A 54,864-nucleotide genomic window follows, 5' to 3' on the forward strand; every position below is an offset into this window, starting at 1 on the left:
CTTGCCGGTGTTCAGCAGGCCCAGGATGCGCTCCTGCGTCTTCTTGCCGGTGTTCAGCAGGCCCAGGATGCGCTCCTGCGTCTTGGGGTGCACGATTAGCGCGCAGAAGGCCTGCCAGACGTCCGAACGGCTGAGTTGCAGCCCTGGATGCAGCACTACAACTTCCATCGGCCGCACTCCGCCGTCTCGCACCAACCTCCCGCCTCCAGACTCGGCTTTGACGGGAACAACGTCCTGAGAAACTACAACTAGCGCCACATGCTCCTGCACGCGCTTCGGTAGGCTGCCCGCGGTGCAAGGGCGCGGGGACGCATCGGCCAGATATGTAACGGAGCTTGTGACATTAGTGGCAAATCGCACAGAATTCCTCAACACTTGTTTCGAGGGCAGGGGAAACCATGGCTAGAGGGGCGTTCTCGGGGTTTGCACTGATGTTCGGGTTGGTACCACTGTCGTTCGCGGTTCAGCTTGAACCGGTCACTGGTGTCACGGTCGAGCTTTACCAGGACCAACGCTTCGAACAGCGTGCAAAGCCTGAAACCCTGCCGCCAGGGGTGAGCGTCACGCGTGCAGAAAGGGTCGGCAACGCTTCCCGGATCGTCTACCAGGACCGGGAGTACTGGATCAAGTCCCACCGTATGAAGGAGGCTGCAAAGGTGGATATAGAGTGCAGCACGGTGGACCCCAACACCATCATCTCCGCCGGCACGCGCCACGCCAACGCAAACTGCCGCCAGGCCGCGTCCAAGTGACCCCGCAGTCCCGCGCGACGATGCATCAGACAGCCTTCGCAGCCGCCGCGCTGGCCGCTATTCTTAGCGGCTGCGCCGCGACGACCACCGGCTCAAATTCATCTGAGCAGACAAAGCGTCCCGCCTGCGATGCCGGTGCGCTGTCGACCATGTGGGAGAAAACACGGGATATGGCCGAGGGGCTCGATGCCAAACCCATGATCAGTAAGCTCCCACCCTGCCCGTACGCAAAATCAAACGAGGCCATTGGGGACGAGCGCGACATCGCCAACATGCGGGTCAGCCACGGCATCGTCGCGGTGCCACGTCTGACGCAATACGCCAATGCGGTTTTGGAGAAGCTCAAGAGCGCAAGCGGAGCCTCTCAGATTCCCGGCAAGGTTTACGTGGTCGCGAACGATCAGCTCGATGCAGCGGCCACGGCCGACGGCAATGTTTATGTGTCGCTGGGGTACTTCCGCAATCTGGACAACGAGGACCAACTTGCGGCGCTGCTCGCCCACGAACTCTCCCATGTGCTGCTGCGCCACCACGACAGCAGTTGGTTTGGCCGGTTCACGAAGCAAGCCATGTCGTATTTCGAAGACACGGCCATGGTGCGCAACGCGCTAGACCGCGCCATGGAGGGAGATTTCGGCGGCGGCAAAGCGCTGACGCCATCCCAGAAAGCCACGCTCGACAAAATGAACTTCCTGGTCAAACTCAACGACCGGGCGCTTCATCCGGCGTGGGGGCGCCGCCAGGAAGCCGAAGCCGACAGGCTCGGCACGGACCTCTTGATGCGCGCCGGGTACAGCTTCTCGGACGGCATGCAGGCTTGGCTGGCCAAGGTTGCGGCCTACGACGATCAGCAGCGCGCGGTCCGTCAGGAGTTGGCTTCACAACGCCAGGCGACCATCGATGCCCTTGCCGCGCAAGGAAAGGTCGAGGCGTCCGTGCGCAAAGCCGCCGACGGGGCGCTCAAGGACTTGCTTGAAGATGTGGGACGCAGCCACGAGGACGGCACGAACCGGCTGCGCGAGCTCAACGGCTACATCGAGAAGGCTTACAACGACAACATCGACGCGCCGGATGCTCAAGTCACAAGCCATCGCCAGGTAATGACCATGCCTGACGTCAAGGGCACCCTCGACGGCTACCGGGAGGCCTTCCGGGCACGGAGCCAGATCCTTGCGTTGCAGCCAGCGGCCGCGGTTGCCGCCTTGCGCAAGCTGACGAGCGGCGGGCCGATAGCGTCGCACGCCTTACCTAACTACTTGCTTTTCGAAGCGCAAGCCAAAGCGCGTCCTGCTGAACGCGAGCCAGCTTTGAGGCGGAGCCTTGCGGCTAGCGAGCCCATCTGGAACTCTGTCGAGTCGTCCGCGCAGTTTTACTCTGGCCGCAACCCGAAGGAACTCGCTGCCATCGGCCGAAAGGCTTTGCGTGACTTCCAGAACGCGCCATCGGCCTATCCTCGGCTGATTTCCTGGTACTCGCGCGTGGGTCTCAAGGACGAGGCCGCATCGGTCCTGGAAGATTGCCGCCGCAACGAGGCCCAGATGCGTTCGGCCTGCGAAAAGGCACTGAAGATCTGAGCGGCGGCCTAGCATGCTTCAGCTGAACCGCACGCGGCTGCGGTGGAACCTGTGGGTAGCCGCTGTGACGGTCGTCATCGGCGTCGGCTTTGGCTGGGTACTGGGGAGCATCCTGCCGACCGGGTCCATGCAACGAGCCGCAGCGAGGGTCCTACTGCCGTTTCTGCCGTATCCAGAAAAGGCTGCAGAGGACATCACCGTCATCACCGTCGCAGAAAGGGATCTGCAGTCGTTCTTTGTTGACCTCCCGCTTCCTGCCGACTTTCTAGCCAATCGCATCGACGCCATCGTCAGCCTCAAGCCTCGCGCGCTGTTCTTGGACTTTGCGTTCCTGAACAACAGGCGCCGCGAGGACATCCAGCCCTTCATCGACGCCGTTTGCAGGGCAGCACAGCAGGATGTCCGTGTGTTCGTCGCGTTCACGGGCAAGATCCGGTCCCGGGTCGAACAGGCGCTGTTGAACTCGAGCGTGCTGAGGCCGCATTCCTCCGGCGGCCCAGGCACGGCCGGCAAGAGCTGCGTCACGTTCGTTCATGCGCACATCACGCCGGACAACGTGGATCAACTGCAATGGCGCTATCCGGTTCTTCTGGGTCCAAATGTTCCCGACCTACAGACATCGAAGCCTGGGTCTGCAGCAGCGTCCATCTACTGCCACCTTCAGCCCCATCGGTGCAGCGAGAAGCAGTCGCGGCCGATGGCTGTGATCTGGCCGGCATCCGGCCACGAGAGCAACGAGCGGATCATGAGGAGAGCGGCGGAGGTCGGCACCGTCAGCTTGTGCCGCGCGGATCTGGGATGGGCAAGTGTTCCGGGCGTTTCGCTGGTGTACAAGCCTCAGCTGTGCCCTTTCCACCGAGTCGTTCCGCTGCGCTCATTCAACGGAGAGTTCTTCAACGAGGAGGAGCTGGGCAAGGCGATCAAGGGCCGCATCGTCATGGTCGGCGAAGACTCTGCCCTAGGTTCCGACCACGTGCTTTCGCCAGTCCACGGCCGACTTCCCGGGGTCCACGCCCATGCCATGGCATTGGACAACCTGCTCGCCTTCGACGGCCGCTATCGGCAGGTGGCCGATGGCTTCCTCGACGTTGGCGGGAATCTGTTCGTCTACCTGAGCGTGGTGACCCTGACAGCCTACTTTGGGGTTCGCCGCTACGTTCTGAGGCAAGCCAACCCGCCAGACCTGCCTCACACAGGCGCAGCCGCCGCCCGCCCCCCGACCACAGGTCATCTCCTCTTTTTCGCCGCGCTCCCTGTCCTTGTTGGCACCGGGTGGAGGCGGCGTAACGCCCCAACGACCAGCCGCCCCCGATCATCGGTGGCACTTAGCACGCGACTGAAGCTGGATGGCAGCGGTGCACTGCTGGCGCTCGCGCTGTTTGTGGTTGGCTACTACGGATTTAGGCAGGGGCCCCTGTCCATCGTCGACTACGTGCTTTTTCCTTTCCTTGCGAGCTTCCTGCAGATCGGCGAGCGTGTCGCGGTGCGTGGACACGAATGGTGGTACGCGCTCTTCACTGCTAGCCCCTGGCGCACGTGGAGCGACGATGCCCGCAGCCCGCCGGCAAAGCCTCGAAGATCTCGAACGCCTGTTCGCTGAGCGAACCGGTTTAAGTCCCTCGGTTTACGAGCATTTCCCGGTACCGGCTGTTGCAAGGATTGAGTGCCGTGAATGACACCAAAGCGTGCCACGAATGTTCGCGCCGACGCCGATTTGAGCACTACCCCGCATAGGCGCCCAAAGCTATTGGTGCCAGATTTAACGTACGCGGTTTTCATGAGCGGCATGCATCACGAGTGCCAGCACCACAGCTGGGATTTCAAGGTCCGCAGCGAGGCGAAGCTGTCGTTGGCGGCCCCTGCAACCGATGTCCGCTACTGGCCGAAAGCGCTCGACCGTCACCTACTTGCGCACCGGCGTCCCAGGCGCAAAGCGCGCAATGAAGTACGCCAGCGTGTCCAGGTCCTCGACCGGGATGCGGCCCACGGCCTCGCCCATGGCCATGGTGTAGCCGGGGCGCTTGCCGGACTTGAACTCCTGCAGCGTCATCTGCAGGTAGTCCTCGCGCTGCTGCGCGATGCGCGGCACCTGCTGGCCGCCGGACAGGTCGGCGCCGTGGCAGGCGAAGCACTTGTGTTCCTGCGCGAGCGACTGGCCCCTGGCCATGCGCGCCGCTTCGGGCGGCGTGGCCGGCGGCGGCGCCGGCACGGGCGGCAAGCTGGCGATGTATTCGGAGAAGCCGCGCAGGTCGGCGTCGTTGAGGGTCTTGGCGATCGCCGTCATGGCCTCGTTGCTGCGCCGGCCCTCGCGGAACAGGAACAGCTGCGTGATCGCGTAGAACGAATGCTGGCCGGCCAGCGCGGGCGTCAGCGCCATGTCGTTGCGGCCATTGGCGCCGTGGCAGGCCGCGCACAGGCCGGCATAGCGCTGTGCGTAGGCGTTGCCACCGGCGGGCGGCTGCTGGGCCGCCGCCGCCAGGGGCAGCAACAGCGCCATCAGCGCCTGGGCGATCCGGGCTGGCTTCAGGCTGGCCCGGCGCGTCATTTGCCGGCGTAGGTGATGCGGTAGATCGCGCCCGCGTGGTCGTCGGAGACCAGCAGCGAGCCGTCCTTCATCACCATGAAGTCCACCGGCCGGCCGAGGTAGCCGTTGTTCTCGACAAAGCCCGTCATGAAGGGCTCGACCTTGGCGCCGCCCTTGCCGTCGGGCCAGGCGACGGACACGTCGGCGTACTTCACGGTGCGGTTCCAGGGGCCGTGCCGCGCGATGAACATGGCGCCCTGGTACTTGGCCGGGAACATCTTGCCGGTGTAGAACTTCAGCCCCAGCGAGCCGGCGTGCGGGCCCAGCAGCGCCGCGGGCTTGGCGAACTCGCTGCCCGTGCAGTCCTTGCCCCAGCCGAACTCGGGATCGGAGATGTTGCCCTGGTGGCAGAACGGGTAGCCAAAGTGCTGGTTCGGCCCGGTCACCACGTTGAGCTCGTCGTTGGGGATCTCCTCGCTGAGCCAGTCGCGCCCGTTGTCGGTGAACCAGAGCTGCCCGCCCTTGGGGTTGAAGTCGAAGCCCACCGTGTTGCGCACGCCCGCGGCCACGGTCTCCATGCCGGTGCCGTCCAGGTTCATGCGGTAGATCTTGGCGTACTCGCCCGGGTCGCAGATGTTGCACGGTGCGCCGATGGCGAAGTAGAGCTTGTCGTCGCGGATGCGCAGGTACTTCCAGCTGTGGTCGGTGCCGCCGGGCAGCTTGTCGTAGAGCACCTTGGGCTCGCCCAGGTTGTCCAGGTTGGCCTCGGCGTTGTCGTAGCGCAGGATCTTCGTGTTGGTGGCGACGTACAGCGCACCCTTGTGAAACTCGATGCCGGTGGCGAAGGGCATCTTGTCGATGATGGTCTTGGCCTGGCCCTTGCCGTCGGCCGGCAGCGCATAGACCTTGTTGCCCACGAACAGCGTGCTGACGAAGATGGTGCCCTTCTCGCCCTGGCGCAGGCCGCGCGCGTCGAGCAGGCCCGAGGCGAAGGTCTCGACCTTGAAGCCCGGCGGCAGCTTGAGCTTCTTGGTGGGCAGCTGGTCGACGGCCGTGGGGATCGGGAAGGCCGGCACCGGCGCCATGCGCATGGCGGTGTCGGTCTTGGGCCGGCCCTTGGCCCAGCCCGGTTCCTCCTCGGCCTTCTGCTGGGCCCAGGCGGCACTGCCGGCCAGCAATACGGTGGCGGCGCAGACAGCGCGGGCTGCAGCGCGGATCATGGCGTGGTTCATGGTCTCCTCTCGTTGTGGCAAAACTGTTCCCGGCCTCGAACATGTCATACCAGCCCGCTCGTCAGACAGTCGGGTAATCCCCCGAATTTGTAACAACTCTCGCGCGAATTGCAACCCGCCGGTCCGCCCTGCCGGCGCGGTGCGGTCCGCGGCTCAGCGCACCGGCCCGGGCAGCCAGCGCAGCAACGCGGCGTACAGCAGCCGGGGGTTCACGGGCTTGGCCACGTGGTCGTCCATGCCGGCCTGCAGGCAGGCATGGCGGTCGTTGACGAAGGCGTTGGCCGTCATCGCCACGATGGGCACGGCGTTCATCTCGGCGCGGATGGCGCGGGTGGCCTCCAGGCCGTCCATGCGCGGCATCTGCATGTCCATGAGCACGAGGTCGTGGCCGCCCGCGCGCACCATGGCCACGGCCTCCTCGCCGTCGGCCGCGGTGGCCACGCGCAGGCCCACGTGCTCGAGCAGGGCCACGCCGACCTCGCGGTTGACGGCGTTGTCCTCGGCCAGCAGCACGCTGCGGCCCCGGTGCTGGCGGCGCAGCTGCTCCTCCAGGTCGGCGATGTGGACGGGCCTGTCCTGCGCGGCGGCGCCCAGCGCGGCGAAGCTGCCGTCGCCGCGCGCATCCTCCAGCCAGACGTTGAACCAGAAGGTGCTGCCCACGCCGGGCTGACTTTCCACGCCGGCATCGCCGTCCATGGCGCGCGCCAGCTGGCGCGACAGCGCCAGGCCCAGGCCGGTGCCGCCATGGCGCCGCGTGATCGAGCTGTCGGCCTGCTCGAAGGCGCCGAACAGGTGGGCCTGCTGCGATGGCGCGATGCCCACGCCGGTGTCCTGCACCTCGAAGCAGACCTGGTAGCGGCCGGCCTGCATCTGCAGCACGTGGCCACGCAGCGACACGCTGCCGCGCTCGGTGAACTTGACGGCGTTGGACAGCAGGTTGATGAGGATCTGCGACAGCCGCATCGCGTCGCCGCGCACGCTGGTCGGCAGGGCGGCGGTCTCGCGCCGCAGCGCCAGCCCCTTGGCCTGGGCGGCGCCGCGCACCATGTCCAGCGCCCAGTCCACAGCGTTGGCCAGCAGGAAGTCGCTGCGCTCGAGCACCAGCTTGCCCGCCTCGATCTTGGACAGGTCCAGCACGTCGGAGATCAGGCCCAGCAGGTGCTTGGCCGCGGTGTCCACCTGGCCCAGCTTGCGCAGTTGGTCGGCGTCGGCGGCGCGGTGCGAGAGCAGGTGCGTCATGCCGATGATGGCGTTGAGCGGCGTGCGCATCTCGTGGCTCATGTTGGCCAGGAAGGCGCTCTTGGTGCGGCTGGCGGCCTCGGCGGCATCGCGCGAACGGGCCAGGTCGGCATTGGCGTCGCGCAGCGCGAACTCGGCCTCCTTGAGCGGCGTGATGTCGATGGACATCAGGTAGAAGCCCGGCCGCCGTGGCGCGGTGGAGCGCTCGGGCACGTAGTCGACCTGGCTGTAGACCACGCTGCCGTCGGGCCGCACCGCGCGCGTCTCGAAATGCTGCGGCACGCCGGCCAGCGCGCCCTCGACGAACAGGCGCGTGCGCTCCAGGGTGTCGGCCGAGTACAGCGCCGACGCCTGCAGGCCCAGCACCTCGTCGGGCCGCTTGCCCACCCAGTCGCAAAAGCGCTGGTTGGCGAACTGGCAGCGCAGGTCGGCATCCCAGTAGGCGATGCGGCCGGGCACCATCTCGGTCACGTTGCGCGTGCGGTCCACCGCCGCCTTCAGCGCGTCGTTGGCATTGCCCATCGCCAGGTTGGCATCCTGCAGCAGGCGCGTGCGGGCGCGCACGGTCTTCTCCAGCTGCGCCGCGCGGTCCTGCACGGCGTGGCGCGCGCGCACCTGCTCGGTCAGGTCGATCACGATGGCCATCAGCGCGTAGACGTCGCCCTGCAGCGTACGCAGCGGCTGCAGGTTGAACTGGAACCAGCACTGCTCCAGCACGCCGTTGCCGCGCTTGTCCAGCGGGATCAGCGTCTCCGGGCTCACATAGGGCACGCCGCTGTCGTAGGCCGCGTGCAGGATGCCGGGCAGCGCCGTGTCCATGGTCTCGGCAAAGGCCTGCTCGAAGGTCTTGCCGATCAGGTCGCGCTTGCCCACGTAGTGGCGGTACATGCGGTTGGCCAGCGTGAAGACCAGCAGCGGGCCGGCCAGCATGGCCGCGCCGACCGGGGCCTCCATCAGCAGCGCCTCCAGTTCGCTGGCACTGGCGGCGCGCGCCGACTCGGCCTCGATGCGGTCGAAGGCCTGGGCGATGTGCCGGGTCGATTGCAGCAGGTACTGGCGGCACGGCTCGTCCAGCGGCAGGCGCGGGTCCAGCGTGAAGGCGGCGAACAGGACCGCGTCGGCGTCCGCCCTGTCGGCCAGCGGCACCAGCACGGTGCTGCCGTCGTGCACGTCCTCGCCGGCGCGCAGGCGGTCCCACCGGCCGGGCTCGGCGGCGATCCAGTCCTGCAGGGCCCGGTCGCCGGCCCCGGCCGGCAGCCCGGCGGCGGACCACGGCTCGGGCGCGAAACGTGCGCGCGGCGTGCGGTGGCACCTCAGCCGCGTCGCGTCGCGCGTGCTCTGCGCGAAGGCCTGCGTGGCCAGGTCGGGCAGCTCGGCGGCCACGCGGGCGCCGCCCAGGGCGGCCGAGAACGCCTGCAGCGCCGCCGCGCGCCGCGCGGCCAGCACACGCTGCGTGGTCTCCATCGGCGTGAGCACGATGCCCTGCACCGTGCCCTGGGCGTCGATGAAGGGCGTGCAGTCGTAGGACCAGTAGGTGTCGACGAGCCGGCCCGCACGCACGAGCGGAAACAGCGTGTCGCGCTGGAACGCGGGCGTGCCCTCGCGCAGCACCGACGCGAACTGCGCGGCCTGCACCCCGGTGGTCTCGGGCCAGGTGTCGGCGGCGCGGGTGCCCATCTGCCAGGGATGGCGGCCCAGGCCGCGCTCGATGTAGGCGTCGTTGTAGAGCTGCACCAGCTCGGGGCCCAGCAGCAGCACCATGGGCTGGCGTGCGCGCAGCATCGTGCCCAGCACGCTGCGCAGGCCGTCGGACCAATGCGCCATCGCACCGACGGGCGTGGCGGCCCAGTCGATCTCGCGGATGCGCGCCGCGGCCGTGCCGTGGCCCAGAAAATCGCCTGCAGATCGCTCTGCCATGTCGCCCCCTCATGCGCGCAACGGTTACAGGACGTTCCAACGGTCGCGCGCAGGGACGCTCGCCACGACGGCTGGAAGGGCCGGACAGGGCAGCGGGCACGGTGCCGCCGCGACGGGCCATGGTAGCGCCGGCTTTCCGCTCCGCAACGGGCCGTGCGGATGCGGCGCGGCCCGGCCCGGGCCGGGCCACCCGCACGGCACAATCCGCGCCCATGCCCCGCTTCCTGCACACGGCCGACTGGCAGATCGGCCGCCAGTTCGCCACCCTTTCCCCCGACAACGCACCCATGCTGGCCGAGGCCCGGCTGCAGGCCGTCGCGCGCCTGGCGGCGCTGGCCACGGCCGAGCGCGTGGACGCCGTGCTCGTGGCCGGCGACGTGTTCGACGCCCAGACCGTTTCCGAGCGCACCGTGCGCCGGCTGTTCAACGCGCTGGCCGGCTTCGCCGGTCCCTGGCTGCTGCTGCCCGGCAACCACGACGCGGCATTGGCCGAGAACGTCTGGAGCCGCGCCCAGCGCCTGGACGCCGTGCCGCCGAACGCCCACCTGCTGCTGGAGCCTGGCGTGCAGCTGTTCGAGGCCCAGGGCTTCGCCGCCCTGCCCGCGCCGCTGACCCAGCGCCACACGCACCACGACCTCACGGCCTGGTTCGACACCGCCGAGACACCGGCCGGCCTGCTGCGCATCGGCATCGCGCATGGCAGCGTGCAGGGCATCCTGGCCGAGGACATCGATTCGGCCAACCCGATCGCGCCGGACCGCGCCGCGCGCGCGCGGCTCGACTACCTGGCCCTGGGCGACTGGCATGGCACCAAGGCCATCGACGCGCGCACCTGGTATGCCGGCACGCCCGAACCCGACCGCTTCCGCGCGAACGACGCAGGCCAGGCGCTGCTGGTGGACATCGCCGCGCCCGGCGCCGAACCGCAGGTGCGCACCGTCCCCGTCGGCCAGTTCCGCTGGCAGCAGGTCGACGCGGCGCTGCAGGTCGACAGCGACCTGGACCTGCTGCTGGAGCGGCTCGCGGCGCTGACACCGCAGCACGTGGTCGACCTGCGCCTGCGCGGCCAGCTGGACCTGGCCGCGCGCACGCGGCTGCAGGCAGGCCTCGGTGCGGCAGAGGCCCGCGTGCGCCACCTGCAGGCCGACCAGGCCGCGCTGCGCCTGGTGCCCACCGACGCCGACATCGCCGCGCTGCAGGCCGACGGCTACCTCGGCGAGGTGATCGCCGAGCTGCGCGCGCAGGGCGAGAACGAGACGGCGCAGGACGCGCTGGCCCTGCTGGCGGGCCTGTTGGCAGAGCGCGCATGATGCAGATCACCCGCCTGCGCGTCGAGCAGCTGCGCCGCTTCCACGCCCCGTTCGAACTGGCCGGCTTCACCACCGGCCTGAACATCCTGGCCGGCCCCAACGAGGCCGGCAAGAGCACGCTGGTGCGCGCCATCCGCGCGGCCTTCTTCGAGCGCCACAAGTCCAGCATGGTCGACGACCTGCGGCCATGGACCGATGGCAGCGGCGCCGCGCCGCGCGTGGAGATCGACTTCGAACTCGCGGGCCAGCCGCACCGCCTGGTCAAGAGCTTCTTGGGCAAGAAGCGCTGCGTGCTGGCGGTCGGCACGCGCCAGCTCGAAGGCACCGACGCAGAGGACCACCTGGCCCAGCTGTTCGGCTACGCCTACGCCGGCAAGGGCGCGAGCAAGCCCGAGCACTGGGGCATCCCGGGGCTGCTGTGGGTGGAACAGGGCAGCGGGCAGGACCTGGAGGTCCGGCACGCGCGCGAGCACCTGCACGACGCGCTGCAGGGCCAGGGCGAGACCGCGGGCGCACTGGCCGCGACCGGCGGCGACGCGCTGCTGGAGCGGCTGCGCAAGGACCGGGCCGAACTGCTGACCGCCACGGGCAAGCCCACCGGCGACCACCGGGAGGCCATCGACGCGGTGGCCCGGCACCAGGCCGACATCGCCGCGCTGGACGCGCAGATCGCGCACTACCGCGAGCAGGTCGACCGGCTCGACACGCTGCGCCGCGCGCACGCGCTGGATGCGGCCCAGCAGCCCTGGGACGCGCTGGAGCGCGAGCTGGCCCAGGCGCGCACGCTGCAGGCCGCGCTGGACGCCAGCGCGCGCCAGCTCGGCGAAGACCGCCAGCGCCTGGCGGACCTGGCCCGCACGCGCGAGCTGCTGGGACAGCGCCTGGCCTCGTTCGCCCAGCAGGAAGACGACCTGGCTCGGCGCCAGACCGCGCTGGCCCAGTCCGAGGCGGCGGCGCAGTCGGCCGATACCGCGGCGGCGCAGTCGCAACAGCGCGTCGACGCGGCCCAGGGGCGCGCGCAAGCCACCCAGCTGCTGGCCCAGGCCGCCCAGCAACAGGCGCTGCGCGACAGCCTGCAGCAGCAGCTGGAGCAGGCCAGCGCCGACGCCGCGCGCGCCGCCCAGGCCTTGCAGCGCGGCGAGGCCGCCCATGCCGAACTCGCGGCGCAGCGCGCCCAGGCCGCCGCGCAGCCGGCCATCACCGCCAGGCAGCTGCAGCAGCTGCGCACGCTGGTGCAGGCGCGCGAACAGGCCGCGCTGCGCCACCAGGCCGTGGCCACGCGGCTGGCCTGGCGGCTGCCGCCCGGCCAGGGCCTGCACCTTGACGACCGCCCGCTCGAGGACCAGGGCGAACTGCTGCTGGCCGCCCCGGCCCTGGTGCGCCTGCCCGGCGGCGGCGAACTGCGCATCACGCCCGGCGGCCAGGACCTGGCCGATTTGGCCCGCAACGACCGCGAGGCCAGCCACCGGCTGCAGCAGGCCCTGGCCGCGCTGGGACTGGCCGACCTGGCCGAGGCCGAGGCCCGGCTCGCGGCCTGCAGCGCCGCCCAGGGCGCCGTGCAGCTGGCCGAGCAGGCGCTGGCCATCGTCGCGCCGCAGGGGCTGGACGCGCTGCACACCGCCTGCGCGCAGGTGCAGGCCCGCATGCAGGCGGCCGAAGCCGCCCTCGCCCGCCTGCCGGCCTCGATGCCTGGCGCGCTGCCCGGCACCGCGTCCGAAGCCATTCCCGCGGCCCATGCCGCAGCGGCCGAGCAGGCCGCGCAGCAGGCCCTGGCCACCGCGCGCGAAGCCCATGCGCAGGCACAGGCCCGGCAGGCCGCTGCCAGCAGCCGGCGCGATGCCGCGCGCACCGAACTGCAGGCCGCACAGGCCCGGCTGGCCGCGCCCGAACGCAGCGCCCAGCAGGAGGCCGCGCAACAGCAGCTGCTGCAGGCCCAGGCCGAGCACCAGGCACTCGACGCGCGCGTGGCGCAGACGGCAGCCGGCCTGCAATCGGCCCGGCCCGACATCGTGGCGCAGGACATCGCGCGGCTGGCGCGCAGCACCGCGCAGCTGCGCGCGAGCCACCAGCAGCGGCACGAGCAGATCCTCGTGCTGCACAGCGCGCTGCAGCAGGCCGGCGCCCAGGGCCTGGAGGAGCAACGCGCGGCGCTGGCCGGCGAACTGCAGCGCGCGCTGCGCCGCCAGCAGGAACTGCAGCGCCGCGCCGCCGCGCTCGACCTGCTCTGCGAACGCCTGCAGGCCCGCCGCCAGGCCACGTTGGCCCGGCTGCAGGCGCCGTTGGCACAGCGCCTGCAGCACTACCTGCCGCTGCTGCTGCCCGGCGCCAGCATGCAGATCGACGAGCAGCTGGCCCCCGCGCTGCTGACGCGGCCGCGCACGGCCGGGGCGGCAGGCGCGGCCGAATCCGGCGCGGTGGATGCCCTGAGCTTCGGCGCGCGCGAGCAGCTGGGCCTGATCAGCCGCTTCGCCTACGCCGACCTGCTGCAGCAGGCCGGCCGGCCCACGCTGCTGATCCTGGACGACGCGCTCGTGCACAGCGACAGCGAGCGCCTGGCCAGCATGAAGCGCGTGCTGTTCGACGCGGCCCAGCGCCACCAGGTGCTGCTGTTCACCTGCCACCCCGCGCTGTGGCGCGACATGGGCGTGGCGGTGCGCACCCTGGACGGCGGCGGCTGATCCAAGGCCCGCGGCGGCGCGGATGGCCGCGCCCTCCTACAATCGCCGCCTTTTGCGGTTCGCCGTGAACCGCGAACCGCAGGAAGACACCGCATGCAAGACCACTATCTCGCCCTGGGTGTCGGCAGTGGCGCAAGCCTGGCGGACATCAAGAAGGCCTACCGCCACCAGGCCGCCCTCCACCACCCGGACCGCAGCACCGCACCCGATGCCGCCACGCGCTTTCGCGCCGTCCAGGAGGCCTATGACGTCCTCGGCGATACCGCCAAACGCGAGGCCTACGACAACAACCGCAAGCGCAACCTGCTCGACGATCCGCTGGAAACAGCCCGCGGGATCTGGGCGGACTACTTCCACAAGCTGATCTAGCCGATGCACGTCTCCCCCTTCTTCCACAACCTGCGCTCGGCCTACCTGGCCGAACTGGACGACATGCGCCACGACTCCGAGGGACAGTTCGTGCTGGACCGGCGGCTGGCCGAGCGGCGCGGCGAGCTCGGGTTCCTGGTCCACATGCTGGAAGCCAGCCCCGAGATGGTGGCGGTGGTGCTGCACAAGGCCTTCCGCTTCACGTCCGCGCCGGCCATGGACCGCCTGCTGGCCTGCGAGCCCGACGACCTGCCCGCGTGGGAGAGCCTGCGCCAGACCATCGACGTCGCCCCCTGGGCCACGGCCACGGTCCAGATGCTGCGCGAGCAGGCCGCCGGCGACAACTTCCTGAGCGTGGCCGCCGCGCTGGAATACATGGCCGGCAGCCCCCGGCACGCCGGCGCCGGCATGGACGACGGCGACGATGCGCAGGACACCGACACCGACCAGGATCCTGACGACAACGCGGACGGCCGCCAACCCCTGTCGGCCGACGACCTGGACGACGCCGACGCCCAGAGCCGCGAGGAGGCCCGCGCCGACTGGCTGGCCGACCAAGGCTTCGACCGCAAGGACTGAACATGGACCACCACCTTGCCCTGATCGAGAAGACCCAGAGCCTGATTGCCGCGGGCGACATCGCCGGCGCCGAATCCGCCCTCACCGAACTGGCCGACGCCGAGGGCGACGCGGCGCTCATGGTGGTGCTGGACCAGCTGGCGCCCAAGGACATCCTGGCGGTGATGCGCGAGTACGACCCGTCCCGCGAGTCGGTCGTGAGCCTGCTGGTCACACCGGAGCAGTTCGCGCACGCCATCGTCATCGAGAAGCGCTACAAGGACCTCACCCACACGCACCTGCGCGGCATGGTCAACGCCATCGTCTTCCGCGAGGACGCCGACCCGGTGGCCTTCCTGACCGCCGTGGGCGACCTGGAGGGCGGCAGCGAGGCCATGGCCAACTACTTCGCCGAGAAGTGGGCCCGCATCGAGGCCTTCGCCCGCAGCGGCACCTTCGACACCGTCGAGGAAGACGGCGAGATGCTGTCGGAGACGGCGCTGCTGGCCTCGGCCTATGCCAGCCCCAGGGTCGAGCTGGAGGAGGTGGCCGACCAGGACTGGATGGAGCTGGCCTGGCGCATGCGCTACGAGTGCCCGGACCTGTTCACGGAAACCTTGCTGGTCATGCGTGCCCAGGCGCGCGCCCAGCACCTCGGCCTGGACGAGGAGGAAGAGGCCGAGGAGGAACAGGACACGCGCGTGGAAACCCGCGACACCGACCGCGGCCGCGGCACGCCGGCGGCGCGCGACGACGACGAAGAGTCTGCGATCTGATGGACCACGCCGTGGCATGGCCAGCCCAGCGGCCTTCGGCACAACGGCTTGCTGGCCGAACCCACGCGCCGTCGACGGCGCGCAGCGCCATGGGCCTGCGAGATGACTGACGTCCCCGCCCAGGCCGTCGCGCTGTTCGACGAGCGGCCCTTCTTCGAGAAGGCCCTGCAGCACGGCGTGCGCCACGGGATCATCGCGCCCGAAAAGCTGGCCGCGATGTGCCAGGAGGCGCCCAAGGGCATGGTGCAGATCGCGCGCTACTTCGGCACCGAGTACCTGCGCCCCGACCTGGAGATGGCCCGGGAGCGGCTGGTCAACCTCGTGAGCCTGTACCTGGAGCACTCCTGCGGCGGCGACCTCGACCTGGCGGCGCAGTCCCTGCGCGACCACAGCCTGCTGTCGCGCTCCAAGGGCGGCTCGGACATGCTCAAGGCGCTGATCGCCATGCCCCAGAGCAGCCACTTCGGCATGCAGGAGCACGGCGTCTTCGAAGACAAGCACATCCCCTTGCTGGCCAGGTGGACGCTGCGCAGCCTGCCCGAGTACCAGGCCGAGCGCGCCGCGCGCAGCCATGCCACGACCCTGGTGGATGCGGCCGTCTGGATGGCGGCGCAGCTGGGCCTGGACGCCGACGACCTGGAAGATGCCGGCAAGGACGCCGAAGCCGTGGTGCGCACGGCCCTGCTGGTGCGGGCCTGCCGGCGCAGCGCCATGCCCGACTGGGCCGGCTTCGAGAAGATGGTGCTGGGCCTGCGCAGGAAGTACGCGCGGCCCGCGGACGGCCAGGCCGCGCAGGTGGCGCAGGTGCCCATCTCCCTGCCCAAGGACCTGCCCGCGCCCTTCGTCGACGCAGTGCAGTCGGTGCAGGCTTCGGTGGTGCAGGACCTGCCCAGGATCCTGGATGCCACGCTCGGCGTGCGCAAGCTCTTCGACCAGACGCCGGCCTTCCTGGGCCGCTACTTCTGGTCCGAGGACGCCATGGCCGACCTGGACCACTTCGAGCGCAGCAACAGCGCCCTGTGGCACAAGGCCACCGAGGGCCACAGCGACGACAGTTCGCTGCTGACGCTGTTCCTGTGCATCGCGGCGCAGGGCAAACATGCCACGCTGCTGACCGAGAAGGCCGCGGCCAGCCTGGTCCGCAAGATCCGCAAGTCCGGCCTGGATGCCGAGTTGCCCAGGCAGTTCATCGTGCAGCACGCGCCTGTCGCGCTGCGCAGCGACTACCTGCACCTGTGGGACGCCTTCATCGCGGAAGCCGAACCCGTGTTGCGCAGCGACCGCGTGCAGGCCGCGGCCGATGCGCTGGCGCTGCTGCGGCGCGAGTGCAACATCGTGGGGTGATGGCCGCTTGCATGGCGAGTGCTGCACGGTCGGCCGCCTGAACACCGCCCCACGTCCACCCGTGCGGGCCACGCCCGCAGCCCTCGGGCATTGAAGATGCGCCCGGGGACGGTGCCTGCGATGGCCTCCGCCTTCCGGACGAAGCCCTACCCGCCCGCCGGCACCGGCCCCACGTAGCGCCCGCGCGGCCGGATCACCTGCGTCACGCCCAGCTGCTCCAGGCTGTGCGCCAGCAGCCCAACGCTGCGCGCCGTGGCCATGATGCCGAAGGCCGCATCGGGCGGCAGGCCGTGGTGCGCCACCAGCGCGGCCAGCGCCACGTCCACGTTGGGCTGCAGGCCCGTGAGCGTGGTCACGCGTTCGATGAAGCGCGCGATCACGGGCGGCGCCTCGAAGCGCGCCAGCAGGGCCGCAGCGCGCGGGTCGCCGTCGGGGTACAGGAAGTGGCCGAAGCCGGCGAACGGCTGGCCGGTGGACAGGTAGTGCGCCAGCACCTGCTCTTCGCCCAGGCGCTCGACCTCGGAGAACAGCGCGCGCACGCGGCCCGAGGCGTCGCCGTGCAGCGGCCCCGACAGCGTGCTGAGCCCGGCGAGCAGGCAGGCCGGCAGCGAGGCCGCGTTGGACGCGGCGATGCGCGCGGCGAAGGCCGAACTCGTGAGCTCGTGGTCCAGCAGCAGCACCATGGCCATGCGCAGCAACTCGGCCACCGCGGCCGGCTGCTTCCAGCCGCGCGCCAGGCGCTGGTGCAGCGGCCCGGCCCCGGGTTTGGCACCGAAGGCATCCGCCACCACGCCCACCAGGCCCTGGCTCTCCTGGTGCAGCACGCGCGTGCGGCGGCCGCGCGTGGAGTGGCCGCACGCGGCCAGCGCGGCCAGCGCCGTGAACGCGGCGGCGCGGCCGGGGGGTGCGGCCGGGGCGGCACCCGGGGCCGCTGCGCCGACCGAGGTGAAGTCCACGGGCTGCTCGGCCTCCCACATCCACTGCGCGGCCTCTTCCAGCGTGGCCGATCCGGCCAGTTCCACCGCGTCGCGGCCGCGGTAGTGCGGCCTGCCCTTGAAGAACGCCGTCAGCGCCGTGGGCACGCTGGGCTCTGCGCCGAACAGCGTGTTGGCGGCCAGCGTCTCGTGCTTGCGGCCGGCCTGCTTGCGCTTGGCCAGCGCCGCCACGTGTTCGGCGCGGTACAGGCTGCGCCGGGTGTCGGCCGGGTCGGGCGTGACCTCCAGCTTGCCGCGGCTGACGTAGGCGTACACGGTCTGCGCGCGCACGCCGAGCTGGCGGCACGCCTCGTCCATCGAAATCCAGGAAGCCATGGTCGATCGCTGCAATGTCTATATGTTGATTTTATACATCAATATTTACATTGACATCAACATAAAACTACCATGCGCCACCCTTCGCCAACCGAGCTTCCGCCGCCCATGAAACCGCGTGTCCTGCAACTCAACCCCATCCTGATCCCGGCCGTCAACGCCCAACTGGCCGCGCGCTACGAGGTGCACAAGCACTTCGAGCTCAAGGACCCGCAAGGCTGGCTGCGCGAGCACGGCGCGTCCATCCAGGCCGTGACCACGGGTGGCCACACCGGCATCTCGCGCGAGATGCTGGAGCAGCTGCCCAACCTCAAGGTGGTGGCCGTGAACGGCGTGGGCACCGACGCGGTGGACCTGGCCTACTGCCGCGCACGCGGCCTGCCCGTCACCGCCACGCTGGGTGCGCTGACCGAGGACGTGGCCGACCTCGCCATCGGCCTGCTGATCGCAGCCTGCCGCAACCTCTGTGCGGGCGACCGCTTCGTGCGCGCCGGCCTGTGGGAGGCTCATCCCTCGCCCGGCGCGATCCCGCTGGCCCGCCGCTTCTCGGGCATGCGCGTGGGCATCGTCGGCCTGGGCCGCGTGGGCCGGGCCGTGGCGGTGCGCGCAGCCGCCTTCGGCTGCCCCATCGGCTACACCGACCTGCGCGCCATGGACGACGTGCCCTACACCTTCGTCGCCAACCTGGTCGAGCTGGCGCGCGCGTCGGACGCGCTGGTGCTGTGCGCCGCCGCCGACAAGGCCGAGGGCATCGTCAACGCCGCCGTGCTCGACGCGCTGGGCCCGCGCGGCTTCCTCGTCAACGTGGCGCGTGGCCGCCTGGTCAACGAGGGCGACCTGACCGAGGCTCTGGTGGCCGGCCGCATCGCCGGCGCCGGCCTGGACGTGTTCGTGGACGAGCCGCGCGTGCCGCAGGCGCTGCGCGAACACGAGCAGGTGACGCTGCAGGCCCACCGCGCCAGCGCCACCTGGGAGACGCGCACGGCCATGGCGCAGATGGTGCTCGACAGCGTGGACCAGGCGCTGGCCGGCCAGCGCCCCGCACTGAGCCTGACGAGCTGAACCACACCACCTTCCGGAGACACGACATGTTCCCTCGACGCCTTCTCATCGCCCTGGCCCTGGCTGCCGCCGCACCCGTCTTCGCGCAGGCCTTCCCCCACAAGCCGGTCACTCTGGTCGTGCCCTTCCCGCCCGGCGGCGGCACCGACACCGGTGGCCGCGTGATCGCCGAGCAGCTCGGCCGGCGCTGGGGCCAGCCCGTGATCGTGGAGAACAAGGGCGGCGCGGCCGGCCAGATCGGCGCCGACTTCGTCGCCAAGGCCAAGCCGGACGGCTACACGCTGCTGCTGGGCAACATCGGCACGCAGGCCATCAACCCGCTGCTGTATCCCAAGATGCCCTACGACGCCGACAAGGCCTTCGCCCCGGTGTCGCTGGTGGCCGAACTGCCGCTGGCCATGATGGTCAACCCCGCGGTGCCGGCCAAGACCGCGGCCGAGTTCATCGCGCTGGCCAAGTCCCAGCCCGGCAAGATGAGCTACAGCAGCTCGGGCGCGGGCGGCGCGCCGCACCTGGCCACCGAGATGTTCAAGGACCAGACCGGCGCCTTCATCCTGCACGTGCCCTACCGCGGCGGCGGACCGGCCATCGCCGACCTGCTGGCCGGCCATGTGCAGCTGTCGTTCATGACGGTGCTGGAGGCCTCGGGCCACATCAAGGCCGGCAAGCTGCGTGCGCTGGCCGTCACGGGCGACAAGCGGGTGCAGGCATTCCCGGACGTGCCGACGCTGGCCGAAGGCACCATCCCAGGCTTCAACGCCATCTCGTGGATCGGCCTGCTGGCGCCAAGCGGCACGCCGCAGGACGTGCAGGAGAAGATCGCAGCCGACCTGCGCGCCGTGCTGGCCGACGAAGCCGTGAAGGCGCGCTTCGTGGCGCTGGGCGGTGTGCCGCGCGCGACCTCGCCGGCCGAATTCGCCAAGCTCATCAAGGACGACCGGGCGCGCTACGCCCAGATCATCCGCGCCCGCAACATCACCATCGACTGAGCGCGATGACGCACTACGTGCTGCCGCCAGCCGCGCCGGCCACCCTGGCCGTGGCCGACACCGCCGCGGTGTTCCCGGTCAACCGCGTGTTTTGCATCGGCCGCAACTACGCCTGGAGCGCCGGTGAGCCGCGGCCCACCGAGATGCCGGCCTGGTTCATGAAACCGGCCAGCGCCGTGGTGCCGGCCGAGGGTGCACTGCCCTACCCGCCCGAAACCGCCGACTTCTGCCACGAGATCGAGCTCGTGGTGGCCATCGGCCGTGGCGGCCGCGACATCGATGCCGGGCAGGCCGAGCAGCACATCTGGGGCCATGCCGCCGGCCTGGACCTCACACGCCGCGACCTGCAGCAACAGGCCAAGCGCGCCGGTGGCCCCTGGGAGCCAGCCAAAGCCTTCGACCATTCCGCACCCTGCACGCCACTGGTACCGGCGGCCGGCCGGCATCCGCGCACCGGTGCCATCTGGCTGGCCGTGAACGGTCTCGAGCGCCAGCGTGCCGACATCGCCGACCTGCTGTGGCCCGTGCCCGAGCTCGTCGCCATGCTCTCGCGCTCCGTGGCGCTGCTGCCGGGCGACCTCATCTTCACCGGCACGCCCGCAGGCGTCGGCCCTTTGCAAGCCGGCGACCGCATCACGGGCGGCGTGGCCGGCGTCAAAGACTTTTCCATGACCGTTCAACCCCGACCGACATGAACACCACCACGTCTCCAAGAATCGCGCTCGTCACCGGCGCCGGCAGCGGCATCGGCCGCGCCGCCGCGCTGGGCCTGCTGGCCGACGGCTTCACCGTCGTGCTGGCCGGCCGCCGCGCCGACCCCTTGAACGCCCTCGTGGACGAGGCGGCAGCACGCGGCCAGGCCGCGCTGGCCGTGTCGACCGACGTGACCGACCCGGCCAGCGTGCAGGCCCTGTTCGACACCATCGAGAAGACCTACGGCCGCATCGACGTGGTGTTCAACAACGCCGGCGTGAACGCGCCGGCCGTGCCCCTGGACGAGCTGCCGCTGGACAAGTGGTTCGCCGTGCTCGACACCAACGTGACCGGCGTGTTCCTGTGCGCGCGGGCCGCCTTCGGCCTCATGCGCCGGCAGTCGCCGCAGGGCGGGCGCATCATCAACAACGGCTCGATCTCGGCCCACGTGCCGCGGCCCTTCACGGCCCCCTACACCGCCAGCAAGCATGCCGTGAGCGGCATCACCAAGGCCCTGGCGCTGGACGGCCGCGCCTTCAACATCGTGGCCAGCCAGATCGACATCGGCAACGCGCTGACCGAGCTGTCCGAGCGCATGACGCGCGGCGTGCTGCAGGCCAACGGCACGACCGCGCCCGAACCCATGATGGACGCCAGGCACGTGGCCGATGCGGTGCGCCACATCGCCGCGCTGCCGCTGTCGGCCAACGTGCTCAACATGACCGTGATGGCCAGCGCCATGCCCTTCGTGGGCCGCGGCTGAAGACGATGTTCCGATTCCACCCCGAGGAGACACGCATGCAACGCAAGACACTGATCCAGGCCCTGGCCGCCACCGCGGTGCTGGCCCTGGCACCGGCCCTGGCCTCGGCCCAGGCCTGGCCCACGCGCGCCATCAAGATCATCGTGCCGGCCCCGCCCGGCGGCGCCATCGACACCATCGCGCGCGTGGTCGGCGACAAGCTCGCCACGTCGCTGGGCCAGCCCGTGATCGTGGACAACCGGCCCGGCGCCTCCAACAACCTGGGCACCGACGTGCTAGCCAAGTCGCCGGCCGACGGCTACACCATCGGCATCGTGGGCGGCAGCCACAACATCAACAAGTTCCTGTTCAAGAACCTGGGCTGGGACCCCGAGAAGAGCTTCGAGCCCATCGTCTACACGCACGTGGTGCCGCTGGTGTTCGCGATCTACCCGCAGATCCCGGCCAAGACCTTGCCCGAGTTCATCGCCTGGATGAAGGCCCACCCCGACCAGGCCAAGGTGGCCACCTCGGGCCGCGGCAGCGCGCAGGAGATGGCGGCCGAGATGTTCCGCATGGCCTCGGGCGCCGAGATGCTGCTGGTGCCCTACAAGGGCTCGTCGGCCGCGCACCCGGACCTGCTGGGCGGGCGCACGGCGCTGTACATCGACACCATCAGCGCCATCGCACCGCAGGTCAAGGGCGGCAACGTGCGTGCCGTGGCCGTCTCCACGCTCAAGCGCACGGCGGCCCTGCCCGACGTGCCCACGGCAGACGAGCAAGGCCTCAAGGGCTTCGATGCCAACACCAACGGCGGCTTCCTCGCGCCGGCCGGCACGCCCCGCGCCATCGTCGACAGGCTCAACGCCGAGATCAACGCGGCCTTGAAGCTGCCCGACGTGCGCGCCAAGCTGGAAGGGGCAGGCATCGAGATCCAGGGCGGCACGCCGCAGGAGTACGCGGCGGTGATCAAGTCCGACCTGGCCAAGTGGGCCAAGGTGGTCAAGGCCGCCAACATCCAGCCGGATTGAACTAGGTGCCCGCGCTGCGCTGCCTGGCGCGGCGCGACAGCATGTTGAGCATCTCCACCACCGTGGAGAAAGCCATGGCCGCGTAGATGTAGCCCTTGGGCACGTGCACGCCGAAGCCCTCGGCGATCAGCACCGCGCCGATCATGAGCAGGAAGCCCAGCGCCAGCATCACCACCGTGGGGTTCTTGTTGATGAAGTTGGCCAGCGGCTCGGCGGCCAGCAGCATCACCGTCACGGCCACCAGCACGGCGATGACCATGACCGCGAGGTTGTCCGTCATGCCCACGGCCGTCAGGATGGAGTCGATCGAGAACACCAGGTCGAGCAGGATGATCTGCACGATCACCGACGAGAACGACAGCGCCACCGTGCCGGCGCCCTTCTCGAACACGCTGCCCGTGGGGACGGGGTCCACCGCGTGGTGGATCTCCTTGGTGGCCTTCCAGATCAGGAACAGGCCGCCGGCGATCAGGATCATGTCCTTCCACGAGAACTCGGTCTCGAAGCTCGGCAGGCCGCTGGGGCCCACGTCGCCCCGCCAGCCCAGGTCGAACACCGGCGCCGTGAGGCCCACGAGCCAGGCGATCATGGACAGCAGGCCGAGCCGCATGACGAGCGCCAGGCCGATGCCCAGGCGCCGCGCGCGGGCGCGCTGGTGCTCGGGCAGCTTGTTCGACAGGATGGAGATGAAGATCAGGTTGTCGATGCCCAGCACGACCTCCATCACGACCAGCGCCGCGAGTGCGGCCCAGGCGGCGGGGCTGTTGAACAGGGCCTGCAGGCTTTCCATGGTGTGTTCCGGTGGATGCAACCGGGCAGATCATGCGTCGGCCCTGCGCGGCGGCCCCAATGCCCGGCCGCGGTCGGGGGTTTCATCGGCATGTCCCATGGCCGGTGCCGTGCTGCCCACCGGCCGGGAGGCTGCCGTACATTCGCGGGCGGAACCACCCTGGGAACAGACCATGCCGCCCGCCACCCCGCCGCCGTCGACCAGCCGCCGCGTCCTGTTGCAGGCAGCTGGCGCCGCCACCGCGCTGGCCTGCGCACCCGCCATGGCCGACACCGGCGGCGTCTCCTTCGCCTGGCCGCGCACCGATGCGGCCACCGCCGGCATCGCCCCCGAACTCGGTGACCGCATCGACGCGGGCGTGCGCAGCGGCAAGCTGGCCGACCTGCACGCCGTGGTCGTCGTGCGGCGCGGCGCGCTGGTGCTGGAGCGTTACTACGCCGGCCCCGACGAGCGCTGGGGCACGCCGTTGGGCCACGTGGCCTTCGACGACCGCACGCGGCACGACCTGCGCTCGGTCAGCAAGAGCATCGTGGGCCTGCTCTACGGCATCGCGCTGGCCGAGGGCAAGGTGCCGGCGCCGGACCAGCCCGTGCTGGACGCCTTCCCGGCCTATGCGGACCTGGCCGCCGAGCCGGGCCGGCGCGCCATCACCATCGCCCACGTGCTGTCCATGACCATGGGCCTGGCGTGGAACGAAGACCTGCCCTACACCGACCCGCGCAACAGCGAGATCGCGATGGAGCGCAGTGCCGACCGCTACCGCCATGTGCTGTCGCAGCCCATCGTCGGCGCGCCGGGCGCGGCCTGGCGCTACAGCGGCGGCGCCACCGCCATCCTGGGCCACCTGGTCGCGCGCGGCACGGGCATGCCGCTGCTGGACTACGCGCGCGCCCGGCTGTTCGCGCCGCTGGGCATCGATGACGTGGAGTGGACGCCCGGCCTGAACGGCGAGGCCGCCGCAGCCTCGGGCCTGCGCATGCGCGCGCCGGACCTCGCGCGCGTGGGCCAGCTGCTGCTCGACCAGGGGCGCTGGCAGGGCCGCAGCGTGGTGCCGGCCGACTGGATCGCGGCCTCGCAAACGCCGCGCGCCGCGGCCTTCGAAGGCGTGCAGTACGGCTACCACTGGTACCTGGCGCGGCGGCCCGACGGCGCGGCCTTCGGCACGCTGGGCATCGGCCTGGGCGGGCAGCGGCTGGTGGTGGTGCCGGGGTCGGAGCTGGTCTACGTGGTCTTCATGGGGAACTACTACCGCAAGGACCAGCTCAGCCCGGTGTTCGCCGTGCAGGATCTGGTGCACCGGGCGGTGCTTTGACCCGCCGGCGCGCCGCCGGGCGCCACGCGGCGACCCCGGCCCCGGCGCTCCCTAGAATCCGTGCGATCGGCCGGCACAGCCCGTGGTGGCGCACCGCCGATCCACGTCCGACAACCCAACAGAAACCACACCATGGCCAAAGGCGAACAGCGCAGCAACAAGATGACCAAGAAGCCGAAGAAGGACAGCAGCCCGCCGCCGTCCACCTCCAGCACGTCGACGCGCCCCATGCCCCCGACCACCACGGTCATGCCCAAGGGCAAGCTGAAGAACAAGCCCGCCTGATCCTGGCGGCCCGCGGCCCATGGACTGCACGGGCGCCCCGGCCCCGTGCAGCGCTGCGGCACCCGGGCCGCCCACCCCATCCGGTCCGCCCCACGATGATGCGCACCGACCGTTTCCCTGAGCGATGACGGCCTTCGGCAACGTGCTCGCGGCCACCGGCCCGATCTACCTGCTGATCCTGGCCGGCTTCCTGTGCGTGCGCCTGCGCGTGTTCGACGCCACGCAGGTGCGCGTGCTGGGCCGCTTCGCCACGCTGGTCGCCCTGCCCGCGCTGCTGCTGCGCGCGCTGGCCAGCCGGCCGCTGGGCGAGATCCTGAGCCCGCGCTTCCTGATGGCCTACGCGGCCGGCTCGCTCGCGGCGCTGGCGCTGGGTTTCGTCTGGGCGCGCCGCGTGCGGCGCGAAGGCGTCACCAAGGCCGCGGTCATGGGCATGGGCATGTCGGGCTCCAACAGCGCCTTCGTCGGCTACCCGATCGCCTCGCAGCTGCTGGGCCCCACGGCGGGCGTGGCGCTGGCGCTCGTGATGCTGGTGGAGAACCTGCTCATGATCCCGCTGGCGCTGTCGGTGGCCGACAGCGGCGGCGGCTCGGGCAGCGTGCTGCGGCGCCTCGCCAGCCTCGCCCATGCCATGGTGCGCAACCCGCTGGTCGTGGCGATCGCGGTGGGCCTCACGGTGTCGGCGCTGGACCTGCCCGTGCCGGCCGTGCTGCACCAGACCATCAACATCGTGGCCGGCAGCGCGAGCCCTCTGGCGCTGTTCGCGATCGGCGGTGCGCTGGTGGGCCTCAAGCCCGGGGGCATGCTGGCCGACGTGGCGGCCATCACGCTGGGCAAGCTGGTGCTGCACCCGCTCATGGTGCTGCTGGCACTCACGCTGCTGCCGCCCGGCGATGCGCAGCTCGCCAAGGCCGCGCTGGTCTATGCCTGCGTGCCCATGATGAGCGTCTACGCGGTGCTGGCGCAGAAGTACCAGCTCGAAGGCCTGTGCGCGGCCGCCTTGCTGGCCGCGATGACGCTGTCGTTCCTGACGATCAACCTCTGGCTGGCCTGGGTCTGAGACCCCTTGCGCTCACCCCGGCTCGGCCTCGCCCTGCTGCGTGAAGGCCTGCGCCAGGAAATCGACGAAGGCGCGCACCCGGGCCGACATCTGGTGGCGCTGCGGGTACACGGCGTAGATGTCGGCGTCGGGCGTGCTGTACTGCGGCAGCACCTGCACCAGCCGGCCGCTGCGCAGGTGGCGCTGCACATCCCATTCGGCCCGCATCACGATGCCGTGGCCGTCCAGCGCCCAGTTCACCGCGATCTCGCCGTCGTTGGTCGCCAGGCTGCCGCGCGTCTTCACGGCCTCGGGCCGCGCGTTGCGGCCCTTGCCCTTGGCCGGCGTCAGCCGCCACAGGCCGTAGGCCTCCTCGCCCTGGCGGATGCCGATGCAGTTGTGCGCCGCCAGGTCGTGCGGCACCCTGGGCACGCCGTGCCGCGCCAGGTAGGCCGGCGCGGCGCACAGCAGCCGGCGGTTGGCGCCGATGTTGCGCGCGACGACCCGGCTGTCCGGCGGCGCGCCGAAGCGCACGCAGACGTCGTACAGGTCTTCGGTCGGCGCCGGCGGGCTGACCGACAACTGCAGCTGCACCTGCACCTGCGGATGCCGGCGCACGAAGCGCGAGACCAGCGGCGCCACGTGGCTGCGGCCGAAGCCCAGCGTGGCGTTCACGCGCAGCAGGCCCTGCGGCGTGGCCTTGGACAGGCCCAGCAGTTCGCCCAGGCCATCGATGTCCGCGAGGATGCGGCGCGCGTGCTCCAGGTAGAGCTCGCCCTCGGGGGTCAGGCCCATGCGGCGCGTCGAGCGGTTCACGAGCGGCACGCCCAGCCGCGCCTCCATCTGCGCCAGCCGCTTGCTGACGGCGGGCAGCGTGACGCCCAGTTCGCGCGCCGCCGCGCTGAGGCTGGCCGCGCCGGCCAAGGTGGAGAAAAAGCCCAGGTCGGCGGGCTGGATGCCGTGGCCCATCGCGATCTCCCATGTTGAATCGAAGTTAACAATGCATTCACTCTAGCGCCGATCCAGCACCCGCAGAGGTTTCTACAGTCCGTCCATCACCACACTGCTCCCAAAGGAAGACGGACCATGAAGACCTACAGGATCGCCACCATCCCCGGCGACGGCATCGGCAAGGAGGTCGTGCCGGCCGGCCGCGAAGTGCTTGAGGCCCTGGCCGCCGGCGGCAGCGGCTTCGCGTTCGAGTTCGAAGACTTCGGCTGGGGCGGCGACTGGTTCCGCGCTCACGGCGAAATGATGCCGGCCAACGGCCTGGAGGCGCTCAAGGGCAAGGACGCGATCCTGTTCGGCTCGGCCGGCGACCCGCACATCCCCGACCACATCACGCTATGGGGCCTGCGCCTGAAGATCTGCCAGGGCTTCGACCAGTACGCCAACGTGCGGCCCACGCGCATCCTGCCCGGCATCGACGCGCCGCTCAAGCGCTGCGGCCCTGGCGACCTGAACTGGGTCATCGTGCGCGAGAACTCCGAAGGCGAGTACGCCGGCGTGGGCGGCCGCGTGCACCAGGGCCATCCCATCGAGGCGGCGACCGACGTGTCGATGATGACCCGCGCCGGCGTCGAACGCATCATGCGGTTCGCGTTCAAGCTGGCCGCCTCGCGGCCGCGCAAGCTGCTGACCGTCATCACCAAGAGCAACGCCCAGCGCCACGCCATGGTGATGTGGGACGAGATCGCGGTGCAGATCGCCAAGGAGTTTCCAGAGGTCACCTGGGACAAGGAACTCGTCGACGCCGCCACCGCGCGCATGGTCAACCGCCCGGCCACGCTGGACACCATCGTCGCCACCAACCTGCACGCGGACATCCTGTCGGACCTGGCCGCCGCGCTGGCCGGCAGCCTGGGCATCGCGCCCACCGGCAACATCGACCCCGAGCGGCGCTACCCCTCGATGTTCGAGCCCATCCACGGCTCGGCCTTCGACATCATGGGCAAGGGCCTGGCCAACCCGGTCGGCACCTTCTGGTCGGTGGTGATGCTGCTGGAACACCTGGGCGAGCATGCCGCCGCCCAGCGCGTGATGGCCGCCATCGAGCAGGTCACGGCCGACCCCCGACTGCACACGCGCGACCTGGGCGGCCAGGCCACCACGGCCCAGGTCACGCAGGCCGTCTGCGCTCTCGTGGCGGGCAGCGCCCAGCGCAAGGCCGCCTGAAGCCGGCGGGCCCGCGCCCGCCTTTCCCGTCCGCTCCCCCGCGAAGCAGCCGCCAAGCGCTGCGGGGGTGGCCCTGCCCGCAGCTTTCCCGCAGATTCCTGGAGACACGCATGAACCGCCGAAACACGCTCGCCACCCTCGCCTTGGCCCTGACCTGTGGGCTGGCCTCGGCCCAGGCATTTCCGAACAAGCCGATCACGCTGGTGGTGCCCTTCCCGCCCGGGGGCAGCTCGGATGCACTGGCCCGCGCGCTGACCACGCCGCTGTCGCAGGCACTGGGCCAGCCCGTCATCGTGGAAAGCCGCCCCGGTGCGGGCGCCACCATCGGCGCGGACTTCGTGGCCAAGTCCAAGGCCGACGGCTACACGCTGCTGATGGGCGCCGTGCACCACACCATCGCCACCAGCGTCTACCGCAAGCTGCCCTACGACTTCGAGAAGAGCTTCGCGCCCATCACCACGGTGGCCATGGTGCCCAACGTGGTGGTGGTCAATGCCAAGTCGACCGCCACCGACGTGAAGGGACTCATCGCGCTGGCCAAGGCCGCGCCGGGCAAGATGGCCTACGGCTCCAACGGCAACGGCACGGTGCAGCACCTGATCGGCACGCAGTTCTCGGGCCTGGCCGGGGTCGAACTCGTGCACGTGCCCTACAAGGGCAGCGCGCCGTTGACCACCGACCTGCTGGGCGGGCAGATCGACCTGTCGTTCGACACGCTCACGCCGCTGGTGCAGCACATCCAGGGCGGCAAGCTGCGCGCGCTGGCGGTGACCACGGCCCGGCGCTCCAGCACGCTGCCCGACGTGCCCACGCTGGCCGAATCCGGTCTGCCGGGCTTCGACCAGGGCACCTGGTTCGGCATCCTCGCGCCCGCGGCCACACCCGGCGAAGTGGTGGCCCGGCTCAACGCCGAGATGGTCAGGATCATCCACGCACCGGAGTTCAAGAAGCGCATGGCGGAGATCGGCGCCGAGCCCGTGGGCGACACGGCCGGGCAGATGGCCGCGCGCATCAAGGACGACACCGCCAGGTACGCCCGGCTCGTGAAGGACGCCAAGGTGGCGATCGAGTGAGCGCGGGGGTGCCCCGGCCGACGGCGCACGGCGCGCGCGCCGCCTGCGATCAGCTGCGGCGCTGGACCACCACGTCGACCGGACCTTGCAGCGCGAGGTCGATGGCCAGCAGCCCGTCCACCACCGCCAGCCGCGTGCCGCCCCGCTGCGCGACGACGGCACCGGCCTGGAGCCGGCCGACGTTCTTGCCGTCGACCCAGATGTCGAACACGCCGTCGCGCGCCAGGTTGCCGACGCGGAACGCCGTGCGGGCTCCCGGCTGCGCTGCGTTGCCGGGCAGCAGCGTGGCCACCAGCGCCTGGCGCGGCGCGTCGTACACCGCACGCGACACATAGGCCTGCGGGAAGGCGACGCCGGTGACGAAGGGCTCGCTGAAATGGCTGCGCGGCCACGGCGCGTTGACCATGCTGTACAGGCCGTCGCGCACGTTGATGCGGGCCAGTCCCAGCAGCGCGTTGCCCGTCAGCGTGTTGACGCGCGGGGTCGCGAACGCGTCGCGCGGCATGGCGGCAGGATCGGCCCCGGCCGCTGCGAAGGCATCGTTGCGCGGGTAGTACAGGCCTTCGTCGACCCAGGTCGGCGCCCAGTGCCGGTCGGCATAGGCCAGCATCGCGTCCACGGCCTGGCGGTCACCGACCTCCGCGGCCAGCGCGGCGAAGAAGCCGTTGTCCCAGCTGAACAGCGGCGACGGCGCCTTGAACGGGATCACGGCCGTGCCATCGCGCTGGCCGACCAGGTACTTCTGCTTGAGCAGCGGATAGGCCGCCTCCACATCGGGCCGCGACCAGGCATGCATGAAGATGCCGGCCCAGCCGTCGTTCCAGGCGAAGTCGTTGCGCAGCACCTTGTCCTGGCGGATGAGCTTGTACTGCATGAACGACCCGCTGGACCGGTCGAGGAACTTCTGCTCCTCGAACGCCTGCAGGTAGCGCGCAGACACCTCCTCGAAGAGCCGCGTGCCGTGCCGGAAGTCGTACAGCTTGAAGCCCAGGATCGGATGCTGGTTGCACTCCACGAAGACGGCGTTGGGCTCGCACTCGATGCCGGCGTAGCCACCTTCCTCGAACTGGCGGCGCAGCGTCTCGGCCAGCTTGCCCGCGTCGTAGCGGAACTCTTCCCGGCCGACCCCGCGGCCCACCGGGTTGTGCACGAAGGTCAGCGCGCCGGGGCGCTCGTACTTGTCGGAGTCGTACAGCACGGCGTGCGTGGCCACCATCTGCATCAGGTGCCCGCTGTACATGATGTTCTGGCGCACCACGGGGTCGATCCAGCCTTCCGACAGGCGCACCAGGTCCGGGTCGAACTGCTTGGCGCCGCGGCTGGTCTGCTCCCAGAAGCTCCAGACGTCGAAGCGCAGCATCTTGTCGATGAGCCGCTCGTTCACGCGTTGGTAGTGCTCGCGGTAGGCCGGCGTGTAGTGGTAGTTGGCCAGGTTCAGGGTGTAGCTCATCATGGCCAGCTGGTAGCGGTAGGCGTCGAAGCCGCCCTGGCCTGCTTCGGCGCTGTCCATGCGCGACCAGTCGTTGAACGGCTGGTCCGCCAGGTTGGCGATGAAACGCAGGTGGCCGAGCTGCGCACGGTCGAGCGCGCGGTAGTCGCTCATGCGGGGCAAGGCAGGCTCGGCGGCGGCACCGGCTGCCGCCAGGGCGAGCGAAAGGGCGGCGGCGATGGACGAGGTCTTCATGGCGGTCTCCAAGGGTGGTCAGGGCAGGGTTCAACGGGAAGGCGGCAGGGCAAGCGCACGGGACAGGATGGACCGGACATCCGGGGCCGACCAATCGACGGGCCCCGCGAAGCGGTGCACGACGACGCCGCCCGCGTCGACCAGCAGCGCCGCCGGAATGGCCCGCACGCCAGCTGCAGCCAGGGCGTTCATCTCCGGGTCCACGAACACCTGCAGGTGGCCCAGCCGCTCGCGCTGCAGGAACGCACGCACGCGCGGCGCGCCATGGCGGTCCAGCGAGAGGGCGACCACGGCCAGGCCCTGGCCGCCCAGCTGGGCCTGCAGGCGGTCGAGTTCCGGCAGCTCGGCCTTGCACGGCGCGCACCACGTCGCCCACAGGCTCAGCAGCACAGCCTGGCCGCGCCAGTCGGAGAGGCAGCGCTCGCCCCCGGCAGCGTCGGCGAAGCACAGTGCCGGCATGGACGTGCCGACCGCCGCCGGGGGGCGTGCGGACTCTGCCGGCGCGGCAGCAGCGCCCAGCAGGCCCGCGGCCAGCAGCACGAGCCAGGCCACGCGCCGGCTCACCATGACCACCGGCGCATGGCCGCTGCGATGGTGTCGCGCATGTCCTCGCCTGTCGCACCATACGGAATCAGCGTCACGAAGCCGCCCGCAGGGTCGAACAACAGGGCTGCGGCGGTGTGGCTGACGGTGTAGCGCCCGCCTGCCACGTCGCCTTCGAAGGCGTAGCGGATGCGGAAGGCGCGCGCGGCGGCATCGATCTGGGCGCGTGTACCGGTCGCGGCCGACAGCCCGGGACCGAAGGCCTCGGTGTAGGCCCGCAGCACCTGCGGCGTGTCGCGGTCGGGGTCCACCGAGACGAACAGGCCGTGCACGGGCTGCGGCCTGGGCCCGAGCAGCTGCTGCGCGTGCGCCAGCGCGGCCAGCGTGCTCGGGCAGACGTCGGGGCACCCCGTGTAGCCGAAGAACACGACCAGCCACTGGCCATTGAAGCTGCGCTCATCGACCAGCTGCCCCCGTGTGCCGGTGAGCGAGAACGGCCGGCCGACCGGGAGCGCGCCGCTGCCGTCCGGCGCCGGCGGTGCGGCGGCGCAGGCACCGCACAGCAGCAGGCCTGCCACGAGGCGGCCGATCTGTGACAGAACCGAGGTCGGCCGCGTCACCGCGGCCCGGATGCTGGGCATGGGCAGTCTCCCGTCGGGCTGAGCGACCCCTGGCAGCCCGGACACGGCGGCCCAGGCACGGCGCTAGGATCAAGGCCCGCACCTTATCAAGTATCTTGAACTTAAAGATACTTGAAAACCCGCATATGACCTGCCGCCCTCGCCGGGGCGCAATCGCAGCCATGAAGAAAACGCCTGTCCAGCGCCGACCCGCACCGTCGACCACCGTCCCCGACCTGCTGGAGCAGATGGCATCGGCTCGTCGTCTCGGGCCGGACGGCGCGCACGCCGATCCGATCCAGGGCGATTCGGACGTGCTGGTGGCGCAGTGGCAGCAGCAGTTCGCCGCCGACGACATCACCGTGCTGACACTGGGCATCCGGGTGCGCCGCGCCGCGATGCTGATCGACGAGTTGATCGCAGCCGAGTCGGAACGCTTCGGCCTGAAGCTCAACGAGATGCTGCTGCTGATGGCGCTGCGGCGCGTGGGAGCGCCCTATGCCCTGCGGCCCACCGACATCCTGAAGCTGCACAGCGTCACGTCCGGCACGGTGACCTACCGCATCGACCAGCTGACCAGGCAGGAATTGGCCGAGCGCATGCCCGACCCGTCCGACCGGCGTGGCTACCTGGTCCAGCTGACGCCGCGCGGCCTGGAGACCATCGATGCGGTGCTGCACCGGCTGCTCGAGGGCTTTCGCACCAGCCTGCAGCCGATGGCGGCGGTGCCCGGCGCGCTCTCCGTGTTCGAGGAATCGCTGCGCCTGTACGAACGGTGCATCTCCGCATGAACCGGCGCTTGCCGCCGGGCCGCGCGCGCCGGTGCTTCAGTAGCCGACCGTGAAGCGCTGCCGCGCATGGCGCGGCCGCTCGATCTCGTCGGCCAGCGCGATGGCGAAGTCTTCCATCGAGATGTGGCTGTTGCCCTGCGCGTCGACGAGCAGCGCGTCGCCGCCCAGGCGGAACGTGCCCGTGCGCTCGCCGGGCGCGAACACGGCCGAGGGCGAGACGAAGGTCCAGTCGATGCCCTGCTCCGCACGCAGCGCCTGCAGGAACACGCGGCCTGCGCCGGCCTCGGCCTTGTAGGCGTCGGGGAACTGCGGCGTGTCGATCAACGCCACGCCGGGAGCGACTTCCAGGCTGCCGGCGCCGCCGACCACCACCACGCGCGGCACGCCGGCCTGCCGGGCCGCGGCCAGCAGCGTGGCGGCATCGATGCCGCCGGCAAAGCGCGTGCTGCTGACCACCACGTCGTGGCCCTGGATCAGCGGCACCAGCGCGGCCAGTTGCGTGGCGTCTGCCGCCACGGTGGTGAGGCCGGGGCGGGGCACGGCCTTGGACGGATCGCGCGCGATGCCGGTCACGCTGTGGCCACGCGCCAGCAGTTCGTTGGCGATGCGGGAACCGGCGTTGCCGGTGATGCCGAGGATGGCGACTTGGGTCATGGTTGCTCCTTGTGAATGAGAAGAATGGTTCAGGCGCTGCCTGCGCCCACTGGGCGCATGGCGTTCATTGCGGCCACCGCATCTCGCCCTTGGCCACGCGTGCACTCAGTTCGAGGGACGACAGCTCGCCCAGCGTGGGAAAGCGCTTGCGCATGGCCGCGATCAGGGCCGCGCTGTCTGGCGCAGCGGCGGCCTCCTGCTCGAAGGCCTCGACATAGGCACGCGTGAAGGCCACGCTCTCCAGGCCCTGGGGCGCCTGTCCGCCCGCGCCGGGCAGGTAGTGCCCCGGCACCACGGTGGCGGGCTGCAGGGCCGCGATCGCGTCCAGCGTCTGCAGCCACTCGCGGCGCGAGGCCGGCGTCTGCGTGTCGGCCATCCACACATGGATGTTGGCCGCGACCGGGATGCCGCCCACCACGGCGCGCAGCGACGGGATCCAGACGAAGCTGCGCGCCGGCTGCGGCCCGCGGATCTCCAGCGCCTGGCCGTCCACGCTCAGCTGGCGTTCGCGCAGCACCTGCGGCAGCACCAGCTGCGCGGGCGCGTTGCCCTTGAGGATCGGGCCCCAGTGCGCGCGCTTGCCTTCCATGCTGGCGGCAATGGCCGCCACGGTCTCGGGCGTGGCCACGATGCGGGCCTGCGGGAAGGCCGCGCGCAGCACGTCCAGGCCGAAGTAGTAATCGGGGTCGCTGTGGCTCACGTAGATGGTGGTGAGCCGCTTGCCGCTGGCCCGGATGCGCGACACCAGCGCCTGGGCATCGTTGCGCTGGAATTGCGCGTCGATGAGCACGGCCTCGCGCGCACCGGTGACGAGCACCGAGCTGACCGGGAACACCGCCTCGGCACCGGCGTTGTAGACCTGCAGCGCCAGCGGCTCGGCCGCCATGGCGGCACCGGCGATGGCGAGGGAGGACGCGGCGGCAAGCAGCGTGCGGCGGGAAAAGGAAATCGTCATGGACAGGCCAATGTGCAACAGGGATGCACCATCTTATGTTTCTCGATTCGATGGAAAAACCGCCTACCATGCAATTCTTTGTTGCTCTGTTCGATGAAATCATGGACCGCCTGACCGCCGCCGAAGTCTTCGTGCAGATCGCCGAGCGCGGCAGCATGGCGGCCGCCGCCACGGCGCTGGACATGTCGCGCGCGATGGTCACGCGCTACCTGGCGCAGATGGAGCAATGGGCCGGCACGCGGCTGCTGCACCGGACCACGCGCCGGCTCAGCCTCACGAACGCGGGCGAGCAGGCGCTGGCCCACAGCCGCCAGCTGCTGGAGGTGGCGCGCGAGCTGCCGCGCGTGGCCGAGGACGAGCGCCAGGCCGACCCCGTGCGCGGGCTGCTGCGCCTGGCCTGCGCGCAGTCGCTTGCGCAGGAGGTGCTGGCGCCCGCGGCGGCGGTGTTCCTGCAGCGCCACCCGCTGGCGGCGATCGACTTGCGCGTGGATTCGCGCGCCGTCAACCTGGTGGAGGAACGCGTGGACCTGGCCATCCGCATCAGCAACCAGCTGGAGCCCGGCCTGGTCGCGCGCCGCCTGGGAGACTGCGCGTCGGTGGTCTGCGCTTCACCCGACTACCTGGCCCGCCACGGCACGCCGCAGGGCCCCGAGGACCTGGCCGCGCACCGCTGCCTCACGTACTCGTACTTCGGCCGCAGCGTCTGGGAGTTCGCCGACGCCCAGGGCCGCGCCATCGGCGTGCCGGTGGGCGGCCCGCTCAGTGCCAACGAGAGCCAGGTGCTGCTGGCGGCCGCGGCGCAGGGCGTGGGCATCACGCTACAGCCGGTCTATGCAGCAGCGCCCCTGCTGGCGTCCGGGCGGCTGCAGGCGCTGCTGCCGGGCTGGGAGCCGCAGGCCCTGGGCGTGCATGCGCTGTACCAGCCGCAGCGGCGCGTGCCGCCGCTGCTGCGCGCACTACTGGACTTCCTGGTCGGCTGGTTCGCCGAACCAGGCCACTGGCCCGCGGCCCGCGCGGCCCCCGCAAGCCCCGCGCGCAGCCGGCGCGTGCGCGCCTAAGCTTGCTCGAAAAGCTTCGTTGGCCACGCGCCGCGCGGCTTCCAGAATGGGACGCTCCATCTCCGGGACCACCCGGGCCACACCATGGAAGCTCCATGCGCACATTGATCATCCCGGGCTGGCGCAACTCCGGCCCCGGCCACTGGCAAAGCCTGTGGGAGTCGCAATTGCCCGACGTCGCCCGCGTACTGCAGGACGACTGGGCCCAGCCGCGGCGCGCGGCCTGGATGGGCGCCACCGTGCAGGCCATCCTGGCCCGGCCCGAGCCCGTGCTGCTGGTGGCGCACAGCCTGGGCTGCATCGTCGTGGCGCACCTGCCGCCCGAGGCGCAGGCGCGCGTGCATGGCGCGCTGCTGGTGGCGCCGGCCGACCCCGAGCGCCGCGCCGTGCTGGTGGACTTCGCGCCCGTGCCGCACGCGCGGCTGCCGTTCCGCAGCACGCTGGTGGCCAGCACCAACGACCCCTACTGCCCCGTGCGCCTGGCCGGCGCGTACGCGCGCGCCTGGGGCAGCGAACTGGTGCGGCTGCCCGATGCGGGGCACATCAACGTGGAATCGGGCCACGGCGACTGGCCGCAGGGCCTGGCGCTGCTGCGCGCCCTGGCGGCAGCCCCGCCGCGCGCCGCCGAGCGCCCAGAGCCAGACGGGCGCCGCGCCGGCATGGGCCGCGCGCCGATCAGCGCGCCGGCTTGGCCAACTGCTCGACCGCCTTGAGCGTGTTGGCCACGTGCGCCTCGGGGTCGGACCCGTGGTGCGTGAAGACGACCTTGCCGTCCTTGCCGATCACGTAGGAGATGCGGTCGGCCATGTCGGCCCGCCAGGACGAGCGCGCGTCGTAGTCCTCGATGGTCTTGGGGCTGGCGCCGGCCACGGCGAACTTGTCGCGGCAGGCCTCGACCGAGAAGCGCTTGAGCGTGTCGATGTTGTCGGCCGACACGCCCACCACGGTGGCGCCCAGCGCGGCGAAGCGCTCGCTGGCCTCGGCGAACAGATGGGCCTCGACCGTGCAGCCCTGCGTGAAGGCCTTGGGGAAGAAATACAGCACGACCGGGCCCTTGGCCAGCGCCTCGCTCAGCTGGAAGCGGAAGGTCTTGCCGCCCAGCGCGGCCTCGGTCGTGAAGCCAGGGGCGGCATCGCCGGGCTTGAGCGCGGCCTGCGCGGCCGACAGGCACAGGGCGCAGGCCGCCAGCACGGCCGCGCGGCGAAGGGATGGGCGCAGGGACGGCAGCAGGTTCACGGGCATCTCCGTTGTGTGAAGCGGCCAGTGTGCCAGCGCCGCGATGCCTCCATGCTCAGACCTCGAACTTCACCCCTTGTGCCAACGGAAGTTCGCGCGAGTGGTTGATGGTGTTGGTGGCGCGCCGCATGTAGGCGCGCCAGGCGTCCGAGCCGGACTCGCGGCCGCCGCCGGTCTCCTTCTCGCCGCCGAAGGCACCGCCGATCTCCGCGCCCGAGGTGCCGATGTTGACGTTGGCGATGCCGCAGTCCGAACCGCCGGCCGAGAGGAAGCGCTCGGCCTCGCGCAGGTCGTTGCTGAAGATGGCGGACGACAGGCCCTGCGGCACCGCGTTCTGCAGCGCGATGGCTTCGCCGAGGTCGTCGTAGGCCAGCACGTAGAGGATGGGCGCGAAGGTCTCCTGCCGCACGGTGGCGGTCTGCGCGGGCATCTCGGCGATGGCCGGGCGCACGTAGAAGGCCTGCGGAAATTGCGCCTCCAGCACGCGCTCGCCGCCCGTCACGGCGCCGCCTTCGGCCCGCGCGGCCGCCAGCGCGGCCTGCATGGCCTCGAAGGCCTGGCGGTCGATGAGCGGGCCGACCAGGGTGCCGGCCTCGAGCGGGCTGCCGACCGGCAGCTGGGCGAAAGCCGTCTTGAGCCGCGCCACCAGCGCATCCTTCACGTCGGCATGCACGATCAGCCGGCGCGTGCTCGTGCAGCGCTGCCCGGCCGTGCCCACGGCCGCGAAGGCGATGCCGCGCACCGCCAGGTCCAGGTCGGCACTGGGCGTGACGATGACGGCGTTGTTGCCGCCCAGCTCCAGCAGCGAACGGCCGAAGCGCTGCGCGACGCGCGGGCCCACCTCGCGGCCCATGCGCGTGCTGCCGGTGGCCGAGACCAGCGCCACGCGCTCGTCGCCGACCAGGGCCTCGCCGGCCGCGCGCAGGCCCACGACGACCTGGTTCAGCCGTGCCGGCGCCTGGCCGAAGCGCTGCGCCGCGCGCGCGAAGATGGCCTGGCACGCCAGCGCCGTGAGCGGTGTCTTCTCCGAAGGCTTCCAGACCACGGCATTGCCGCAGACCAGCGCCAGCGCCGCGTTCCAGGCCCACACCGCCACCGGAAAGTTGAAGGCCGTGATGACGCCCACCACGCCCAGCGGATGCCAGGTCTCCATCATGCGGTGGCCGGGCCGCTCCGACGCGATGGTCAGGCCATAGAGCTGGCGCGACAGGCCGACCGCGAAGTCGCAGATGTCGACCATCTCCTGCACCTCGCCCAGGCCTTCGGTCAGGATCTTGCCGGCCTCGATGGAGACCAGCTCGCCGAGCTGCGGCTTGGCGGCGCGCAGCTCCTCGCCCAGCAGGCGCACGAGTTCGCCGCGCCGGGGCGCGGGCACATCGCGCCAGGCCAGGCTGGCGGCGCGCGCCGCGCCGATGGCGTCGGCCACCTGGGCCGGGCCGTGCGTGGCCAGTTCGGCCAGCAGGCTGCCGTCCACGGGCGAGCGGACCGCCAGCGGCCCGGCGGCCAGCGACGCGCGGTCCACGCCCAGGCCGGCAAGGAGGGAAAGGCTGCGCTTTTGGAGATCGGTCATGGCACGGGAAGGGGGCGGTGGGCGTTCCCGCCCTTGTACCCCACCCCGGCCGACACTTCCAATGCGTTCAGCGCTGCTGGCCCCAGCGCCGCACCGTCAGCCGCTCCAGCGTGGCGAAGCCCAGCGTCTCGACCGCCAGGCCGATCAGCACCACGGTGACCAGGCCCGCGAACACCTTGTCGGTATAGAGCTCGTTGCGGTTCTGGAAGATGTACCAGCCCAGCCCGCCCTGCCCCGAACTGGCGCCGAACACGAGCTCGGCCGCGATCAGCGTGCGCCATGCGAACGCCCAGCCGATCTTCAGCCCCGACAGGATCGCCGGCAGCGCCGCCGGCACCAGGATCTGCAGCGCATAGCGCAGCCCCTTGAGGCCGTAGTTGCGCCCGGCCATGCGCAGCGTCTCGGGCACGCCCTGGAAGCCGGCGAAGGTGTTGAGCGCCAGCGGCCACAGCACCGAGTGGATCAGCACGAACACCAGGCTGCCCCGGCCCAGGCCGAACCACAGCAGCGCCAGCGGCAGCAGCGCGATGGCCGGCAGCGGGTTGAACATCGAGGTCAGCGTGGACAGCAGGTCGCGTCCCAGCTGCGTGGACACCGCCAGCAGCGTCAGCGCGAAGGCCAGCAGCACGCCGGCCACGTAGCCCTGCAGCAGCACCGTGAGCGAAATGCCCACGCGCGCCAGCAGCTCGCCGCTGGCGAAGCCCTCGACCAGCGCGCGCATCGTGGCGCTGAAGGTGGGCAGCAGCAGGTCGTTGTCCTGCCAGCGCGCGAGCAGTTCCCACAGGATGGCCAGCACGGCGAGGATCAGGCCCTTGCGCAGCCAGGCCTGCTGCCACAGCCGCGTGCCCAGCGGCAGCGCGCGTTCGACGCTGCCTTCGGTGTAGGGGACGAGCGGCCACTCGGTCTCGGGCCGCACCGGCGGGTTCAGCGCGCTCATTGCGCAGTCTCCTCGAACAACAGATGGTGGATGCGCTGCGCCGTGGCCTGGAACTCCGCGCCGCCCGTGCTCTGCAGGTCGAACGCGTGGCTGTTGATCTCGGCGCGCATGCGGCCCGGGTGCGGGGACAGCAGCGCGATGCGGCTGCCCACCACCAGCGCCTCTTCGATCGAGTGCGTGACGAACAGCAGCGTGAAGCGCACCTCGTCCCACAGCGCCAGCAGCTCTTCCTGCATCTTGCGGCGCGTGAGCGCGTCGAGCGCGGCGAAGGGCTCATCCATGAGCAGCACGCGCGGCTGCATGGCCAGCGCGCGGGCGATGGCCACGCGCTGCTTCATGCCGCCCGAGAGCTGGTGCGGGTGCACGTCGGCGAACTTGGACAGGCCCACCTTGTCGAGGTAGTGCAGCGCGCGCTCGCCCGCTTCCTTGCGTCCCAGCGTGCGCGAGGCCAGCAGCGGGAACATCACGTTCTCGCGCACGGTCTTCCAGGGTGGCAGCTGGTCGAATTCCTGGAACACGACGATGCGGTCCGGGCCGGGCGCCGTGACGCGCCGGCCATCGAGCCGGATCTCGCCTTCCACCGGCGGGATGAAGCCCGCGATGGCCTTGAGCAGCGTGGACTTGCCGCAGCCCGAGGGGCCCAGCAGCACATAGCGCTCGGCCGCGTGCACGTCGAAGCCCACGCGGTGCGTGGCGCGCACCACGCGTTCGGGCGTGCGGTACTCCAGGCTCACGCCGTCGACCTGCAGCAGCGGCTGCGGCGGCGCCACACGCTCCGGATGCGCAACGGCACCTGGCGTGCGCAGCGGCGTGGCAGACACGGCGTGGCGTAGCGCGAGCTCGGCCATCAGTTCGCCTGCGCGCTGTGTGCGTCGTCGAAGAAGTAGTCGCGCGCCGAGGCCGGCTTGTTCTTGATCGCGCCCACGCGGTGCATGAACTCGGCCAGCGCGTAGGTGTTCTGCGGCGCGGTGGTGAACTGCACCTCGGGGTTCTTGATGATCTTGAGCAGCAGCGCGCGGTCGGTCTTGGCGCCCGAGACCTTGAGGTAGATGTCGGCGGCCTTCTCGGGGTTGGCGCCGATGAACTGCGCGGCCTCGTTCAGCGCGTCGGTGAAGGCCTTGTAGGTCTTGGGGTTCTCGCTGCGGAACTTCTCGGTGGCGTACAGCACCGTGGCCGACGACGGGCCGCCCAGCACGTCGTAGGACTTCAGCACGATGCGGGCCTGCGGGTTGCCGGCCAGTTCCTGCTCCTGGAACGGCGGGTTGCCGAAGTGGCCCGTGATCTCGGTGCCGCCCTTGATGATGGCGGCGGCCGCGTCGGGGTGCGGCACGGCCACGCTGATCTTGTCGAGCCTGGCGAACTCCTTGTCGCCCCACAGCTTGCTGGATGCCAGCTGCAGCACGCGCGACTGCACCGACACGCCCACCGCCGGCACGGCGATGCGGTCCTTGTCGGTGAAGTCGGCGATCGTCTTGACGGCCGGGTTGTTGCTGACCAGGTAGTACGGGAAGTTGCCCAGCGAGGCCACGCCCTTGACGTTCTGGCGGCCTCGGGTGCGGTCCCAGATGGTCAGCAGCGGGCCCACGCCGGCGCCGGCCACCTCGATGTTGCCCGACAGCAGCGCATCGTTGACGGCAGCGCCGCCCGACAGCTTGACGAACTCGACGTCGATGTCCACACCGGCGGCCTTGCCGTGCTTCTCGATGAGCTTTTGCTCCTGCGCCACGTTGAGCAGCAGGTAGACGATGCCGAACTGCTCGGCGATGCGGATGCGGCCTTCGGCGTGGGCGGCGAAGCTGCTGGCAAGCAGCGCGGCGCCCGAGGCGATGACAGCGAGGCGACGGGTGATGCGGTTCATGGTGTGCGGAATCTCCAGGGTGAGCGAAGCCTGCCCACGGCGCTGCGTGGGCTGCAAAACGGGGATCAGGGGATCAGAAGGGCTGGTCGCCCTCGATCGTGGTGCGGTAGAGCTTGCGGCGTTCCGAGTCGGGCGTGCCGGCGGCCAGGTGCAGCACCGAGCGGTTGTCCCAGAACACGATGTCGTGCGGCAGCCAGCGGTGGCGTAGCTGGAATGCGGCCTGGGTCGCTGCCGCGAACAGCAGGTCCAGCAGCGCGCGGCTTTCGTTCTCGGGCAGGCCGACGATCCGGGTCGTGAAGTGCTCGCTGACGAACAGCGCCTTGCGGCCGGTCTCCGGGTGCGTGCGCACGACCGGGTGCACCACGGGCTTGACCTCGTCGAGCTGGGCCTGCGTGAGCGCCGGCCGCCAGGGGCTGCGGGCGCGCAGCTCCTCGTACTTGGCCAGGTAGCTGTGCTCGGCCTTCAGGGTCGCCAGGCGCGCCTTCAACGGCTCGGGCAGCGCGTCGTAGGCAGCATGCTGGTTGGCGAACAGCGTGTCGCCGCCCTCGTTCGGCAGCTCCTGCGCATGCAGCAGCGAACCCAGGCTGGGCTTTTCCTTGTACGACAGGTCCGAGTGCCAGTAGTGGCCGGCATCGCCCAGGCCGATGGGCTGGCCATCGACCTTGATGTTGGAGACGATCAGCACCTCGGGCTGGCCTTCGAGCTGGAACTTCTTCTGCACGTGGATCTGCAGGGGGCCGAAGCGGCGGCTGAAGTCCACATGCTGGGCCGGCGTGATGCGCTGGTCGCGCAGCACGAGCACGTGGTGGTCCAGGTGGGCGCGGTGCAGGCGCGCGAAGTCCGCATCGTTGAGCGGCTGCGCAAGGTCCAGGCCCCATACCTCGGCGCCGAAGGGCGCATCGAGGCGGCGGACTTCGAACGCCTGGGCAGGCGCTTTGGACACGGCGGGAGAATCGAGCAAGGCGGGCATGGGGGCAATGGCGACAGGGGGCTGCATGCAGCAGCGATGCACGGCACTGTAGGCCGCGCCTGCGCCCGGACCAACGATTGTTTATTTGCTTGCTTATGCGAAAAACTTCTGTGCAAGCCCCTCCGATCGCACAAGCGTGTTTTGCGCATGCGCACATGCGCAGAACGCGCAAGCCATCGCCGCGATAGGCAAAGCCGATTCGCCAGCCGCGGGGCCGCTCGCTAGCATCCCCCGCATGCACCCCACCACCACTGTGCGGCCTTCCCTCGCGGCCGCGAAGACGCTGGACGACTTCCGGGCGACGGCCCTGGCCGCCGGGTTCGACGAGGCCATCGAACGCACCTGGGCAGCGCACCAGGTGCTGGACGAGCACCAGCATCCCTTCGACGCCGAGGCCCTGGTCGTGCAGGGCGAGATGTGGCTGAGCGACGCCCAGGGCACGCGCCACCTGCGGCCGGGCCACGGCTTCGCGCTGGCCCGCGGCACGCCGCACGGCGAGCGCTACGGCGCCGAGGGTGCGACCTATTGGGTGGCGCGGCGTTCGGGCTGAGCCCGGGCGCGCAAGCGCGTTTTTCGCAGAAGCTCATGCGCGGGCCGCATGAGCGTTGTGGCGCGCGCCTATGCTCGGCGCATGCCCCTGCCTGAACTGACACCCGCCGACGTGCGGCGCGCGCTGCGTGCGCGCGAAGAGATCGCCCTGCTCGACCTGCGCGAGGAAGACCCCTTCGCGCAGTCGCATCCGCTGTGGGCCGCCAACCTGCCGCTGTCGCGCATCGAGCTGGAGGCCTGGCGCCGCATCCCGCGGCGCGACACGCTGCTCGTGCTGTATGGCACGCACGATGGCGAAGACCTGGTGCCGCGCGGCGCGGCCGTGCTGGCCGCGCTGGGCTACACGCGCGTGGCGGCGCTGGCCGGCGGCCTGCAGGGCTGGACCGCCGCGGGGGGCGAGGTGTTCCGCGACGTCAACGTGCCCAGCAAGGCCTTCGGCGAACTCGTCGAGCACGAGCGCCACACGCCCTCGCTGGCGGCCGAAGAGGTGCAGGCGCTGATCGCCTCCGGTGCCGACGCCGTGGTGGTGGACGCGCGCCGCTTCGACGAGTACCAGACCATGAGCATCCCCGGCGCCACCAGCGTGCCCGGCGCCGAACTCGTGCTGCGCGCGCGTGAGCTCGCGCCCGACCCGGCCACGCGCATCGTCGTCAACTGCGCGGGCCGCACGCGCAGCATCATCGGCACGCAATCGCTGGTCAACGCGGGCGTGCCCAACCCGGTCGCGGCGCTGCGCAACGGCACCATCGGCTGGCTGCTGGCGGGCCAGCAACTGGACCACGGCGCGGCACGGCGTGCGCCGCAGGCCGTGGCGCCCGAGCGCCTGGCCGAGGCCCGCCGCGCCGCCGCCGCGCTCGCCCGGCGCGCGGGTGCGCGCACGGTCGGGCCGGCGGCGCTGGCGCAGCTGCGCGCCGAGCCCGGCCGCACGCTCTACGCATTCGACGTGCGCACGCCCGAGGAATATGCCGCCGGCCACCTGCCCGGCTTTGCCAGTGCGCCGGGCGGACAGCTCGTGCAGGAGACCGACCACAGCGTGCCGGTGCGCGGCGCACGCATCGTGCTGGCCGACGACGACGGCGTGCGCGCCAGCATGACCGCTTCTTGGCTCGCGCAGATGGGCTGGGAGGTCTACGTGCTCGAGGCCGCCGGCGGCTTCGTCGAACGGGGCGCGGCCACGCCGGCGTTGCCGCCCTCGCCTGCCATCGATGGCATCGCACCGGCGCAACTGGCAGACGCCTTGGCCACCAGCGTGGTGATCGACCTGGGCCCGGGCCAGGCCTTCGTGCGCGCGCACATCCCCGGCGCCTGGTTCGCCATCCGTGCGCAGCTGCGCCAGGCGCTGGACCACGTGCCGGCCGCCGCCCAGTACGTGCTGGCCAGCGCCGACGGCGCGCAGGCCTCCTACGCAGCGCCTGAACTGCGGGCCCTGCTCGACGCGCGCGGCCAGCAGGCGGCGCGCGTGCGCGTGCTCGCGGGCGGCACCGCGGCCTGGGCCGCCGCCGGCCTGCCGACACAGGCTGGCGAAACCCGCCTGGCCACGCCGCGCACCGACCGCTACCGCCGCCCCTACGAGGGCACGGACGCGCCCCGCGCCGCGATGCAGGCCTACCTGGACTGGGAGTTCGGCCTGGTTGCACAGCTGGGCCGCGACGGCACGCACCTGTTCCAGGTCGTCTGAGAAGCCGGGCCGGCGCCGGCAGGCCGGCCCGTTATTGGGTATGGTGCGGCGCCACTGCCACTTCCAACACCGCATCCGCCATGAGCCACCTGTTCCAGCCCCTGCAGATCGGCCCGCTGCGCCTGGCCAACCGCATCGTCATCGCGCCCATGTGCCAGTACTCCGCGCACGAGGGCACGCCGGGCGACTGGCACCTGGTGCACCTGGGCCAGCTGGCGCTGTCGGGCGCGGGGCTGCTGATCCTGGAGGCCACGGCCGTGGAAGCCCAGGGCCGCATCAGCGCGAACGACCTGGGCCTGTACTCGGACGCCAACGAGGCCGGCCTGGCGCAGGTGCTGGGCACGCTGCGCAGGCATTCGCCCATGCCGGTGGCCATCCAGCTCGGCCATGCGGGCCGCAAGGCATCCAGCCGCGCACCCTGGGACGGCGGCACGCAGGTGCGCACGTCCGAGCCGGGCGGCTGGACCGGTGTCTCGGCCTCGGCCCTGCCGCATGCGCCGGGCGAGGAGGCGCCCGTCGCGCTCGACGCCGCCGGCCTGCGCCGCGTGCGCGAGGCCTTCGCCCTGGCGGCCCGCCGCGCGGCGCGGCTGGGCCTGGACGGCATCGAGGTCCACGCCGCGCACGGCTATCTGCTGCACCAATTCCTGTCGCCGCTGTCCAACCAGCGCAGCGACGCCTACGGCGGCAGCCTGGTCAACCGCATGCGTTTTCCGCTGGAGGTGTTCGACGCCGTGCGCGAGGCCTTCCCGGCCGGCAAGCCGGTCTGGGTGCGCGTGTCGGCCACCGACTGGGTGCCGGGCGGCTGGGATGTGGAAAGCACGATAGCACTGGGGCAGGAACTCAAGGCGCGCGGCTGCGCGGCCATCCACGTCTCGTCGGGCGGTGTCTCGCCGCAGCAGGCCATCGCGCTGGGCCCGCTGTACCAGGTGCCGTTCGCGCAGCAGGTGAAGGCCGAGGTCGGCCTGCCGACCATCGCGGTGGGCCTCATCACCGAGCCTGCGCAGGCCGAGGCCATCGTCGCCGAAGGCCGGGCCGATGCCGTGGCCCTGGCGCGCACCGTGCTGTACGACCCGCACTGGCCCTGGCACGCCGCGGCGAAGCTGGGCGCGCAGGTGGTGGCGCCGCGCCAGTACTGGCGCTCGCAGCCGCGCGAATTCAAGGACCTGTTCGCAGGCGCTGGGTTCGGGGCGCGCTGAGCGGCGCACCGGGGGCGGCGCTGGGAGGATAGGCGTTGCCGGGCGCGGCCGCAGCGCCCCCGCCGCGCGCACGCAGCGCCTCGGTGGTCTCGTGCGCGCCGGTCGGCGACCAGCCGGGCGGCATGCACACATGCCCCAGCAGTGCGCGCAGGCTGCGCACCCGGGCGAGGTCGCGCGCCAGCGCGAACCACTGCGCCAGCTCCACATACAACGGGTTGCGGCTGGTGATGGGGTGCACCAGGCCGTAGCGGCAAGGCAGGTCGTCGCGTTCGGCGGTGTAGGTGCCGAACAGGCGGTCGAACACGATCAGCACGCCGCCGTAGTTCGCGTCCAGGTAGTCGAGGTTGGCCGCGTGGTGCACGCGGTGGGCCGAGGGCGTGTTGAGCACGTATTCGAGCCAGCCCAGCCTGGGGATCCAGGTGGCGTGCAGCCAGAACTGGTAGAGCAGGTTCAGCGTCAGCGCGGCCAGCACCAGCCGCAGGTCGAAGCCCAGCCAGACCATCGGCAACAGGAACACCACGTTGCCGGTCAGCTTGCCGAACATGCCGATGCGCAGGGACGCCCCCAGGTTCAGCTGGTTCGGCGTGTGGTGCACGGCATGGTTGCACCAGAACCAGCGCACGCGGTGGCCGGCGCGGTGCAGCCAGTAGTAGAAGAACTCCAGCAGCACGAACAGCAGCAGCGCCATGGCGACCGAGTCCACCGGGATGGTGGCCAGCCGGTGCTGCTCGACCCAGTGCACCAGCGGCGCCGCGATGGTCAGCGGCACGAACACCGTGATGGCGACGCGCCCCACGAAGTCGAACAGCGAGATGCCGTAGGCGTGCCAGTCGTAGGCCCCGCGGCGCGCCAGCACCGCGGCCTCCAGCAAAGACAGCAGCAGCACGGCCGGCGCGGCGCCGAAAAGCAGGATCTTCTCGATGGTGTTCATGGCATGGGGCGCACCGTGCAGGGAGAGGGCACAGGCGGCGCCGGCGCATTTTGCCCCCGGATCGCGCCCGGAGCACCCCCCGGCCGTGGCACCATCGCCGCCGTGAGCGACAACCTTCCCCCTTCCCCGCCGGCCCAGCCGCGCAACCCCCTGCACGGCCTGACGCTGGAACGCATCCTGACGGACCTGGTGGCCCATTTCGGCTGGCCCGGCCTGGGCGAGCGCATCCCGGTGCGCTGCTTCACGAGCGAGCCCAGCATCGCATCCAGCCTGAAATTCCTGCGCAAGACGCCCTGGGCGCGCGAGAAGGTCGAAGGCCTGTACCTGTTCATGCTGCGCGAGCAGCGGCGCACTGCAGGCGGCGCCAGGGGCTGAGATCGTCGGCCGCGTCCGACACGGCTTGCGCGCCACCGCTGCTAGGCTTGGCTGCACCATGCCAGCCGCTCCCCTGCCTCCCGATGAAGACGCCCGCCTGCGCGCCCTGCAGGACCTCCTGGTGCTGGACACGCCGCCCGAGGAGCGATTCGACCGCGTGGTGCGCTTCGCCGCCGAACAGCTGGACATGCCGATGGCGCTGGTCAGCCTCGTCGATGGCGACCGCCAGTGGTTCAAGTCGCGGGTAGGCGTCGAATTGCCGCAGACCAGCCGCGACATTGCCTTCTGCGCCCACGCCATCCTGCAACCAGAGACCTTCGTCGTCGAGGATGCGCAGCTGGACGCCCGCTTTGCCGACAACCCCCTCGTGACCGGCGCGCCCCATGTGCGCTTTTACGCCGGCGCGCCGCTCAGCGCCCCGGGTGGCGAGCGCGTGGGCACCCTGTGCGTGCTGGACAGCAAGCCCCGCGCGCTGGGCACCGTGGAGCTGGCGGTGCTGGAGGCCCTGCGCACGCTCGTCAACGAGGCCTTGACCGGCCAGGCCCCGGAGGACGGGGCGTGACGGCGGCGGCCAACCTTCCGGCCGTGCTGTTGGTCGAGCCCCAGTTCGTGATGCGCCGCACCATGGTGGCCGTGGCGCGCGAGATGCGCCTGGTCGAGTTCCACGAGGTCGCCAGCGTCGCGCGGGCCGTGCCGCTGCTGGAATCGCGGCGCTTCGGAGGCATGGTGCTGGACATCGACGACGGTTCGGACGCCCTCACGCTGCTGGAACGCCTGCGCGCCGGGCAGTTCGTCTGCCGGCCGGACCTGCCCGTCGTCGCGTTGACCTTCACGGCCGCGCCCGGACCTGCCGCGCAGCTGGAGGCCCTCAAGCCGCTGCGCACGCTGCACAAGCCGTTCAAGGTCGGCGAACTGCTGTCTTCCGTCGCCCTGATGGCCAAGCATTGACGCAAGTGCCCGGGTCAACTTGTAACAAGAACAGACTGAAATGTGACAACATGCGCTATTCACGACACAATTGCCGTCAGAGAATCGCTCACTAGCCGAACAATACAGTTCCAACGGCATGATGAACACTCCAAAATTCTCTTTTTTCGTCGCCACGCTGCTGCTGGCTTGTGCCAGCGCTTCGCAGGCCGGTGGCGTGGGCGGCCAGCTGATGGCCCAGATGACGCTGACGGGCGGCTGCGCCGTGTCGGGCGCCGCATCGGGCAGCGCGTCCAGCGCCAATTTCGGCACGCTGGATTTTGGCGTGCAGCCGTCCACCTTCACCGGCGTGCTGCTGGCCACGGCCAACGGTGGCGCGGGCGGTGCGGGCAGCACCCAGATCGTCTGCTCGCCCGACGTCTCCGCCATGTCGGTCAGCGTCAACGCGGGCAACAACCCGGGCCAGGGCGCCAGCGTGGGCGCCGGCACGCGCGCCATGCGGCTGGGCACCGGGAGCTACCTGCCCTACGAGGTCTACAGCGATGCGGCGATGACCAGCGCCTACCCCACCAGCGGCGGCGTCGTCGGCGTCTCGCTGGCGGCCAACGGCGGTGCTTTCACGCTGCCCGTCTTCGGCCGCGTCAACAAGACGCAGGCCGGCGCCATCGCCTCGGGCACCTACGCCGACACGCTGCAGGTCACCCTGGGCTGGTGAGCGCGCTGCCGCCAGCCGGCCTGCACTGCAAGCTGCCATGAGCGAATTCAGCGACAACCTGCACGAGGTGTTCGAGCGCTTCGGCCGCATTGCCGTGCGCCGCATGTTCGGCGGGCATGGCGTGTTCCACGAGGGCCGCATGTTCGCGCTGGTGGCGCGCGAGCGGCTGTACCTCAAGACCGACGCGCAGAACCGGGCCGCCTTCGAAGCCCGCGGCCTGCCGGCCTTCGAGTACGCGCGCCAGGGCGAGCTGGCCCGCATGAACTACCACGAGGCCCCGGCCGAGGTGTTCGAGGACCGCGACGAGGCCGCGCGCTGGGCGCGCCTGGCCTGGGATGCCGCGCTGCGCGCCGCCGCTCCCCCGCGCAAGCCGCCGAACCCGCGCGCCCCGCGCCGCTGACCGGCCATGGCATGCGGGCTGCGCGCGCAGTACGAGGCGGAGGTCGCCGCGCTCGGGCTGGCGGCCGCGCGCATGCTGGCGGCCGGCAGCGCCGAGGAGGCCGCGGCGCGCTGGATCGTCGCGCAGCGCAACGCGCTCAAGCAGCGCTTTCGCGCGTTCACTCCGGTGGACGACCTGGCGCGGCTGCAGGCCTGGACCGAAGCGCGCTACGGCAATCCCCTGGGGCCGTCGGCCGACCAGCTGCACGCGCAAGGCAAGTCGTGGCGGCGGATCATCGACGGCGCCGCGCGGCCCGGCCAGTACCGCGGCGGCGCGGCAACGTAGCCAGCGCGCCTCGGCACCGCCCCGGCGAAGTCCGTCAGGTCGACGCAGATCCGCTTCGGCAGGTGCCGATGCACCGGCGGCCGGCCGGGCGGCCCGTGCCGGCGCCCTGCTTCAGAACTGCGCCCATTCCTGTGCCGAAGCGGCCCGCGGCGCACCACCGGCCGCCTGCAGCGCCGTGCCGCGCGGCACGGCCGGCGCACTGCGCCGCACCGGGGTCTGCGCCGCCGGCGCGGCGGCCAGCAGCGGCTGGCCGTCGCCGAGCTTGAACACGGCCACGGCCTGCACCAGGTGCCGGGCCTGGTGGTTCAGGCTGTCCGCGGCAGCGGCCGACTGTTCCACGAGCGCCGCGTTCTGCTGGGTGACGGTGTCCAGCTGGGTCACGGCCTCGCTGATCTGGCCGATGCCGGCGGTCTGCTCCTGCGTGGCCGCCGTGATCTCGGCGATCAGGTCGGCGACGCGCTGCACCTGCGCGACGATGCTCTCCATGGCCTGGCCGGCGTCGTCCACCAGCCGGCTGCCGTCGCCCACCTTGCCGACGCTGTCCTGGATCAGGTCCTTGATCTCCTTGGCGGCGGAGGCGCTCTTCTGCGCCAGGTTGCGCACCTCGCCGGCCACGACAGCGAAGCCACGGCCCTGCTCGCCCGCGCGCGCGGCCTCGACGGCGGCATTGAGCGCCAGGATGTTGGTCTGGAACGCGATGCCGTCGATGACGCCGATGATGTCGGAGATGCGGCGCGACGAGGTGTTGATCTCGCCCATGGTGGACACCACCTGGCCGAAGACCTCGCCCCCGCTGCGGGCGGCGGCGCTGGCCTGGCGGGCCAGCTCCGCGGCCTGGCGCGACGCATCCGCGCTGCTGTGCACGGTGCTGGTCAGCTCCTCCATCGAGGCGGCCGTCTCCTCCAGGTTGCTGGCCTGCTCCTCGGTCCGCTGCGACAGGTCGGCATTGCCGGTGGCGATCTCACCGGCGCCCGTGGCGATGCTGTCGCTGGCCTGGCGCACGGAACCCACGACCTCACGCAGCGAATGCTGCATGGCCGCCATGGCGGCCACCACGCTGCCGGGCTGGGCCCGTGACGTGTCGATGCGCGTGGCCAGGTCGCCGGCGGCGATGGCGCCGGCCAGCTGCGCCACGTCGGCCGGCTCGCCGCCCAGCGAGCGCGTGAGGCTGCGCGTCAGCAGACCGCCGATGGCCACGCCCACCAGCACCCCGCCCACCGTCAGGCTGATCAGCAGCGTGCGGATCTGCGCGTAGATCCGGTCGGTTTCATCGTTCAGCGCGCGCGCATCGTCGCGCTTGCGGTCCGCCAGCTGCCCCAGCAGCTCGTCGGCCCTGTCGCCCAGCGCACGCATCTCGAACATCCTCGCACCCGAAGCGCGGGCCTCGGCCGGGTCTTCCGCGGCCAGGGCCGCAGCCACCGTGCGCAGGCCGGCCGCATAGGCCTGCAGCGCAGCGCCGGCCTCCCGCGCGAGCTGGCGGCCGGCCTCGGTCGCGAAGAATCCCGTGGCCTCGCCCAGTTCGGCCGTCGCCTCGCTGAGCTGCTGCTCCACGCTCCGCAGGTGCATCTGCCGGTCCTGCTGGGTGGGAGACAGGATGGCCGAACGCATCGAGCGGCCGGCCATGATCAGCAGGATGTTGGCCTCGCCGGCATGCTGCATGCCGGCGATCTCCTGGTCGTACATGAGCGAGGCCAGATCGCTGATCTGCGCCGACTTCTGGATTCCGTTGAATCCGATCAAGGCGCCGATGGCCGCCACGATGAGAAAGCCGCCGATGAGCTTGTGGGCGACGCCGAGCTTGTTGAACCACTGCACGCTGGTATTCCTGTGATGGTGTCCCGCACTGAACCGGTGCGGATAACACAAAAGTATCGACAGGCTTCTCGCACGCCGTCTACACGTATTACGCAAAATTGATGAGCGTTTAACGCAAAACTATCCACGATGCGAGCAGTTGGAAACATGGGTGCAAAGATTCGTCGCCGACGTTGATTAGACTTGTGCGTCCGCGCGCCCGGCCGCGCCATCCCGCAACCACCAGCACTGGCCTGGATACCACCTTCCACGACAAAGCCTTGCCGTCCTCCTCTACCCCGCTGCTGTTCGGCAACAACGCTTGCAGGCATTTCGAGCACACCCAGGCCTTCAGCGACGCGGTGCACCCCCTGTGGCCGCATCTGCAGGGCCTGGACGGCCCCGCCCACCCCGACCGGTTCAAGGGCAGGCTGGCCATCGTGCAGTTGCCCGGCATGTCCATGCTCGCGGCCAGCATCAATGCCCTGCGGGTGCAGGTGTCCGACAACAGCCAGACGTCGATCGCGTTCCCGGTGCATGGCCACTCCAGGCTGCGGATCGACCGCCAGCAGATGGACTGGGGCCAGGGCTCCGGTTGCCTCTTCGTGCCCGCGGGCTCGGGCCCGCAACAGGCGGATTCGCGCGAGCAGAACGTGCTGATGCTGCAGGTCGACCGGCGCGCGCTCGACACGGCGGCGCGCGCAGTGCGCGGCATCGAGCGCGGACACCCCGTGCAGCTGGGCTGCGACGACCCGCGCATCCTGGATGCAGCGACCAACGCCTCGTCCCTGGCCTTGGCGCGCCACATCGGGGCGAGCATCGACCTCTATGCCAGGAACCCCCGGCTGCTGCACCGCCTGGGACTGCAGGACTTCGTGTGCCGGCAACTGGTGCTGCTGTTCCGGCCCGACTGGCAGCAGGAACTGCAGCAGCAGCGGCTGCCGGACGGCGCACAGCGGCGCCGCGCGATCGACCGGGTGTGCGATGCCATGCTGGCCGACCTGTCCGGCCGCTTCACGGTCAGCGACCTGTCCGAGCTGAGTGGCATGTCGGTGCGTGGCCTGCAGTACGCGTTCCAGAGCCGCTTCGGACAATCCCCGATGCAGTGGTTCCGCGACCAGCGCCTGGAACACGTGCGCCACCGGCTGCTTGCGGGCGCGCCGGGCAGCATCGCGCAGATGGCGCTGGACTGCGGCTTCCCCACGTCGAGCACCTTCTCTGCCTTCTACCGGCGCCGCTACGGCGAATCGCCCTCGGCGACGCGGTTGCGCGCCGGCCTGTTCCGCGGACGGGCGTGACACCGGCCCATGGCATGCTGTGCGCATGCGCTGGCCCACCCTGCCCTTCCTCACCCCGCACCGCCCGGCCCTGAACCTAGCCCTGCAGGGCGGCGGCGCGCACGGCGCCTTCACCTGGGGCGTGCTGGACGCGCTGCTGCAGGCCGACCGCTTCGCCATCGCCGGCATCAGCGGCACCAGTGCCGGCGCCATCAACGGCGTGCTGCTGGCACACGGGCTGCTGCAGGGCGGCCCCCCGGCCGCGCGTGCGGCGCTGGCCGGCTTCTGGAGCGCCATCGGCACCCGCGTGCCCTTCGAATGGCTGACCGTGGGCCAGGACGACGCGCTGGCCTTCAACCCGCTCGCGCGGCTCATGCTGCGGTGGTCGCAGCTGTTCGCGCCGCACGAGCTGAACCCGCTGGGCCGCGATCCGCTGCGCGAGCTGCTGGCCGAGCAGGTGGACTTCGCCGCACTGCGCCGCGCCGCCGCGCCCCGGCTGGCCATTGCCGCCACGCACGCCAACAGCGGCCGGCTCCGCGTGTTCGACAACGCGGCGCTGGACCTCGACGCGGTGCTGGCCTCGGCCTGCCTGCCCACGCTGCACCACACCGTGGAGATCGCCGGCGAGCCCTACTGGGACGGCGGCTACAGCGCCAACCCGGCCCTCCTGCCGCTGCTGGCCGACGCGCGCTGCGCCGCCGACACGCTGCTGGTGCTGCTGGCGCCGCGCCAGCATGCGCGCACGCCGCGCCAGCGTGCCGAGATCGCCGAGCGCGCGATGGACATCGCGTTCCAGGCGCCTTTCCTGCGCGAACTGGACCTGCTGGCCACGCTGCAGGCCGACGCCGGCGCACGCTGGTGGCCCGGCGGCGGCGTGGCATCGCGCATCGCCCGTGCGCGTTGGCACCTGGTGGACGGCGGCCCGGTGCTGGCCGCGCTGCGCGGCGAGACGCGCCTGATCGCGCACCTGCCTTTTCTCGAGCGCCTGCGCGACGCAGGGCGCGCGGCCGCGCAGGCCTGGCTGGACGGGCCCGCGCAAGCGGTGGGCCAGCGCAGCGGTGCCGACTTGCGGGCGATGGCCAGCGGCCAGGACTGATCAGCTCTGCGCCGCGCCCTTGCGGCGGCGCACACCCGCCAGGCCCAGCAGGCCGATGCCCAGCAGCGCCACGGAGGCAGGTTCAGGCACTTCAGTGGCGACCAGGCGGAACGCGAAGTCCACGGTGTAGCTCGTGCCCTCCGGCGTCGCGAAGCCATAGCAGCCGGCGTCGTAGCCCGCGGCGATGCACTGGGCATCGGTCAATTGGGTGAACGAGGGGTTGGAAATGAATTCGAAAGAATATTCATAGCCCTCGTAGTAGAACGCATCGGAGAACGAACCGACCAGCACGAAGATGTCGCTGCAGGTTTTCGCCTCGCCCTTGACGGGGCAGGTCGCCTCGTTGTTGGGCGTTTCCACAAAATACACGCTGTAGGCCACGTCGAAAATCTTCTCGAGCCCCCCGGCATAAAGGCTCAGGACCGAATCGATCTTGGTCGTGCTCAGCGTGTAGCTGTTGTTGAGCAATGAGGAGCCGTTGTAGTGGGTGTAGCTGTTGGCCGCCACATAGCCGCCATTGGTGTCCACCGTGCCGGAAGCCGGTGAATTGCTGATGCCCAGGCCGCTGCGGCTGCCGGCGGCGATGCTGCCGTTGACCGTGCCCCACTGCAGCAGCGTGCTGTCGGTCCAGTACGAGGTCAGGGGATTGACGCCCTGGCCCGGGATGCTGTTCGAATTCACGAAGGTGGTGGCGCTCGAACTGGTGTCGAACGCGCTGGTGATCGAGTACGTCCAGGTCGTGACAGGCGCCGCCGCGGCCGTGCCCGTGGCCAGAACCAGCGCTGCTGCCATGGCGCAGCGGGTGAATGTGAGATGTCGCATAACAAGCCCTCAAGTGTTGGAACAGAAAACGCCAACGGAAGTTGACGCCTCTGGATCAGCAACTCGCGTGCCCTTTTCGGGATTATCCATCCGGCGCACAGGCTTGAATTCCTATGGATTCATTCAACCCGATTCAACTGTAATTTTTTCCGACGAATATGATGACTTTGTATGACGAGATAATATTTTTCATCACAGGAAATCACCAATCGAAGGCATTACACGTCAGGTGGTGTGAACTGCACTTTGCAAAAAGATCGCTGTGCGCAGTCCATCGGATGGAACGGCAACGGACGTTCAATGCACGTGCTCTTTCGCCGCCGCAGCCGCCCCCTGCGGCACATCCACAGGCACCTGCACTTCACGCTGGCTGGCCACCCCGCGGGCATCGACGAAACGCAGCGTCAGCGGCAGCTGCGTGCCCTTGGTGAGCGGCTGCTTCAAGTCCATCAGCATCAGGTGGTAGCCGCCGGGCTTGAGCTCCACGGTCTGGCGCGCGGGCAGTGCCAGGCCGTCTTTGAGTTCGCGCATGCGCATGGTGCCGCCGTCCATCTGCATCTCGTGCAGCTCGGCCACGCCGGCCAGCGGCGTCGCCACGCCCACCAGGCGCAGCCCCTGCGGTGCGCTGAGCTGCATGAAGGCGCCCGTGCCGCTCTGGCCCGGCACGCTGGGGCGCGCCCAGGCGTTCTTCACGTCCACCGCGGCGACGCCCGGGGGCAGGACGTCCAGCCGCGCAGCCGGAAACGGCAGCTTGGCGCCGGCGTCGGCACCGGGCAGTTGCGCCCAGTCGGCGCTCTCGCCGCCGCAATCCTGGCGCACCGGGAACCACAGCGTGCCAGGGGTGGCCGTGAGCTTGCCGCGCACGATGAACTCGGCCCGTTCCTTGTCGGGCAGGGCCTGGCCGGCGTCCGCCGTCCAGCGGACCTCGCGCGTGCTGCTGGCCAGCTGCCAGCCGGCGCGCGGCTGCGCCTGCACGAGCGTGAAGCACTCGGGCAGGCGCACGGTGACGGCCGTGGTGGCCGGTGTGTCCTTGCAGGCATGGCCCACGCGGAACACGGCCTCGTAGTCGCTGCCGGCAGTGGCCCCGCCGGGCGGCAGCGTGACATGGGCGAAGGCCGGCGCGGCGGCGGCAA

At 70.8% G+C, this 54,864-nt stretch carries 54 protein-coding genes and 1 pseudogene (1 of these 55 only partly in view); 34 read left to right on the plus strand and 21 right to left on the minus strand.

The window, feature by feature from the left end; all coding sequences use genetic code 11:
* Window positions 1-117 precede the first annotated feature (117 nt).
* From ASF44_RS32010 to ASF44_RS22355, 4 genes and pseudogenes are all read left to right on the plus strand, one after another.
* Window positions 118-252, plus strand: a pseudogene (locus ASF44_RS32010) (IS481 family transposase); the annotation flags it as partial.
* Between the two features lie 179 nt (window positions 253-431).
* Entirely contained in the window at window positions 432-752 is a 321-nt protein-coding gene (locus ASF44_RS32015; RefSeq protein ID WP_156374634.1) for a hypothetical protein, read from the plus strand.
* Window positions 749-2,326, plus strand: a complete 1,578-nt coding sequence (locus tag ASF44_RS22350) for a M48 family metallopeptidase (RefSeq protein ID WP_082524975.1) — start codon at window positions 749-751, stop codon at window positions 2,324-2,326. Before ASF44_RS32015 ends, ASF44_RS22350 begins: the two co-directional genes overlap by 4 nt.
* A gap of 13 nt (window positions 2,327-2,339) precedes the next feature.
* Window positions 2,340-3,926, plus strand: coding sequence for a CHASE2 domain-containing protein (locus ASF44_RS22355; protein WP_056901470.1), 1,587 nt, complete (start codon window positions 2,340-2,342; stop codon window positions 3,924-3,926).
* A gap of 303 nt (window positions 3,927-4,229) precedes the next feature.
* On the opposite strand, the gene ASF44_RS22360 is transcribed toward ASF44_RS22355, so the two are convergent.
* From ASF44_RS22360 to ASF44_RS22370, 3 genes are all read right to left on the minus strand, one after another.
* Complete coding sequence (locus tag ASF44_RS22360) at window positions 4,230-4,871, minus strand: c-type cytochrome (RefSeq protein WP_056901471.1); 642 nt, start codon at window positions 4,869-4,871, stop codon at window positions 4,230-4,232.
* On the minus strand, window positions 4,868-6,082 hold the full coding sequence (locus ASF44_RS22365; RefSeq protein ID WP_235579311.1) for a sorbosone dehydrogenase family protein: 1,215 nt from the start codon (window positions 6,080-6,082) through the stop codon (window positions 4,868-4,870). The genes ASF44_RS22360 and ASF44_RS22365 overlap by 4 nt, the downstream gene beginning before the upstream one ends.
* Window positions 6,083-6,235: 153 nt before the next feature.
* A complete protein-coding gene (locus ASF44_RS22370) occupies window positions 6,236-9,238 on the minus strand; it encodes a response regulator (RefSeq protein ID WP_056901472.1) in 3,003 nt (1,000 codons plus the stop codon).
* A gap of 212 nt (window positions 9,239-9,450) precedes the next feature.
* Here ASF44_RS22370 and ASF44_RS22375 point away from each other — a divergent pair, with 212 nt between their 5' ends.
* The 6 genes from ASF44_RS22375 (at window position 9,451) to ASF44_RS22400 (ending at window position 16,273) form a co-directional block, all read left to right on the plus strand.
* Window positions 9,451-10,548: a DNA repair exonuclease gene (locus ASF44_RS22375; RefSeq protein ID WP_056901473.1), complete on the plus strand. Its 1,098-nt coding sequence runs from the start codon at window positions 9,451-9,453 to the stop codon at window positions 10,546-10,548.
* Entirely contained in the window at window positions 10,548-13,226 is a 2,679-nt protein-coding gene (locus ASF44_RS22380) for an AAA family ATPase (protein WP_056901753.1), read from the plus strand. The genes ASF44_RS22375 and ASF44_RS22380 overlap by 1 nt, the downstream gene beginning before the upstream one ends.
* Before the next feature lie 93 nt (window positions 13,227-13,319).
* The gene (locus tag ASF44_RS22385) at window positions 13,320-13,595 is read left to right on the plus strand and encodes a DnaJ domain-containing protein (RefSeq protein ID WP_056901474.1); all 276 of its coding nucleotides are present in this window, start codon (window positions 13,320-13,322) and stop codon (window positions 13,593-13,595) included.
* Between the two features lie 3 nt (window positions 13,596-13,598).
* The gene (locus tag ASF44_RS22390; RefSeq protein WP_056901475.1) at window positions 13,599-14,174 is read left to right on the plus strand and encodes a hypothetical protein; all 576 of its coding nucleotides are present in this window, start codon (window positions 13,599-13,601) and stop codon (window positions 14,172-14,174) included.
* A 2-nt stretch (window positions 14,175-14,176) separates the two neighbouring features.
* Window positions 14,177-14,929 carry a hypothetical protein gene (locus ASF44_RS22395; protein WP_056901476.1) on the plus strand — a complete coding sequence of 251 codons (753 nt, stop codon included), beginning with the start codon at window positions 14,177-14,179 and terminating at the stop codon, window positions 14,927-14,929.
* Between the two features lie 102 nt (window positions 14,930-15,031).
* Entirely contained in the window at window positions 15,032-16,273 is a 1,242-nt protein-coding gene (locus ASF44_RS22400; RefSeq protein WP_056901477.1) for a hypothetical protein, read from the plus strand.
* A gap of 146 nt (window positions 16,274-16,419) precedes the next feature.
* Here ASF44_RS22400 and ASF44_RS22405 read toward each other — a convergent pair whose 3' ends face one another.
* A complete protein-coding gene (locus ASF44_RS22405) occupies window positions 16,420-17,583 on the minus strand; it encodes a citrate/2-methylcitrate synthase (RefSeq protein ID WP_056901478.1) in 1,164 nt (387 codons plus the stop codon).
* A 108-nt stretch (window positions 17,584-17,691) separates the two neighbouring features.
* Between ASF44_RS22405 and ASF44_RS22410 the strand changes: the two genes are divergently transcribed.
* From ASF44_RS22410 to ASF44_RS22430, 5 genes are read left to right on the plus strand one after another with little or no spacing between them, the layout of a single operon-like run.
* Window positions 17,692-18,645, plus strand: coding sequence for a 2-hydroxyacid dehydrogenase (locus tag ASF44_RS22410; protein ID WP_056901479.1), 954 nt, complete (start codon window positions 17,692-17,694; stop codon window positions 18,643-18,645).
* 26 nt (window positions 18,646-18,671) lie between these two features.
* On the plus strand, window positions 18,672-19,634 hold the full coding sequence (locus tag ASF44_RS22415; protein ID WP_056901480.1) for a tripartite tricarboxylate transporter substrate binding protein: 963 nt from the start codon (window positions 18,672-18,674) through the stop codon (window positions 19,632-19,634).
* A 5-nt stretch (window positions 19,635-19,639) separates the two neighbouring features.
* Window positions 19,640-20,329, plus strand: coding sequence for a fumarylacetoacetate hydrolase family protein (locus ASF44_RS22420; protein ID WP_056901481.1), 690 nt, complete (start codon window positions 19,640-19,642; stop codon window positions 20,327-20,329).
* Complete coding sequence (locus ASF44_RS22425; RefSeq protein ID WP_056901482.1) at window positions 20,326-21,090, plus strand: SDR family oxidoreductase; 765 nt, start codon at window positions 20,326-20,328, stop codon at window positions 21,088-21,090. The genes ASF44_RS22420 and ASF44_RS22425 overlap by 4 nt, the downstream gene beginning before the upstream one ends.
* A 35-nt stretch (window positions 21,091-21,125) precedes the next feature.
* A complete protein-coding gene (locus ASF44_RS22430) occupies window positions 21,126-22,100 on the plus strand; it encodes a tripartite tricarboxylate transporter substrate binding protein (RefSeq protein WP_056901483.1) in 975 nt (324 codons plus the stop codon).
* Window position 22,101: 1 nt separating this feature from the next.
* Here the strand turns inward: ASF44_RS22430 and ASF44_RS22435 are convergent, their stop codons facing one another.
* On the minus strand, window positions 22,102-22,890 hold the full coding sequence (locus ASF44_RS22435) for a TerC family protein (RefSeq protein ID WP_056901484.1): 789 nt from the start codon (window positions 22,888-22,890) through the stop codon (window positions 22,102-22,104).
* Window positions 22,891-23,062: 172 nt separating this feature from the next.
* Between ASF44_RS22435 and ASF44_RS22440 the strand changes: the two genes are divergently transcribed.
* From ASF44_RS22440 to ASF44_RS22445, 3 genes are all read left to right on the plus strand, one after another.
* On the plus strand, window positions 23,063-24,202 hold the full coding sequence (locus ASF44_RS22440) for a serine hydrolase (RefSeq protein WP_235579312.1): 1,140 nt from the start codon (window positions 23,063-23,065) through the stop codon (window positions 24,200-24,202).
* Window positions 24,203-24,334: 132 nt separating this feature from the next.
* Window positions 24,335-24,487, plus strand: coding sequence for a hypothetical protein (locus ASF44_RS32610; protein WP_200930648.1), 153 nt, complete (start codon window positions 24,335-24,337; stop codon window positions 24,485-24,487).
* Window positions 24,488-24,611: 124 nt separating this feature from the next.
* Entirely contained in the window at window positions 24,612-25,544 is a 933-nt protein-coding gene (locus tag ASF44_RS22445) for an AEC family transporter (RefSeq protein ID WP_056901485.1), read from the plus strand.
* A gap of 12 nt (window positions 25,545-25,556) precedes the next feature.
* Here the strand turns inward: ASF44_RS22445 and ASF44_RS22450 are convergent, their stop codons facing one another.
* A complete protein-coding gene (locus ASF44_RS22450) occupies window positions 25,557-26,492 on the minus strand; it encodes a LysR substrate-binding domain-containing protein (RefSeq protein ID WP_056901486.1) in 936 nt (311 codons plus the stop codon).
* A 117-nt stretch (window positions 26,493-26,609) separates the two neighbouring features.
* On the opposite strand from ASF44_RS22450, the gene ASF44_RS22455 reads away from it, so the two are divergent.
* Both ASF44_RS22455 and ASF44_RS22460 read left to right on the plus strand, forming a co-directional pair.
* Window positions 26,610-27,698, plus strand: a complete 1,089-nt coding sequence (locus ASF44_RS22455) for a tartrate dehydrogenase (RefSeq protein WP_056901487.1) — start codon at window positions 26,610-26,612, stop codon at window positions 27,696-27,698.
* A 110-nt stretch (window positions 27,699-27,808) separates the two neighbouring features.
* Complete coding sequence (locus ASF44_RS22460; protein WP_056901488.1) at window positions 27,809-28,771, plus strand: tripartite tricarboxylate transporter substrate binding protein; 963 nt, start codon at window positions 27,809-27,811, stop codon at window positions 28,769-28,771.
* A gap of 49 nt (window positions 28,772-28,820) precedes the next feature.
* Here the strand turns inward: ASF44_RS22460 and ASF44_RS22465 are convergent, their stop codons facing one another.
* The 3 genes from ASF44_RS22465 to ASF44_RS22475 are packed head-to-tail and all read right to left on the minus strand — an operon-like array spanning window position 28,821 to window position 31,639.
* On the minus strand, window positions 28,821-30,455 hold the full coding sequence (locus ASF44_RS22465; protein ID WP_156374635.1) for a hypothetical protein: 1,635 nt from the start codon (window positions 30,453-30,455) through the stop codon (window positions 28,821-28,823).
* Between the two features lie 30 nt (window positions 30,456-30,485).
* Window positions 30,486-31,022: a TlpA disulfide reductase family protein gene (locus tag ASF44_RS22470; RefSeq protein ID WP_056901490.1), complete on the minus strand. Its 537-nt coding sequence runs from the start codon at window positions 31,020-31,022 to the stop codon at window positions 30,486-30,488.
* On the minus strand, window positions 31,016-31,639 hold the full coding sequence (locus ASF44_RS22475; RefSeq protein ID WP_056901491.1) for an SCO family protein: 624 nt from the start codon (window positions 31,637-31,639) through the stop codon (window positions 31,016-31,018). Before ASF44_RS22475 ends, ASF44_RS22470 begins: the two co-directional genes overlap by 7 nt.
* Before the next feature lie 161 nt (window positions 31,640-31,800).
* Here ASF44_RS22475 and ASF44_RS22480 point away from each other — a divergent pair, with 161 nt between their 5' ends.
* On the plus strand, window positions 31,801-32,409 hold the full coding sequence (locus ASF44_RS22480; protein ID WP_162243859.1) for a MarR family winged helix-turn-helix transcriptional regulator: 609 nt from the start codon (window positions 31,801-31,803) through the stop codon (window positions 32,407-32,409).
* A gap of 36 nt (window positions 32,410-32,445) precedes the next feature.
* Here ASF44_RS22480 and ASF44_RS22485 read toward each other — a convergent pair whose 3' ends face one another.
* On the minus strand, window positions 32,446-33,063 hold the full coding sequence (locus ASF44_RS22485) for an NAD(P)-dependent oxidoreductase (RefSeq protein WP_056901493.1): 618 nt from the start codon (window positions 33,061-33,063) through the stop codon (window positions 32,446-32,448).
* 64 nt (window positions 33,064-33,127) lie between these two features.
* A complete protein-coding gene (locus tag ASF44_RS22490) occupies window positions 33,128-34,018 on the minus strand; it encodes an MBL fold metallo-hydrolase (RefSeq protein ID WP_056901494.1) in 891 nt (296 codons plus the stop codon).
* A 101-nt stretch (window positions 34,019-34,119) separates the two neighbouring features.
* On the opposite strand from ASF44_RS22490, the gene ASF44_RS22495 reads away from it, so the two are divergent.
* Window positions 34,120-35,076 carry a LysR family transcriptional regulator gene (locus tag ASF44_RS22495; protein WP_056901755.1) on the plus strand — a complete coding sequence of 319 codons (957 nt, stop codon included), beginning with the start codon at window positions 34,120-34,122 and terminating at the stop codon, window positions 35,074-35,076.
* A 95-nt stretch (window positions 35,077-35,171) separates the two neighbouring features.
* A complete protein-coding gene (locus ASF44_RS22500; protein WP_082524978.1) occupies window positions 35,172-35,789 on the plus strand; it encodes an alpha/beta hydrolase in 618 nt (205 codons plus the stop codon).
* On the opposite strand, the gene ASF44_RS22505 is transcribed toward ASF44_RS22500, so the two are convergent.
* The 6 genes from ASF44_RS22505 to ASF44_RS22530 all read right to left on the minus strand — a co-directional run bounded on the left by ASF44_RS22505 (window position 35,752) and on the right by ASF44_RS22530 (window position 41,647).
* Entirely contained in the window at window positions 35,752-36,318 is a 567-nt protein-coding gene (locus ASF44_RS22505; protein ID WP_056901495.1) for a peroxiredoxin, read from the minus strand. The genes ASF44_RS22500 and ASF44_RS22505 overlap by 38 nt on opposite strands.
* Window positions 36,319-36,367: 49 nt before the next feature.
* Window positions 36,368-37,882, minus strand: a complete 1,515-nt coding sequence (locus tag ASF44_RS22510; RefSeq protein ID WP_056901496.1) for an aldehyde dehydrogenase family protein — start codon at window positions 37,880-37,882, stop codon at window positions 36,368-36,370.
* A 67-nt stretch (window positions 37,883-37,949) separates the two neighbouring features.
* Entirely contained in the window at window positions 37,950-38,819 is an 870-nt protein-coding gene (locus tag ASF44_RS22515) for an ABC transporter permease (RefSeq protein ID WP_056901497.1), read from the minus strand.
* Window positions 38,816-39,667, minus strand: a complete 852-nt coding sequence (locus tag ASF44_RS22520; protein ID WP_082524979.1) for an ABC transporter ATP-binding protein — start codon at window positions 39,665-39,667, stop codon at window positions 38,816-38,818. The genes ASF44_RS22515 and ASF44_RS22520 overlap by 4 nt, the downstream gene beginning before the upstream one ends.
* Window positions 39,667-40,677 (minus strand): ABC transporter substrate-binding protein, encoded by a 1,011-nt coding sequence (locus tag ASF44_RS22525; RefSeq protein WP_056901757.1) that lies wholly within the window; start codon window positions 40,675-40,677, stop codon window positions 39,667-39,669. The genes ASF44_RS22520 and ASF44_RS22525 overlap by 1 nt, the downstream gene beginning before the upstream one ends.
* 73 nt (window positions 40,678-40,750) lie before the next feature.
* On the minus strand, window positions 40,751-41,647 hold the full coding sequence (locus ASF44_RS22530) for a TauD/TfdA family dioxygenase (protein ID WP_056901498.1): 897 nt from the start codon (window positions 41,645-41,647) through the stop codon (window positions 40,751-40,753).
* Window positions 41,648-41,882: 235 nt separating this feature from the next.
* Between ASF44_RS22530 and ASF44_RS22535 the strand changes: the two genes are divergently transcribed.
* The 3 genes from ASF44_RS22535 to ASF44_RS22545 all read left to right on the plus strand — a co-directional run bounded on the left by ASF44_RS22535 (window position 41,883) and on the right by ASF44_RS22545 (window position 45,070).
* A complete protein-coding gene (locus tag ASF44_RS22535; RefSeq protein WP_056901499.1) occupies window positions 41,883-42,197 on the plus strand; it encodes a cupin domain-containing protein in 315 nt (104 codons plus the stop codon).
* 81 nt (window positions 42,198-42,278) lie between these two features.
* Window positions 42,279-43,874 (plus strand): rhodanese-like domain-containing protein, encoded by a 1,596-nt coding sequence (locus ASF44_RS22540; protein WP_056901500.1) that lies wholly within the window; start codon window positions 42,279-42,281, stop codon window positions 43,872-43,874.
* A gap of 80 nt (window positions 43,875-43,954) precedes the next feature.
* A complete protein-coding gene (locus tag ASF44_RS22545) occupies window positions 43,955-45,070 on the plus strand; it encodes an NADH:flavin oxidoreductase/NADH oxidase (protein WP_056901501.1) in 1,116 nt (371 codons plus the stop codon).
* On the opposite strand, the gene ASF44_RS22550 is transcribed toward ASF44_RS22545, so the two are convergent.
* Window positions 45,030-46,001: a sterol desaturase family protein gene (locus ASF44_RS22550; protein WP_056901502.1), complete on the minus strand. Its 972-nt coding sequence runs from the start codon at window positions 45,999-46,001 to the stop codon at window positions 45,030-45,032. The two genes, ASF44_RS22545 and ASF44_RS22550, sit on opposite strands and share 41 nt — an antisense overlap.
* A gap of 93 nt (window positions 46,002-46,094) precedes the next feature.
* Here ASF44_RS22550 and ASF44_RS22555 point away from each other — a divergent pair, with 93 nt between their 5' ends.
* The 6 genes from ASF44_RS22555 (at window position 46,095) to ASF44_RS22580 (ending at window position 48,742) form a co-directional block, all read left to right on the plus strand.
* On the plus strand, window positions 46,095-46,376 hold the full coding sequence (locus ASF44_RS22555) for a VF530 family DNA-binding protein (RefSeq protein ID WP_056901758.1): 282 nt from the start codon (window positions 46,095-46,097) through the stop codon (window positions 46,374-46,376).
* A gap of 58 nt (window positions 46,377-46,434) precedes the next feature.
* A complete protein-coding gene (locus tag ASF44_RS22560; protein ID WP_056901503.1) occupies window positions 46,435-46,938 on the plus strand; it encodes a GAF domain-containing protein in 504 nt (167 codons plus the stop codon).
* The gene (locus tag ASF44_RS22565; protein WP_056901504.1) at window positions 46,935-47,324 is read left to right on the plus strand and encodes a response regulator; all 390 of its coding nucleotides are present in this window, start codon (window positions 46,935-46,937) and stop codon (window positions 47,322-47,324) included. Before ASF44_RS22560 ends, ASF44_RS22565 begins: the two co-directional genes overlap by 4 nt.
* A gap of 121 nt (window positions 47,325-47,445) precedes the next feature.
* Entirely contained in the window at window positions 47,446-48,018 is a 573-nt protein-coding gene (locus ASF44_RS22570; protein ID WP_056901759.1) for a spore coat U domain-containing protein, read from the plus strand.
* A 37-nt stretch (window positions 48,019-48,055) separates the two neighbouring features.
* On the plus strand, window positions 48,056-48,418 hold the full coding sequence (locus ASF44_RS22575; protein WP_056901505.1) for a TfoX/Sxy family protein: 363 nt from the start codon (window positions 48,056-48,058) through the stop codon (window positions 48,416-48,418).
* A gap of 6 nt (window positions 48,419-48,424) precedes the next feature.
* A complete protein-coding gene (locus ASF44_RS22580; RefSeq protein ID WP_056901506.1) occupies window positions 48,425-48,742 on the plus strand; it encodes a hypothetical protein in 318 nt (105 codons plus the stop codon).
* 111 nt (window positions 48,743-48,853) lie between these two features.
* On the opposite strand, the gene ASF44_RS33170 is transcribed toward ASF44_RS22580, so the two are convergent.
* Window positions 48,854-50,557, minus strand: coding sequence for a methyl-accepting chemotaxis protein (locus ASF44_RS33170; RefSeq protein ID WP_056901507.1), 1,704 nt, complete (start codon window positions 50,555-50,557; stop codon window positions 48,854-48,856).
* Window positions 50,558-50,817: 260 nt separating this feature from the next.
* Here ASF44_RS33170 and ASF44_RS22590 point away from each other — a divergent pair, with 260 nt between their 5' ends.
* Window positions 50,818-51,834 (plus strand): helix-turn-helix domain-containing protein, encoded by a 1,017-nt coding sequence (locus tag ASF44_RS22590; RefSeq protein WP_056901508.1) that lies wholly within the window; start codon window positions 50,818-50,820, stop codon window positions 51,832-51,834.
* Between the two features lie 25 nt (window positions 51,835-51,859).
* Window positions 51,860-52,909: a patatin-like phospholipase family protein gene (locus tag ASF44_RS22595; protein ID WP_056901509.1), complete on the plus strand. Its 1,050-nt coding sequence runs from the start codon at window positions 51,860-51,862 to the stop codon at window positions 52,907-52,909.
* Here ASF44_RS22595 and ASF44_RS22600 read toward each other — a convergent pair whose 3' ends face one another.
* Both ASF44_RS22600 and ASF44_RS22605 read right to left on the minus strand, forming a co-directional pair.
* Window positions 52,910-53,701: a THxN family PEP-CTERM protein gene (locus ASF44_RS22600; RefSeq protein ID WP_056901510.1), complete on the minus strand. Its 792-nt coding sequence runs from the start codon at window positions 53,699-53,701 to the stop codon at window positions 52,910-52,912.
* Between the two features lie 327 nt (window positions 53,702-54,028).
* Window positions 54,029-54,864 carry the 3' portion of a copper chaperone PCu(A)C gene (locus tag ASF44_RS22605; RefSeq protein ID WP_056901511.1) on the minus strand. The gene runs 25 nt beyond the window's last position, so the window shows 836 of its 861 coding nt (coding positions 26-861); its start codon lies beyond the right edge, outside the window — the gene reads right to left on this strand; the stop codon is at window positions 54,029-54,031.

Source organism: Pseudorhodoferax sp. Leaf274 (assembly GCF_001422445.1).
Taxonomy (GTDB): domain Bacteria; phylum Pseudomonadota; class Gammaproteobacteria; order Burkholderiales; family Burkholderiaceae_C; genus Pseudorhodoferax.

Coding starts and splice junctions, on each gene's coding strand:
- ASF44_RS22490 (WP_056901494.1), bottom strand. CDS start 34,018: ATGACGATTTCCTTTTCCCGCCGCACGCTGCTTGCCGCCGCGTCCTCC.
- ASF44_RS22405 (WP_056901478.1), bottom strand. CDS start 17,583: ATGGCTTCCTGGATTTCGATGGACGAGGCGTGCCGCCAGCTCGGCGTG.
- ASF44_RS22460 (WP_056901488.1), top strand. CDS start 27,809: ATGAACCGCCGAAACACGCTCGCCACCCTCGCCTTGGCCCTGACCTGT.
- ASF44_RS22570 (WP_056901759.1), top strand. CDS start 47,446: ATGAACACTCCAAAATTCTCTTTTTTCGTCGCCACGCTGCTGCTGGCT.
- ASF44_RS22410 (WP_056901479.1), top strand. CDS start 17,692: ATGAAACCGCGTGTCCTGCAACTCAACCCCATCCTGATCCCGGCCGTC.
- ASF44_RS22485 (WP_056901493.1), bottom strand. CDS start 33,063: ATGACCCAAGTCGCCATCCTCGGCATCACCGGCAACGCCGGTTCCCGC.
- ASF44_RS22480 (WP_162243859.1), top strand. CDS start 31,801: ATGAAGAAAACGCCTGTCCAGCGCCGACCCGCACCGTCGACCACCGTC.
- ASF44_RS22435 (WP_056901484.1), bottom strand. CDS start 22,890: ATGGAAAGCCTGCAGGCCCTGTTCAACAGCCCCGCCGCCTGGGCCGCA.
- ASF44_RS22475 (WP_056901491.1), bottom strand. CDS start 31,639: ATGCCCAGCATCCGGGCCGCGGTGACGCGGCCGACCTCGGTTCTGTCA.
- ASF44_RS22530 (WP_056901498.1), bottom strand. CDS start 41,647: ATGCCCGCCTTGCTCGATTCTCCCGCCGTGTCCAAAGCGCCTGCCCAG.
- ASF44_RS22510 (WP_056901496.1), bottom strand. CDS start 37,882: ATGACCGATCTCCAAAAGCGCAGCCTTTCCCTCCTTGCCGGCCTGGGC.
- ASF44_RS22395 (WP_056901476.1), top strand. CDS start 14,177: ATGGACCACCACCTTGCCCTGATCGAGAAGACCCAGAGCCTGATTGCC.
- ASF44_RS22415 (WP_056901480.1), top strand. CDS start 18,672: ATGTTCCCTCGACGCCTTCTCATCGCCCTGGCCCTGGCTGCCGCCGCA.
- ASF44_RS22600 (WP_056901510.1), bottom strand. CDS start 53,701: ATGGCAGCAGCGCTGGTTCTGGCCACGGGCACGGCCGCGGCGGCGCCT.
- ASF44_RS22370 (WP_056901472.1), bottom strand. CDS start 9,238: ATGGCAGAGCGATCTGCAGGCGATTTTCTGGGCCACGGCACGGCCGCG.
- ASF44_RS22430 (WP_056901483.1), top strand. CDS start 21,126: ATGCAACGCAAGACACTGATCCAGGCCCTGGCCGCCACCGCGGTGCTG.
- ASF44_RS22380 (WP_056901753.1), top strand. CDS start 10,548: ATGCAGATCACCCGCCTGCGCGTCGAGCAGCTGCGCCGCTTCCACGCC.
- ASF44_RS22495 (WP_056901755.1), top strand. CDS start 34,120: ATGGACCGCCTGACCGCCGCCGAAGTCTTCGTGCAGATCGCCGAGCGC.
- ASF44_RS22575 (WP_056901505.1), top strand. CDS start 48,056: ATGAGCGAATTCAGCGACAACCTGCACGAGGTGTTCGAGCGCTTCGGC.
- ASF44_RS22515 (WP_056901497.1), bottom strand. CDS start 38,819: ATGAGCGCGCTGAACCCGCCGGTGCGGCCCGAGACCGAGTGGCCGCTC.
- ASF44_RS22500 (WP_082524978.1), top strand. CDS start 35,172: ATGCGCACATTGATCATCCCGGGCTGGCGCAACTCCGGCCCCGGCCAC.
- ASF44_RS22375 (WP_056901473.1), top strand. CDS start 9,451: ATGCCCCGCTTCCTGCACACGGCCGACTGGCAGATCGGCCGCCAGTTC.
- ASF44_RS22425 (WP_056901482.1), top strand. CDS start 20,326: ATGAACACCACCACGTCTCCAAGAATCGCGCTCGTCACCGGCGCCGGC.
- ASF44_RS22505 (WP_056901495.1), bottom strand. CDS start 36,318: ATGCCCGTGAACCTGCTGCCGTCCCTGCGCCCATCCCTTCGCCGCGCG.
- ASF44_RS22420 (WP_056901481.1), top strand. CDS start 19,640: ATGACGCACTACGTGCTGCCGCCAGCCGCGCCGGCCACCCTGGCCGTG.
- ASF44_RS22400 (WP_056901477.1), top strand. CDS start 15,032: ATGACTGACGTCCCCGCCCAGGCCGTCGCGCTGTTCGACGAGCGGCCC.
- ASF44_RS22450 (WP_056901486.1), bottom strand. CDS start 26,492: ATGGGCCACGGCATCCAGCCCGCCGACCTGGGCTTTTTCTCCACCTTG.
- ASF44_RS32610 (WP_200930648.1), top strand. CDS start 24,335: ATGGCCAAAGGCGAACAGCGCAGCAACAAGATGACCAAGAAGCCGAAG.
- ASF44_RS22445 (WP_056901485.1), top strand. CDS start 24,612: ATGACGGCCTTCGGCAACGTGCTCGCGGCCACCGGCCCGATCTACCTG.
- ASF44_RS22465 (WP_156374635.1), bottom strand. CDS start 30,455: ATGAAGACCTCGTCCATCGCCGCCGCCCTTTCGCTCGCCCTGGCGGCA.
- ASF44_RS22385 (WP_056901474.1), top strand. CDS start 13,320: ATGCAAGACCACTATCTCGCCCTGGGTGTCGGCAGTGGCGCAAGCCTG.
- ASF44_RS22595 (WP_056901509.1), top strand. CDS start 51,860: ATGCGCTGGCCCACCCTGCCCTTCCTCACCCCGCACCGCCCGGCCCTG.
- ASF44_RS22520 (WP_082524979.1), bottom strand. CDS start 39,667: ATGGCCGAGCTCGCGCTACGCCACGCCGTGTCTGCCACGCCGCTGCGC.
- ASF44_RS22545 (WP_056901501.1), top strand. CDS start 43,955: ATGAGCCACCTGTTCCAGCCCCTGCAGATCGGCCCGCTGCGCCTGGCC.
- ASF44_RS22525 (WP_056901757.1), bottom strand. CDS start 40,677: ATGAACCGCATCACCCGTCGCCTCGCTGTCATCGCCTCGGGCGCCGCG.
- ASF44_RS22470 (WP_056901490.1), bottom strand. CDS start 31,022: ATGGTGAGCCGGCGCGTGGCCTGGCTCGTGCTGCTGGCCGCGGGCCTG.
- ASF44_RS22360 (WP_056901471.1), bottom strand. CDS start 4,871: ATGACGCGCCGGGCCAGCCTGAAGCCAGCCCGGATCGCCCAGGCGCTG.
- ASF44_RS22540 (WP_056901500.1), top strand. CDS start 42,279: ATGCCCCTGCCTGAACTGACACCCGCCGACGTGCGGCGCGCGCTGCGT.
- ASF44_RS22355 (WP_056901470.1), top strand. CDS start 2,340: ATGCTTCAGCTGAACCGCACGCGGCTGCGGTGGAACCTGTGGGTAGCC.
- ASF44_RS22550 (WP_056901502.1), bottom strand. CDS start 46,001: ATGAACACCATCGAGAAGATCCTGCTTTTCGGCGCCGCGCCGGCCGTG.
- ASF44_RS22440 (WP_235579312.1), top strand. CDS start 23,063: ATGCCGCCCGCCACCCCGCCGCCGTCGACCAGCCGCCGCGTCCTGTTG.
- ASF44_RS22560 (WP_056901503.1), top strand. CDS start 46,435: ATGCCAGCCGCTCCCCTGCCTCCCGATGAAGACGCCCGCCTGCGCGCC.
- ASF44_RS22580 (WP_056901506.1), top strand. CDS start 48,425: ATGGCATGCGGGCTGCGCGCGCAGTACGAGGCGGAGGTCGCCGCGCTC.
- ASF44_RS32015 (WP_156374634.1), top strand. CDS start 432: ATGTTCGGGTTGGTACCACTGTCGTTCGCGGTTCAGCTTGAACCGGTC.
- ASF44_RS22365 (WP_235579311.1), bottom strand. CDS start 6,082: ATGAACCACGCCATGATCCGCGCTGCAGCCCGCGCTGTCTGCGCCGCC.
- ASF44_RS22535 (WP_056901499.1), top strand. CDS start 41,883: ATGCACCCCACCACCACTGTGCGGCCTTCCCTCGCGGCCGCGAAGACG.
- ASF44_RS22455 (WP_056901487.1), top strand. CDS start 26,610: ATGAAGACCTACAGGATCGCCACCATCCCCGGCGACGGCATCGGCAAG.
- ASF44_RS22390 (WP_056901475.1), top strand. CDS start 13,599: ATGCACGTCTCCCCCTTCTTCCACAACCTGCGCTCGGCCTACCTGGCC.